This window comes from Gordonia aurantiaca (assembly GCF_039939235.1).
GTDB lineage: Bacteria > Actinomycetota > Actinomycetes > Mycobacteriales > Mycobacteriaceae > Gordonia.
Genome location: NZ_JBDUUF010000003.1, coordinates 229509 through 285409 on the forward strand (window position 1 = coordinate 229509; position 55901 = coordinate 285409).

General features: G+C 68.4%; 57 protein-coding genes (2 of these 57 cut by a window edge). 22 read left to right on the plus strand and 35 right to left on the minus strand.

Translation table 11 applies throughout. The features are described from left to right. From ABFT43_RS08420 to ABFT43_RS08450, 7 genes are all read right to left on the minus strand, one after another. Nucleotides 1-718 carry the 5' portion of an MCE family protein gene (locus ABFT43_RS08420; RefSeq protein WP_131734040.1) on the minus strand. Its footprint begins 503 nt before the window's first position, so the window shows 718 of its 1221 coding nt (coding positions 1-718); the start codon lies at nucleotides 716-718; the stop codon falls past the left edge of the window. Beyond that, nucleotides 715-1773 carry an MCE family protein gene (locus tag ABFT43_RS08425; RefSeq protein ID WP_006901702.1) on the minus strand — a complete coding sequence of 353 codons (1059 nt, stop codon included), beginning with the start codon at nucleotides 1771-1773 and terminating at the stop codon, nucleotides 715-717. Before ABFT43_RS08425 ends, ABFT43_RS08420 begins: the two co-directional genes overlap by 4 nt. After that, entirely contained in the window at nucleotides 1766-2941 is a 1176-nt protein-coding gene (locus ABFT43_RS08430; protein ID WP_269076217.1) for an MCE family protein, read from the minus strand. The genes ABFT43_RS08425 and ABFT43_RS08430 overlap by 8 nt, the downstream gene beginning before the upstream one ends. A gap of 1 nt (nucleotide 2942) precedes the next feature. Then, on the minus strand, nucleotides 2943-3794 hold the full coding sequence (locus tag ABFT43_RS08435) for an MlaE family ABC transporter permease (protein WP_006901700.1): 852 nt from the start codon (nucleotides 3792-3794) through the stop codon (nucleotides 2943-2945). A 3-nt stretch (nucleotides 3795-3797) separates the two neighbouring features. Further along, nucleotides 3798-4562, minus strand: coding sequence for an MlaE family ABC transporter permease (locus ABFT43_RS08440; protein ID WP_006901699.1), 765 nt, complete (start codon nucleotides 4560-4562; stop codon nucleotides 3798-3800). A 63-nt stretch (nucleotides 4563-4625) separates the two neighbouring features. Then, a complete protein-coding gene (locus tag ABFT43_RS08445) occupies nucleotides 4626-5516 on the minus strand; it encodes a 3-oxoacyl-ACP reductase (protein WP_347959920.1) in 891 nt (296 codons plus the stop codon). A gap of 85 nt (nucleotides 5517-5601) precedes the next feature. After that, nucleotides 5602-5796: a ferredoxin gene (locus ABFT43_RS08450; protein ID WP_230825090.1), complete on the minus strand. Its 195-nt coding sequence runs from the start codon at nucleotides 5794-5796 to the stop codon at nucleotides 5602-5604. 145 nt (nucleotides 5797-5941) lie between these two features. Here ABFT43_RS08450 and ABFT43_RS08455 point away from each other — a divergent pair, with 145 nt between their 5' ends. From ABFT43_RS08455 to ABFT43_RS08470, 4 genes are all read left to right on the plus strand, one after another. Beyond that, nucleotides 5942-7144, plus strand: coding sequence for an acyl-CoA dehydrogenase family protein (locus ABFT43_RS08455; RefSeq protein WP_168704396.1), 1203 nt, complete (start codon nucleotides 5942-5944; stop codon nucleotides 7142-7144). 24 nt (nucleotides 7145-7168) lie between these two features. Then, a complete protein-coding gene (locus ABFT43_RS08460) occupies nucleotides 7169-8287 on the plus strand; it encodes an acyl-CoA dehydrogenase family protein (RefSeq protein ID WP_347959921.1) in 1119 nt (372 codons plus the stop codon). Nucleotides 8288-8301: 14 nt separating this feature from the next. Then, nucleotides 8302-9834, plus strand: a complete 1533-nt coding sequence (locus ABFT43_RS08465; protein WP_347959922.1) for a long-chain-fatty-acid--CoA ligase — start codon at nucleotides 8302-8304, stop codon at nucleotides 9832-9834. Nucleotides 9835-9994: 160 nt separating this feature from the next. Then, complete coding sequence (locus tag ABFT43_RS08470; RefSeq protein ID WP_347959923.1) at nucleotides 9995-10228, plus strand: hypothetical protein; 234 nt, start codon at nucleotides 9995-9997, stop codon at nucleotides 10226-10228. Between the two features lie 110 nt (nucleotides 10229-10338). On the opposite strand, the gene ABFT43_RS08475 is transcribed toward ABFT43_RS08470, so the two are convergent. Then, nucleotides 10339-11475 (minus strand): NAD(P)H-dependent flavin oxidoreductase, encoded by a 1137-nt coding sequence (locus tag ABFT43_RS08475; protein WP_347959924.1) that lies wholly within the window; start codon nucleotides 11473-11475, stop codon nucleotides 10339-10341. Nucleotides 11476-11505: 30 nt separating this feature from the next. Continuing rightward, complete coding sequence (locus tag ABFT43_RS08480; protein ID WP_347959925.1) at nucleotides 11506-13131, minus strand: acyl-CoA synthetase; 1626 nt, start codon at nucleotides 13129-13131, stop codon at nucleotides 11506-11508. Nucleotides 13132-13194: 63 nt separating this feature from the next. Here ABFT43_RS08480 and ABFT43_RS08485 point away from each other — a divergent pair, with 63 nt between their 5' ends. Continuing rightward, entirely contained in the window at nucleotides 13195-14016 is an 822-nt protein-coding gene (locus ABFT43_RS08485; protein ID WP_347959926.1) for a crotonase/enoyl-CoA hydratase family protein, read from the plus strand. Between the two features lie 16 nt (nucleotides 14017-14032). Further along, the gene (locus tag ABFT43_RS08490; protein ID WP_347959927.1) at nucleotides 14033-15028 is read left to right on the plus strand and encodes a TIGR03617 family F420-dependent LLM class oxidoreductase; all 996 of its coding nucleotides are present in this window, start codon (nucleotides 14033-14035) and stop codon (nucleotides 15026-15028) included. Between the two features lie 90 nt (nucleotides 15029-15118). Here ABFT43_RS08490 and ABFT43_RS08495 read toward each other — a convergent pair whose 3' ends face one another. Further along, complete coding sequence (locus ABFT43_RS08495) at nucleotides 15119-16156, minus strand: LLM class F420-dependent oxidoreductase (RefSeq protein WP_347960098.1); 1038 nt, start codon at nucleotides 16154-16156, stop codon at nucleotides 15119-15121. Between the two features lie 95 nt (nucleotides 16157-16251). On the opposite strand from ABFT43_RS08495, the gene ABFT43_RS08500 reads away from it, so the two are divergent. The 3 genes from ABFT43_RS08500 to ABFT43_RS08510 are packed head-to-tail and all read left to right on the plus strand — an operon-like array spanning nucleotide 16252 to nucleotide 19507. Continuing rightward, the gene (locus ABFT43_RS08500; protein ID WP_347959928.1) at nucleotides 16252-17283 is read left to right on the plus strand and encodes a Zn-ribbon domain-containing OB-fold protein; all 1032 of its coding nucleotides are present in this window, start codon (nucleotides 16252-16254) and stop codon (nucleotides 17281-17283) included. Then, complete coding sequence (locus ABFT43_RS08505; RefSeq protein WP_347959929.1) at nucleotides 17283-18329, plus strand: thiolase domain-containing protein; 1047 nt, start codon at nucleotides 17283-17285, stop codon at nucleotides 18327-18329. The genes ABFT43_RS08500 and ABFT43_RS08505 overlap by 1 nt, the downstream gene beginning before the upstream one ends. Continuing rightward, nucleotides 18329-19507 carry a thiolase domain-containing protein gene (locus ABFT43_RS08510; protein WP_347959930.1) on the plus strand — a complete coding sequence of 393 codons (1179 nt, stop codon included), beginning with the start codon at nucleotides 18329-18331 and terminating at the stop codon, nucleotides 19505-19507. The genes ABFT43_RS08505 and ABFT43_RS08510 overlap by 1 nt, the downstream gene beginning before the upstream one ends. 117 nt (nucleotides 19508-19624) lie before the next feature. Here the strand turns inward: ABFT43_RS08510 and ABFT43_RS08515 are convergent, their stop codons facing one another. The 5 genes from ABFT43_RS08515 to ABFT43_RS08535 form a co-directional block, all read right to left on the minus strand. Beyond that, entirely contained in the window at nucleotides 19625-20176 is a 552-nt protein-coding gene (locus ABFT43_RS08515; protein ID WP_347959931.1) for a carboxymuconolactone decarboxylase family protein, read from the minus strand. Beyond that, complete coding sequence (locus ABFT43_RS08520; RefSeq protein ID WP_347959932.1) at nucleotides 20173-20799, minus strand: hypothetical protein; 627 nt, start codon at nucleotides 20797-20799, stop codon at nucleotides 20173-20175. Before ABFT43_RS08520 ends, ABFT43_RS08515 begins: the two co-directional genes overlap by 4 nt. Further along, a complete protein-coding gene (locus ABFT43_RS08525; RefSeq protein WP_347959933.1) occupies nucleotides 20796-21347 on the minus strand; it encodes an RNA polymerase sigma factor in 552 nt (183 codons plus the stop codon). The genes ABFT43_RS08520 and ABFT43_RS08525 overlap by 4 nt, the downstream gene beginning before the upstream one ends. Before the next feature lie 225 nt (nucleotides 21348-21572). Beyond that, nucleotides 21573-22022, minus strand: a complete 450-nt coding sequence (locus ABFT43_RS08530; protein WP_347959934.1) for a nuclear transport factor 2 family protein — start codon at nucleotides 22020-22022, stop codon at nucleotides 21573-21575. Further along, nucleotides 22019-23341 (minus strand): cytochrome P450, encoded by a 1323-nt coding sequence (locus ABFT43_RS08535; RefSeq protein ID WP_347959935.1) that lies wholly within the window; start codon nucleotides 23339-23341, stop codon nucleotides 22019-22021. The genes ABFT43_RS08530 and ABFT43_RS08535 overlap by 4 nt, the downstream gene beginning before the upstream one ends. A 344-nt stretch (nucleotides 23342-23685) precedes the next feature. On the opposite strand from ABFT43_RS08535, the gene ABFT43_RS08540 reads away from it, so the two are divergent. Together ABFT43_RS08540 and ABFT43_RS08545 are read left to right on the plus strand one after the other, a co-directional pair. Then, nucleotides 23686-24849: a steroid 3-ketoacyl-CoA thiolase gene (locus ABFT43_RS08540; RefSeq protein ID WP_347959936.1), complete on the plus strand. Its 1164-nt coding sequence runs from the start codon at nucleotides 23686-23688 to the stop codon at nucleotides 24847-24849. A gap of 6 nt (nucleotides 24850-24855) precedes the next feature. Further along, complete coding sequence (locus tag ABFT43_RS08545; protein ID WP_347959937.1) at nucleotides 24856-25353, plus strand: nitroreductase family deazaflavin-dependent oxidoreductase; 498 nt, start codon at nucleotides 24856-24858, stop codon at nucleotides 25351-25353. Nucleotides 25354-25445: 92 nt separating this feature from the next. On the opposite strand, the gene ABFT43_RS08550 is transcribed toward ABFT43_RS08545, so the two are convergent. Further along, entirely contained in the window at nucleotides 25446-26054 is a 609-nt protein-coding gene (locus ABFT43_RS08550) for a TetR/AcrR family transcriptional regulator (protein ID WP_347959938.1), read from the minus strand. Nucleotides 26055-26194: 140 nt separating this feature from the next. Between ABFT43_RS08550 and ABFT43_RS08555 the strand changes: the two genes are divergently transcribed. The 3 genes from ABFT43_RS08555 to ABFT43_RS08565 all read left to right on the plus strand — a co-directional run bounded on the left by ABFT43_RS08555 (nucleotide 26195) and on the right by ABFT43_RS08565 (nucleotide 28388). Next, nucleotides 26195-27433, plus strand: a complete 1239-nt coding sequence (locus ABFT43_RS08555) for a cytochrome P450 (RefSeq protein WP_347959939.1) — start codon at nucleotides 26195-26197, stop codon at nucleotides 27431-27433. Nucleotides 27434-27654: 221 nt separating this feature from the next. Then, a complete protein-coding gene (locus tag ABFT43_RS08560; protein WP_347959940.1) occupies nucleotides 27655-28038 on the plus strand; it encodes a sulfurtransferase in 384 nt (127 codons plus the stop codon). Beyond that, entirely contained in the window at nucleotides 28005-28388 is a 384-nt protein-coding gene (locus ABFT43_RS08565) for an FAD-linked oxidase C-terminal domain-containing protein (protein WP_347959941.1), read from the plus strand. Before ABFT43_RS08560 ends, ABFT43_RS08565 begins: the two co-directional genes overlap by 34 nt. Before the next feature lie 252 nt (nucleotides 28389-28640). Here ABFT43_RS08565 and fadD8 read toward each other — a convergent pair whose 3' ends face one another. Next, a complete protein-coding gene (gene fadD8, locus ABFT43_RS08570) occupies nucleotides 28641-30287 on the minus strand; it encodes a fatty-acid--CoA ligase FadD8 (RefSeq protein ID WP_347959942.1) in 1647 nt (548 codons plus the stop codon). A gap of 144 nt (nucleotides 30288-30431) precedes the next feature. Between fadD8 and ABFT43_RS08575 the strand changes: the two genes are divergently transcribed. Next, nucleotides 30432-31088, plus strand: coding sequence for a GNAT family N-acetyltransferase (locus ABFT43_RS08575; RefSeq protein ID WP_347959943.1), 657 nt, complete (start codon nucleotides 30432-30434; stop codon nucleotides 31086-31088). Between the two features lie 70 nt (nucleotides 31089-31158). Here ABFT43_RS08575 and ABFT43_RS08580 read toward each other — a convergent pair whose 3' ends face one another. Genes ABFT43_RS08580 through ABFT43_RS08590 form a run of 3 tightly spaced genes read right to left on the minus strand, consistent with a single transcriptional unit; the run spans nucleotide 31159 to nucleotide 33268 of the window. Further along, nucleotides 31159-31533, minus strand: a complete 375-nt coding sequence (locus ABFT43_RS08580; RefSeq protein ID WP_347959944.1) for a hypothetical protein — start codon at nucleotides 31531-31533, stop codon at nucleotides 31159-31161. Further along, on the minus strand, nucleotides 31530-32426 hold the full coding sequence (locus ABFT43_RS08585; RefSeq protein ID WP_347959945.1) for an SDR family oxidoreductase: 897 nt from the start codon (nucleotides 32424-32426) through the stop codon (nucleotides 31530-31532). Before ABFT43_RS08585 ends, ABFT43_RS08580 begins: the two co-directional genes overlap by 4 nt. A 53-nt stretch (nucleotides 32427-32479) precedes the next feature. Next, nucleotides 32480-33268, minus strand: a complete 789-nt coding sequence (locus ABFT43_RS08590; RefSeq protein ID WP_347959946.1) for an SDR family oxidoreductase — start codon at nucleotides 33266-33268, stop codon at nucleotides 32480-32482. Nucleotides 33269-33359: 91 nt separating this feature from the next. Here ABFT43_RS08590 and echA20 point away from each other — a divergent pair, with 91 nt between their 5' ends. From echA20 to ABFT43_RS08615, 5 genes are all read left to right on the plus strand, one after another. Then, on the plus strand, nucleotides 33360-34160 hold the full coding sequence (gene echA20 / locus ABFT43_RS08595) for a (7aS)-7a-methyl-1,5-dioxo-2,3,5,6,7,7a-hexahydro-1H-indene-carboxyl-CoA hydrolase (RefSeq protein WP_347959947.1): 801 nt from the start codon (nucleotides 33360-33362) through the stop codon (nucleotides 34158-34160). Between the two features lies 1 nt (nucleotide 34161). Then, nucleotides 34162-35055, plus strand: a complete 894-nt coding sequence (locus ABFT43_RS08600) for a CoA transferase subunit A (RefSeq protein ID WP_347959948.1) — start codon at nucleotides 34162-34164, stop codon at nucleotides 35053-35055. Continuing rightward, nucleotides 35052-35828 (plus strand): CoA-transferase subunit beta, encoded by a 777-nt coding sequence (locus ABFT43_RS08605; protein WP_347959949.1) that lies wholly within the window; start codon nucleotides 35052-35054, stop codon nucleotides 35826-35828. The genes ABFT43_RS08600 and ABFT43_RS08605 overlap by 4 nt, the downstream gene beginning before the upstream one ends. After that, complete coding sequence (locus tag ABFT43_RS08610; protein ID WP_347959950.1) at nucleotides 35825-36925, plus strand: NAD(P)H-dependent flavin oxidoreductase; 1101 nt, start codon at nucleotides 35825-35827, stop codon at nucleotides 36923-36925. The genes ABFT43_RS08605 and ABFT43_RS08610 overlap by 4 nt, the downstream gene beginning before the upstream one ends. A gap of 166 nt (nucleotides 36926-37091) precedes the next feature. Further along, the gene (locus tag ABFT43_RS08615) at nucleotides 37092-37880 is read left to right on the plus strand and encodes an ABC transporter ATP-binding protein (protein ID WP_131734069.1); all 789 of its coding nucleotides are present in this window, start codon (nucleotides 37092-37094) and stop codon (nucleotides 37878-37880) included. Between the two features lie 115 nt (nucleotides 37881-37995). Here ABFT43_RS08615 and ABFT43_RS08620 read toward each other — a convergent pair whose 3' ends face one another. From ABFT43_RS08620 to ABFT43_RS08650, 7 genes are all read right to left on the minus strand, one after another. Continuing rightward, the gene (locus ABFT43_RS08620; RefSeq protein ID WP_347959951.1) at nucleotides 37996-39732 is read right to left on the minus strand and encodes an ABC transporter ATP-binding protein; all 1737 of its coding nucleotides are present in this window, start codon (nucleotides 39730-39732) and stop codon (nucleotides 37996-37998) included. Continuing rightward, on the minus strand, nucleotides 39729-41651 hold the full coding sequence (locus ABFT43_RS08625; RefSeq protein WP_347959952.1) for an ABC transporter ATP-binding protein: 1923 nt from the start codon (nucleotides 41649-41651) through the stop codon (nucleotides 39729-39731). Before ABFT43_RS08625 ends, ABFT43_RS08620 begins: the two co-directional genes overlap by 4 nt. 53 nt (nucleotides 41652-41704) lie before the next feature. Then, nucleotides 41705-42343, minus strand: coding sequence for a TetR/AcrR family transcriptional regulator (locus ABFT43_RS08630; RefSeq protein WP_347959953.1), 639 nt, complete (start codon nucleotides 42341-42343; stop codon nucleotides 41705-41707). A 94-nt stretch (nucleotides 42344-42437) separates the two neighbouring features. Continuing rightward, nucleotides 42438-43967: an aldehyde dehydrogenase family protein gene (locus tag ABFT43_RS08635; protein ID WP_347959954.1), complete on the minus strand. Its 1530-nt coding sequence runs from the start codon at nucleotides 43965-43967 to the stop codon at nucleotides 42438-42440. Nucleotides 43968-44388: 421 nt separating this feature from the next. Then, a complete protein-coding gene (locus ABFT43_RS08640) occupies nucleotides 44389-45546 on the minus strand; it encodes an acetyl-CoA C-acetyltransferase (RefSeq protein ID WP_347959955.1) in 1158 nt (385 codons plus the stop codon). Nucleotides 45547-45593: 47 nt separating this feature from the next. Beyond that, entirely contained in the window at nucleotides 45594-46427 is an 834-nt protein-coding gene (locus ABFT43_RS08645; protein ID WP_347959956.1) for an SDR family oxidoreductase, read from the minus strand. Continuing rightward, a complete protein-coding gene (locus ABFT43_RS08650) occupies nucleotides 46428-47687 on the minus strand; it encodes an acyl-CoA dehydrogenase family protein (RefSeq protein WP_347959957.1) in 1260 nt (419 codons plus the stop codon). A gap of 41 nt (nucleotides 47688-47728) precedes the next feature. On the opposite strand from ABFT43_RS08650, the gene ABFT43_RS08655 reads away from it, so the two are divergent. After that, nucleotides 47729-49327, plus strand: a complete 1599-nt coding sequence (locus ABFT43_RS08655) for a FadD3 family acyl-CoA ligase (RefSeq protein ID WP_347959958.1) — start codon at nucleotides 47729-47731, stop codon at nucleotides 49325-49327. Between the two features lie 12 nt (nucleotides 49328-49339). Here ABFT43_RS08655 and ABFT43_RS08660 read toward each other — a convergent pair whose 3' ends face one another. The 4 genes from ABFT43_RS08660 to ABFT43_RS08675 all read right to left on the minus strand — a co-directional run bounded on the left by ABFT43_RS08660 (nucleotide 49340) and on the right by ABFT43_RS08675 (nucleotide 53707). Further along, complete coding sequence (locus ABFT43_RS08660; protein WP_347959959.1) at nucleotides 49340-50227, minus strand: type IV toxin-antitoxin system AbiEi family antitoxin domain-containing protein; 888 nt, start codon at nucleotides 50225-50227, stop codon at nucleotides 49340-49342. Between the two features lie 98 nt (nucleotides 50228-50325). After that, nucleotides 50326-51903, minus strand: a complete 1578-nt coding sequence (gene lysS / locus ABFT43_RS08665) for a lysine--tRNA ligase (RefSeq protein ID WP_347959960.1) — start codon at nucleotides 51901-51903, stop codon at nucleotides 50326-50328. 70 nt (nucleotides 51904-51973) lie between these two features. Further along, entirely contained in the window at nucleotides 51974-52429 is a 456-nt protein-coding gene (locus ABFT43_RS08670; protein ID WP_347959961.1) for a rhodanese-like domain-containing protein, read from the minus strand. 156 nt (nucleotides 52430-52585) lie between these two features. Then, nucleotides 52586-53707, minus strand: coding sequence for an FAD-dependent monooxygenase (locus ABFT43_RS08675; RefSeq protein ID WP_347959962.1), 1122 nt, complete (start codon nucleotides 53705-53707; stop codon nucleotides 52586-52588). 62 nt (nucleotides 53708-53769) lie between these two features. On the opposite strand from ABFT43_RS08675, the gene ABFT43_RS08680 reads away from it, so the two are divergent. Continuing rightward, entirely contained in the window at nucleotides 53770-54273 is a 504-nt protein-coding gene (locus ABFT43_RS08680; protein ID WP_347959963.1) for a TetR/AcrR family transcriptional regulator, read from the plus strand. Here the strand turns inward: ABFT43_RS08680 and ABFT43_RS08685 are convergent. From ABFT43_RS08685 to panC, 4 genes are all read right to left on the minus strand, one after another. Beyond that, the gene (locus ABFT43_RS08685; RefSeq protein ID WP_347959964.1) at nucleotides 54270-54419 is read right to left on the minus strand and encodes a hypothetical protein; all 150 of its coding nucleotides are present in this window, start codon (nucleotides 54417-54419) and stop codon (nucleotides 54270-54272) included. The genes ABFT43_RS08680 and ABFT43_RS08685 overlap by 4 nt on opposite strands. Before the next feature lie 156 nt (nucleotides 54420-54575). Continuing rightward, nucleotides 54576-55376, minus strand: coding sequence for a type III pantothenate kinase (locus ABFT43_RS08690; RefSeq protein ID WP_347959965.1), 801 nt, complete (start codon nucleotides 55374-55376; stop codon nucleotides 54576-54578). Between the two features lie 22 nt (nucleotides 55377-55398). Beyond that, entirely contained in the window at nucleotides 55399-55836 is a 438-nt protein-coding gene (gene panD, locus ABFT43_RS08695) for an aspartate 1-decarboxylase (protein WP_347959966.1), read from the minus strand. Nucleotides 55837-55840: 4 nt separating this feature from the next. Next, a protein-coding gene (gene panC, locus ABFT43_RS08700) for a pantoate--beta-alanine ligase (RefSeq protein ID WP_457590121.1) crosses the window boundary here: on the minus strand, nucleotides 55841-55901 show its 3' portion. 881 nt of this gene lie beyond the right edge of the window; 61 of the gene's 942 nt are visible here — the last part of the coding sequence; its start codon lies off the right edge, out of view; it ends in the stop codon at nucleotides 55841-55843.

Here is a 55901-nt window from a genome sequence, read left to right on the forward strand (position 1 = left end):
CGTTGCGATCGCCCACGATCTTGCTGACCTGGTTGGCCTTGGCGAGCAGGGCCCGCAGTTCGTTGTCGCGGTCGGCGACGGCCTTCGACAGCCGCGCCACGCCGTCGACGGCTCCCTGCACCTGGTCCGGGGTCTCGGAGAAGGTGACGGTGAGCGTCTTCAGTGCGCGGTTGAGCTGGTCGGTGTCGGTCCCCTCGATCGTCTCGGTGGCGCCCTCGAGCGCATCCTGCAGCGAGTAGGGGGCGATCGTCTGTCCGAGCGGGATCTCACCGCCGGGCTTGATGCGCTCGCCGCCGTGCGGGATGACCGTCAGGTTGCGGCGGCCGAGCACGGTCTCGGTGCGGATCGCGGCCTGCGTCTCGTCGCCCATCTCGATGGTGTCGTCCATGCGGAACGTCACCTTCACCTTGGTGCCCTGCTCGGTGTCCGCGAGCTCGATGCCCTCGACGGACCCCACCTGGACACCCGACACCTGCACGATGTCGCCCGTGGTGAGACCGCCGGCGTCGTCGAAGTAGGCGCTGTAGGTGCTGATCGGCGACAGGTACGGCAGCTTGTCCATCTGCATCGCCGTGATCACGACGAGCGCGACGACGACGATGCCGATGACGCCGACCTCGGCGCGGCTGCGCCCACCGCGCTTGACCTCGCGGGCGGCGTCGGCCTCCGCGGATTCTGTTCTGCGGGAAGAGAACAACCCGCCGAAGGGAAGACTCATGAGCCGTCACACCTTCCGCCTGCGCGGGTGGTGTCACCCATCACGTTGTTCGAGGTGTAGAGAATCGTCTGGCCGCCCGGCGCCGGGAGCAGCAGGCGCAGCCGGCAGAAGTAGATCTGCAGCCATGCGCCGTAGGAGCCCAGGTTCGACAGGACCTTGTAGTCCTCGGGCAGACGCGAGATCAGGTTCCGGATGAACGGCTCGGCCGCGAGCAGCTCCTCCGAGACCCGGCCCGTGTTCGTGATCATCGACTGCAGCGTCGGACGGGTCGTCTGCAGCAGGTCGGCCAGACCGTTGGTGACCTTGGAGGTCTCGGTCAGCGCGGTGCCGATCGTGCCCTTCTGCTCGGCGAGCCCGGTGACCAGCTGCTGCAGCAGGTCGACCGAGGTGTCGAGTCCCGCGCGGTCGCCGTCGAGGGTCGCGAGCGTGGTGTTCAGGTTGTCGATGACGTCGCCGATCAGCTGATCGCGGTCGGCCAGCGAGTTGGTGAACGACGCGGTGTTGGCCAGCAGGGTGTTGAGTGCGCCGCCCTGCCCCTGGAACACCGCGATGAGCGAGCTGGTCAGTGCGTTGACCTCTTCGCCGTTGAGGGTGCGGAACAGCGGCTTGAATCCGCCGACGAGCTTGTCGAGATCGAGCGCCGGCTCGGTCTGGGTGACGGGGATCTGCGCGCCGTCGGCCAGGAACGTGGAGGTGTCACCGGTCCCCTGCTGGAGTTCCAGGTACCGGTCACCGGTGAGGTTCTCGTAGCGGATGAGCGCCCGCACCGACTTCGGCAGCGGGTACTTCTGGTCGACCGAGAAGGTCACCACGGCCTGGTTCTCGCGGTTGAGGTCGACGTCCCCGACGGCCCCGACCTCGACGCCGGCGATCTTGACCTTGGCGCCCGACTTCATCGACGAGGCGCTGGTGAACACCGCGCTGTACTCGTTCGAGGCGCCCGACCGGTAGCGGCTGAACACCACGACCAGGGCCACGAACACCATCAGCATCACGACGGCGAACACGCCGAGCTTGATCAGGGTCGCGCGAAACGCGCGTGCGCGACTATCCACGAGGCGGCTCCTCGAACAGGATCTGGAAGAGCTTCTTCGAGTTCACCTTCGGCTTGGTCCTCGGCTGGTAGGGCTGGGGAGCGTTGTCGATCACGTAGAACGGCGCGTGCTCCGTGCTGGCCGGATCCCCGAGGCCGTATCCACAGGTGGGCGGCCCCTCGCCGCGCACCTCCGGGAGGTCGTACGGGTACTGGTACGGGTCCTTGCCGGGGAGCAGGCTGGCGTCGAGCATGAGCATGCCGTTGCGCTCGCCCATGAACGGCGCGGCCACCTCGCCGGCCACGGCGCTCGCGGTCAGGAAGCACTTGATGCCGGGCGAGTTGTATCCGAGCAGGTCCGCGATCGGGTTCAGGTCAGACAATGCTCCGATGAGCGTCTTCTTGCTGGGTGCGATCACCCCGTCGATGGTGTTGGCCATCCCGGTCGCGTTGATCAGCAGCGCATCGAGGTTGGAGGTGTTGTCGACCAGGGTGTTACCGACGACGGTGAAGTTGTCGACGGTCCGCATCAGGTCCGGCATCGAGTCCGCGTACACGTTGGTGACGGTCGCGGCCTCGCGGAACAGCCGGTTGAGCGCGGGCCGGTGCCGGTTGGTCTTGCCCAGCATGGACGTCAACTGCTCGAGTGCGACGCCGATCTCGTCGCCCTGCCCCGACAGCGCGGTGTCGATGGCGCCGAGCGTGGCGTTGAGCTTCTCCGGCTGGAGGTCGGCGAGCACCGCGACGAGCTGCTGGAAGACGGTGTTGAGCTCCACGACCACCCGGTCGGCGGAGATCTCGGCACCCGCCCGGAGCCTGCCCTTGGGCTCACCCGGCACCACGAAGTTGACCGCCTTGGCGCCGAAGATGGTGTTCGACTTGATGTCGGCGACCACGTTGCCGGGGATCTTCGACATCTCGCTGTCGCGGATGTCGAGGGTGAGGACCGCGTTGCCGTCCTTCTCGGAGATCTTCGCGACGCGTCCGACCTCGACGCCGCGCAGCTTCACCTTGGCATCGGGGTTCATCACCAGGCCGGCGCGTGGTGCGACGAGGGTGACCTGCTTGGTGCCGGTGAACATCCCGAGGAAGGATGCGCTCGCCCCTGCGATGAGTGCGATCAGCACCGCGACCATCGCGACTGCCGCCAGCCGGCGGGTTGTCCGTGACCGTTCCTGTCGTCTGCTCATGTCAGCCCGCCAGGTTGAAGTTGCCGTCCGCGCCGTAGATGGCGAGGGAGGTGAGCAGGGTGATGACGACGACCACGACCAGCGAGGCGCGGACCGCGTTGCCGACCGCGACGCCGACGCCGACCGGGCCGCCGGAGGCGTTGTAGCCGTAGTAGGTGTGGATGAGCATGACCGCCACCGCCATGCAGATGGCCTGCACGAACGACCACAGGATGTCCGACGGGATCAGGAAGGTGTCGAAGTAGTGGTCGTAGACGCCCGGTGACTGCCCGTAGAGGAACACCGTGGCGGTGCGGCTGGCGAGGAACGACGCCAGCGAGGCCAGCGCGTACAGCGGGATGATCGCGATCAGGCCGGCGACGATACGGGTGCTGACCAGGTACGGGATGGACGAGATCGCCATCGTCTCGAGGGCGTCGATCTCCTCCGAGACGCGCATTGCACCCAGCTGTGCCGTCGCACCGGCCCCGATCGTGGCGGCCAGCGCGATGCCGGAGATCACCGGCACCGCGATGCGCACGTTGATGAACGCGGAGAAGAAGCCGGTCAGCGCCTCGACGCCGATGTTGGCCAGCGAGCTGTATCCCTGGACGGCGATGGTGCCGCCGGTGAACAGCGTCAGGAAGCCGACCACGACGACGGTGCCGCCGATCATCGCCAGGGCGCCGGTGCCCATGGAGATCTCTGCGATGAGCCGCAGCGTCTCCTTCTTGTAGTGCTTGATCGCCCGGGGGATCGCGATGATGCTGTCCCAGTAGAACAGCGCCTGGTCGCCGATCTGGTCCCAGTCCTCGCCGGCCCGCTTCACGGCGACGCGCGCCGTTCGGAGTCGTGTGGTGAAAGGCAGTACCATCGCTCAGCCCGCCGTTGCCTTGAGTCCGACGGCGGTGACGACGACGTTGACGACGAACAACGCCATGAACGAGTACACGACTGTCTCGTTGACGGCGTCGCCGACACCCTTCGCGCCTCCCTTGACGTTGAGCCCTTGGTAACACCCAACCATGCCGGCGAAGAGTCCGAACAACGCGGCCTTGACCATCGAGATCATCAACTCCCCGAAGCCCGTGAGCAACGTGAGGTTCGCGACGAAGGCGCCGGGGTTCACGTCCTGGAGATAGACCGAGAAGATGAAGCCGCCGCCGATGCCGATCGTGCAGACGAGGCTGTTGAGCAGCAGCGCCACCAGCGTCGAGGCGACGATGCGCGGCACCACCAGACGGTGGATCGGGTTGATGCCGAGCACCTTCATCGCGTCGATCTCCTCGCGGATGGTGCGGGCACCGAGGTCTGCGCAGATGGCGGTCGCGCCGGCGCCGGCCACGATCAGCACGGTGACGATCGGACCGATCTGGGTGATGGTGCCGAGGGCCGCGCCGGCTCCCGAGAGGTCCTGCGCGCCGATCTCGCGCAGCAGGATGTTGAGCGTGAAACTGACCAGCACCGTGAACGGGATGGCGACCAGCAGCGTCGGCACCATCGACACACGGGCGATCGCCCACGACTGTTCCACGGTCTCCCGCCACTGGAACGGACGATGGAACAACTCGCGCGCCGAATCGACGCCGAGTGCCACGAAATCACCGATTCCACCGAGGGGCGTCGCCAACTTGTTCAGCACAGGCTCACCCCCTTCACCCTCGAACCATCGCGAAACCTACCACGCACAAACCCGACGAAATGGTCAGTTCATCAGAGCGCTCGCCGAGAACGTGCGTCCCGGATCGCGGTCGGCGAAGTAGCCGGTCAGGGTCTTCGCGAGATCGTCGGAATCCCAGGCGTCACCGTCCGCGGTGAACACCTCGTCGATGGTGGGGGCCGCCATGAGGGTGACCTTGGGGCCGTAGACAACGAACACCTGGCCGGTGACGTTGTCCGATTCCGGTCCGGCGAGGTAGGTCACCAGCCGGACCACGTGCGCGGGATCGAGCGGGTCGACGCCGTCGGTCGGGGCGTCGCCGAAGACGGCGGCGGTCATCGCGGTCCGCGCCCGCGGGCAGATCGCGTTGGCGCGCACGCCGTAACGTTTGAGGGCGCGCGATGCGGAGAGCGTCAGCGCGGTGATGCCGGCCTTCGCCGCCCCGTAGTTCGCCTGTCCCTCGGGGCCGAGCAGGCCGGCCTCCGAGGAGGTGTTGATGATCCGTCCGTAGACCGGTCCGCCCGCCGCCTTCGACGCCGCGCGCCAGTGCGCCGCCGCGTTGCGGTTGAGGAGGAAGTGCCCGCGCAGGTGCACGCGGATGACCAGATCCCACTCGTCGTCGGTCATGTTGAACAGCATCTTGTCGCGGACCACGCCCGCGTTGTTGACGACGATGTCGAGTGAGCCGAGCTGATCGGTGGCCGCGGCCATGATCGCGCTCGCGGTGGACGATTCGCTGATGTCACCGGGGACCGCGATCGCCCGGCCGCCGGCCGCGGTGATCGTGTCGATGACGTCGCTGCCGTCGAGCGCCCCGGGCAGGTCGTTCACGACGACCGTGGCCCCTTCCGCGGCGAGGCCGATGGCCTCCGCCCGACCCAGACCAGCACCTGCACCGGTGACGACCGCGACGCGTCCGTCCAACGAGTTACCCACCCGACATCCTCCTGAGGCTGAAAACTAGAACTTGTTCTAGCACACGTTCCCGAGCGTGTGAAACGAATCGGGAATTCGGCCTCGGTCAGTCCTCCTCGAGGGAGAGCGCCGACTTGGGGCAGTTGGCCACCACCTGGCGCAGTTCCTCTTCACGCTCCTTGGGCACCTCTTCCTGGAGAATGACCAGGTAGTCGTTGTCGTCGAGGTCGAAGAAGTCCGGGGCCATCCCCACACAGATGGCGTTGGACTCACACAGGTCGAAATCTGCCTTGATACGCATCAGAACCTTCTCCTCACGGGCTCGCCGCCTGTTGACTGGGCTGTGATAACAGGTTAGAACGTGTTTCAGAAACTGGACGAGCCCCTCCCCATTACTTGACCACATGCGGGGACCGGGCGCCAGACATCACACCCACGGAGTTTCGATGCGTATCGCCTACACCGATGAACAGTCCGAGCTCCGGCGGGAGCTACGCGCCTACTTCTCGAACCTGATGACCGAGGAGCGTCGTGCAGCCCTCGCCGGCGGCGACGGAGAGCTCGGCGAGGGCGACGCCTACCGCGACGTGGTCGCGCAGATGGGCGCCGACGGCTGGCTCGCGCTGGGGTGGCCGACCGAGTACGGCGGACAGAACCGGTCGATGATGGACCAGCTGATCTTCACCGACGAGGCCGCGATCGCGGGCGCACCGGTACCGTTCCTGACCATCAACTCGGTGGCGCCGACGATCATGCACTACGGCACCGAGGAGCAGAAGTCGTACTTCCTGCCGCGCATCGCCGCGGGCAAGCTGCACTTCTCCATCGGCTACTCCGAGCCGGGCGCGGGCACCGACCTCGCGGCGCTGCGGACCACCGCGGTGCGCGACGGCGACGAGTACGTCATCAACGGTCAGAAGATGTGGACGAGCCTGGTGCCCTACGCCGACTACATCTGGCTCGCCTGCCGCACCGATCCGTCGACGCTGCAGGAGGGCGGCAAGAAGCACAAGGGCATCTCGGTGCTGATCGTGCCGACCACCGCCGAGGGCTTCAGCTACACCCCGGTGCACACGCTCTCCGGAGTCGACACGAGCGCCACCTACTACCAGGACGTGCGGGTGCCGACGTCCGCGCTGGTCGGCGAGGAGGGCGGCGGCTGGCCGCTCGTCACCAACCAGCTCAACAACGAGCGTGTCGCCCTGTGCAGCGCGGCTCCGATCCAGACCGCGCTGCGGGAGACGATCGCCTGGGCTCAGCAGACCAAGACCGGTGACGGCCAGCGCGTCATCGACGCCCCGTGGGTGCAGCAGAACCTGGCCAAGGTACACGCGAAGGTCGAGTTCCTCAAGCTCATCAACTGGAAGATCGCCTCGGCCGCGAGCTCCGGCGGTGCGCCGTCCCCGGCCGACGCCTCGGCGACCAAGGTGTTCGGCACCGAGTTCGCCACCGAGGCCTACCGGCTGCTGATGGAGGTGGTGGGTCCCGCCGCGACGCTGCGTCAGGGCAGCACCGGCGCGCATCTCAACGGCCGCCTCGAACGGTTCCAGCGGACGTCGCTGATCCTGACCTTCGGCGGCGGTACCAACGAGATCCAGCGCGACATCATCGCCATGCTCGCCCTCGGCCTGCCGCACCAGCGTCGCTGACACCTCCAAGAAAAGGTTCCCTCCATGGACTTCTCCCTCCCCGAATCCGGCAACGACGTCCGCGGCCTGGCCCGCGACATCGCCACCGCCGTCAGCACTCCCGAACGCGTCGCCGAACTCGAGTCGTCGCGCGCGCCCATCGACTCCGATCTCTGGCGGCAGCTCGCCACCGCCGGACTGCTCGGCCTCGAGGTCCCGTCCGCGATCGCGGGCGAGTCCGGCGGAGACCTCAGCGTCATCGAGAACTCGCTCGTCGCAACGGAACTGGGGCGGGTCCTGGCGCGGGTGCCGTTCGGCCCGCATGCGATCGCGGCCCTGCCGGTCATCGTCGCGCACGGGTCTTCGGCTCTGCAGGACCGTCTCGTCAAGGCGGGCGCGGCCGGCGAGGTCGTGGTGACCGTCGCGATCGAGGAGGACCTCGGCGCGCCGTCGGATCCCCCGGGCACCTCGCTGTCGGCCGACGGGACCCTGAGCGGCACCAAGGTCGGCGTTCCCTACGCCGAGGCGTCGAATGTGTTGCTGGTCAACGCGACCGGGCCCGACGGCGTCGTCGTGGTCGCGGTCGACGCCGACGCGTCCGGCATCACCGTGACCCCGACCCCCTCGACCGGCCTCATCCCCACGGCCCAGGTGGATTTCGACGCCACTCCGGTCGCCGGCGACGCCGTGCTCTCCGGCAAGGAGGCCGTCGACGCGCTGTGGGCACGCACGACCCTCGCCTGCTGCGCCGAACAGACCGGCGTCGTCGAGCGTGCTCTCGAACTCACCGCCGAGTACGCGCGTGAACGTGAGCAGTTCGGCCGCCCGATCGGGTCCTTCCAGGCCGTCGCGCAGCGCCTCGCCGACGGCTACATCGACGTCCAGGGCCTGGCGCTGACCACCACGCAGGCCACCTGGCTTCTCGCCAACTCCGACAACGCGTCCGAGATCCACAATGCCATCGCGACCGCGAAGTTCTGGGCGGCCGAGGCCGGCCATCGGGTCGCACACACCACCGTGCACGTCCACGGCGGCGTCGGTCTCGACACCAGCCATCCGGTGCATCGCTACTTCTTGCGCGCCAAGCACAACGAGTTCGCCTACGGTTCGGCGACCGCGGCGGCGCGGGTGCTCGGCGCCGAACTGGCCGACACCCCGGCGTGACCTCGCCTCGTGCGATGACCCAGGGCGCCGCAACACAGGACTCCTCGACCCGGCGGCACACCGTCGGCGATCTGCTGGCCGGCCTGGACGAGGTCACCGATCGCGGCGTCCACTTCGAAGGACGGTTCACGACGTGGGCGCGGCATCTCCACGATGCCGCCGTCCGCGCGGGGGCGCTGCGCAGGTGGCTGGCGCCGGATCGGCCGCCGCATGTCGGTGTCCTGCTGGCGAACACCCCCGAGTTCAGTGCGCTGTTCGCCGCGGCGGCCCGCCACGGGTTCGTCCTCGTCGGGCTCAACACGACCCGGCGCGGCGCGGCACTGGTCGCCGACATCGCGCGGGCGGATTGTCAGATGGTGCTGTGCGGCGACGACACCCGCGACCTGATCGACGATCTCGACCTCGGTGACGTGCGGATCGTCGACGTCGACGGGCCGGAATGGGCCGCGGCGCTGCACGAGTCAGAACCCGCTCCGCTCGTCGACGCCACGCCCGACGACCTGTTGATGCTGATCTTCACCTCCGGGACCACCGGCGATCCGAAGGCGGTGCGGTGCACGCACCGGACCTTCGCGACCAGCGGTCAGATGCTCGCCGAGCGGTTCGGGATCGGCGCCGACGACGTCGTGTACCTGTCGATGCCGATGTTCCACTCGAATGCGATGATCGCGGGCTGGAGTGTCGCGGTCAGCGGCGGCGCGTCGATCGTGGTGCGGCGCAGGTTCTCCGCGAGGGGTTTCGTCGAGGACTTGCACCGCTACGGCGTGACCTTCGCCAACTACGTCGGCAAGCCGCTGAACTACATCCTGGCGACGGAGCCGCATCCCGACGACGCGTCGAGTTCGCTGCGCGTCATGTACGGCAACGAGGCGTCGGCGGTGGACCGGCAGCGGTTCGCCGCACGATTCGGGTGCCGCGTCGTCGACGGATTCGGTTCCACCGAGGGCGGTGTCGCGATCACCCGCACACCCGACACCCCCGACGACGCGCTCGGCCCCCTGCGGCCGCCCACCGCGGTCGTCGACGTCGAGACCGGCGAGCCGGTGCCGCCGGGGGTGATCGGCGAGATCGTGAACGCCTCCGGACCGGGCCTGTTCTCCGGCTATCACAACGACCCCGACGCCACCGCCGAACGGATGCGCGGGGGCGTCTACCATACCGGCGACCTGGCCTGGGTCGACGACGCCGGCTATCTGCACTTCGCCGGCCGGCTCGGTGACTGGCTGCGCGTCGACGGCGAGAACCTCGGCACCGGTCCCATCGAGCGAATCCTCTTGCGTCACCCCAAGATCCGCCAGGTCGCCGTACGCGGCATCCCGGTGGAGATCGGCGACGAGATCGAGGCGGTGATCGTCGCCGACGGCGACCTGGACCCGGCCGAGTTCGGCGACTTCCTCGCGGCCCAGGATGACCTCGGCCCCAAACAATGGCCCCATCGGGTGCGGATCGTCGACGAACTGCCCGAGACCGCGACGTTCAAGACCGTGAAGCGGCTGCTGGGTGACGGCGAGCCGACGTGGCGGCGCGACGGCCGCACGTACGGATGACGAGAACCGATACCTTCTGCGCTCGGTGCCACATGTCTTGATGCTGAACTGCCGTGGACGGGAAGTGGGTCCACCACCGTCGACGCGTTGAATGCACCAGAACACGGACTACACCCATCCCAGGCCGGCCCAACGCATCGCAATCACGCCATTCGCCGCGATGGCATCGCTCACCACGACCGCACCGCTCTTCCTCGGGCACTGGCCGATCGCGATTCTCGTGAGCTTCACCGTCCTCTTCACGAACCCACTGTTCATGCTCGGCGGCGGGGGGACGCGTCAGATCGGAACCGGGATCACCGTCGCGCATGTCGCGAGCGCTGCGACCGTGGGCCTCGTCCTTCTCGTCGACCACCTCCGCACCGACGTGTCTACCGCGGCACTTGCAGCCTGAACATGCAGACACCCTCTTCCGTATCCGCACCACCCGACAGGATGCGGGCCACGACGGGGCGCGAATACGGAAGAGGGTGCGCGTGAGGAACTCTCAGCGCAGCGGAACCTTCAGCGCAACGTCTTGTTCATCCGCCCGACCGCCTCCTCGTACTCGCTGACCAGATCGGCGATGAGGTCGGCGACCGGCGTGATCGCGTTGCAGCGCCCGACGATCTGCCCGGCGGGCATCGCGACGACGTCCGGGTTGTCGGCCGCGGAGATCCGCGCATGCGCCTCGGCGACGAGCAGGTTCTGCAGCGGCATCGGCAGCGGCTCCGGAGCGTTCGGGGCATCCCACGCGTCGGTCCAACGGGTCTTGAGCAGGCGCGCGGGCTTACCGGAATAGATCCGCCGACGCACCGTGTCCCTCGACGTCGCTTTCAACAGCGCCTGCTGCACCGTCGACGGCTTGTCCGAACCCTCGGGCACGCCGAGCTTGTACTCGGCGGCCGTCAACCAGTAGGTGCCCATCCAGACGCCCTGCGCGCCAAGGGCGATGGCCGCCGCGATCTGCCGACCGCTGCCCACGCCGCCGGCGGCGAGCACCGGTGCACGATCCCCCACCGCGTCGACGAGTTCGGGCCACAGGATCATCGACGTCACCTCGCCGGTGTGGCCGCCACCCTCGTAACCCTGGGCGATGACGATGTCGACCCCGGCCTCGACGTGGTGCAGCGCATGGTCTTTCGCGCCTGCCAGTGCCGCGACCAGGACACCGTTGTCGTGGGCGGTCTGGATCACGTCCGCCGGCGGGGACCCCAGCGCGTTGGCGATCAGCTTGATCTGCCCGTACTTGCGCCGGTGCTCCATCGCCACATCCACGTGTGAGCGCGCCACGGAGTGCAGCCAGCCCAGGACTCCCGCGTCGACGCGCTCGCCGTTCGGCAGCGGCGGAACCCCGAGATCGTCGAGGGTGCGCTCGACGAAGGCCCTGTGCTCCGGCGGGATCATCGACTGCAGGTCGACCTTGGAGCCCTCGGTCGGGATCTTCGCCGGCATCACGACGTCGACGCCGAACGGCTTGCCGTCGGTGTTCTCGTGCATCCATTCGAGGACCTCGTCGAGCTCGTCCGCCTCGTTGAAGCGCACACATCCGAGCACGCCGAGGCCGCCGGCCCGGCTGATCGCCGCAGCCACGTCCTGGCTGGGCGTGAACCCGAAGATCGGGTATTCGATGCCGAACCTCTCGGCCAGTTCAGTACGCATCTCTCACTCGTTTCCGGCGCCTGGGCGCCATTACAGGGCTTCGTCGGCGGGTCGCTCGGCGGTGACCGCCGCTCCCCATCGATAGTCGGGTTTTCCTGCGGGCGAACGCTTGATCTCGTCGACGAACCACACGCTGCGCGGGCACTTGTAGCCGGCGAGTTCCTTGCGGACGACGTCGTTGAGACTCTCCAGCGAGGGGCGCGCACCGTCGCGGGCTGCGATCACCGCGGCGACCCGCTGTCCCCACCGTTCGTCGGGCACGCCCACGACGACCGTGTCGAAGACGTCGGGGTGGGCCTTGAGCGCACCCTCGACCTCCTCCGGGAACACCTTCTCGCCGCCGGTGTTGATCGATACCGAACCGCGGCCGAGCATCGTGATGGTGCCGTCGGCCTCGATCGTCGCGTGATCACCCGGCAGCGAGTACCGCACGCCGTTGAAGACCTTGAACGTCTTCGCCGACTTCTCCGGGTCGTTGTGGTAGCGCAGCGGCACATGCCCCGACCGCGCGAGCACCCCGACCTCGCCGCTGCCCGGCTCCACCGGGGTGCCGTCCTCACGCAGCACGTGGGTCTCGCTGTCGGCCTTCACGCGCGGGCCGCCGGTGTGCGGGGTGCCCTTGGACACGATGCCGAGCCCGCCGAAGCCGGTCTCCGACGAACCGATCGCGTCGACGATGACCGCGTTCGGGAACCGTTCCACGAACTGCTCTTTGACCGACGGCGAGAACAGGCACGCCGACGACGCGATCGACACGACGCTCGACAGGTCGTACTCCCTCCCCTCGCCCAACGCCTCGATCATGGGGCGTCCCATGGCATCTCCGGTGATGAAGATGACGTTCACCTTGTGCCGCTCGACGACCTCCCAGGCGGTCGGACCGCTGAACTCGGGGTACACCACCGCTTTTCCGCCGGCGAACAGCGACTGGAACACCGCCCACTGCGAACCGCCGTGGATGAACGGAGGGATCGGATACCGCACCAGTTGGCCGCCCTCGGCGCCGGTCCGGGCGAGGTGCCACTCGTCGGGCACGGGTTCGCTGGTGTACCAGTCGATCCCGCCACCGAGGACGCGCCACACGTCCTCCTGCCGCCACACGACGCCCTTGGGCTTGCCCGTGGTGCCGCCGGTGTAGAGCATGTAGAGGTCGTCATTGCTCCGCTCCTCGAAGTCGCGTTCGGCCGACGATTCGGCGATCGCGTCCTCGTAGCGGATGGCGTCTCCGTGACCCGCGCAGCAGAGATCGGTCGACGACCCGTCCTCGATGGCGATCCGATGTTCGATGGACGGCGATTTCGGTAACGTGTTGCAGACCCGCTCGGAGTACCGCCGCTCATGGATGAGGACCTTCATCCCGGAGTCGGTGAAGATGTGCTCCAGCTCCGGCTCGACGTAGCGGTAGTTGACGTTCACCATCACCGCGCGGGCCTTGAAGATGGCGACCATCGCCTCGACCGACTCGATGGTGTTTCTGCTGTACAGACCCACTCGATCGCCCGGATGCACCCCCAATCCGCGGAGCTTGTGGGCCAGCGCGTTGGCCCGGGCCTCGAGCTCGGCATAGGTGCGGCTGCGATCGCCGGACTCGAGCGCGACGCGCTCGGGAACCAGGTCGACGGCGTGCTCGATGAGGTCGGCGATCGTATAGGCCATGGCACCAAAATTAGAACGTGTTATCGTTCTGGGCAAGTGCCTACGACGACCCCGGAGACAGTGATGACCACAGCCACCCCCGCCGAGTCCGTCACCGACAAGGCCCCCGAGTGCCTCGTCGAGAAGCGCGGCCATGTCCTCATCGTCACGATGAATCGCCCGGAGGCCCGCAACGCGCTCTCGACCGAGATGATGCGGATCATGACCGAGGCCTGGGATCAGGTCGACAACGATCCCGACATCCGCGTCGCGATCCTCACCGGCGCCGGCGGCTACTTCTGCGCGGGCGCGGACCTGAAGAGCATGAACAAGAGCGCCCCCGGCGACACCGTGGACTCCGGGGCGTGGAATCCCGCGTCGCTGCCCGCGCTGCTGAAGGGGCGTCGGCTCACCAAGCCGCTGATCGCCGCGGTGGAGGGTCCCGCGATCGCCGGCGGCACCGAGATCCTGCAGGGCACCGACATCCGCGTCGCCGGCGAGAGCGCGAAGTTCGGTGTGTCCGAGGCTCGTTGGGGCCTGTACCCGATGGGCGGCAGCGCCGTCCGTCTCGTGCGGCAGATCCCCTACACCGTCGCCTGCGACATCCTGCTGACCGGCCGCCACATCACCGCCCGGGAAGCGCTGGAGTACGGACTGATCGGGCACGTCGTCGAGGACGGCAAGGCCCTCGACAAGGCTCTCGAACTCGCCGAGCAGATCGCCGCGAACGGCCCGCTGGCCGTCCAGGGCATCCTCAAGACCATCCGCGACACCGAGGGCCTGCACGAGCTCGACGCCTTCGAGATCGACGCGAAGATCGGCGTCTCCGTCTTCAAGTCGAAGGATGCGAAGGAGGGCCCGCGGGCGTTCGCCGAGAAACGCGCCCCGAACTTCACCGGCGAGTGAGGACCGCCGCACGCCGGTGAGAATCCACACCGCCCTCTTCGGCCCGCAGCAGGCGGCCGAACGCACCCGGGCACTGCGCGACGTCGGCATCGACGGCATCTTCACCTTCGACGGCCCGCACGACGTCTTCAGTCCCCTGTTCGCCGCGGCAGGCGTCGATGACGTCGCGCTGATGACGAACGTCGCCATCGCCTTCCCACGCAACCCGATCACCGTTGCACACCAGGCCAACGACCTGCAGCTGCTGAGCGAGGGGCGGTTCACGCTCGGGCTGGGCACACAGATCCGGCCGCAGATCGAGAAGCGCTTCGGCGTGCCGTTCGAGCGGCCCGTCGATCGGATGGTGGAGTTCGTCGCGGCGCTGCGCGCCGTCTTCGACGCCTGGACCCACGGCACACGGCTGGACTTCACCGGCGAGTTCTTCACCCACCGGTTGATGACGCCGATGTTCAACCCGGGCCCCAACCCGTTCGGGGTGCCGCCGATCTTCGTCGGCGCGCTCGGCCCGCGCCTGACCCGCGCCGTCGCCGAGCACGCCGACGGCCTGCTGGTCATGCCGTTCACCACCGACGCGTTCGTCCGTGAGGTGATGATGCCGCGGGTCGACGACGGGCTCGCCGCATCGGGGCGTCGTCGCGAGGACTTCACGGTGGTCCCGGAGATCATCGTCGCGACCGGCCGCACCGAAGAAGAGTTCACGACCTCGGTCGACGCCGCGCGACGGCTGCTGTCCTTCTACGGTTCGACGCCCGCCTACCGGCCCGTCCTCGAGCTACACGGGTACGGCGACCTCCAGACCGAGCTGAACGTCCTGTCCAAACAGGGGCGCTGGGCCGAGATGCCCGGGCTCGTCGACGACGAACTGCTCGAGTTGATCGCCGCACATGGCAGTCCGCGTGACGTGGCCGCCACCATCCGGGCGCGCGCCCACGATATCGCCACGGATGTCGCCATCTACCAGCCGTTCCCGCTGGCCGACGAGACGCTCGCGGAGATCATGGAAAGCTTCTGAACCCCTGACAGGAATCGCGGGTTCGGCTGCAGGATCGCGATTTCCAACCAGCGATTCTCCGCCGAACCCGCGAGTCTGCGGGGGTTCGGGTCACACCAGGGTGGCCAGCTCGCGAATGGTCTCGACGTCGCGCGCGGTGACCATCAGCATGGTGACGCCGGCGGCCTCCCACTCCTTGATCTGCGCGCGCACCTCGTCGGCGGTGCCGACGAGCATCGTCTCGCGGACCATCTCGTCGGGCACCGCGGCGATCGCCTCGAGCTTCTTGCCGCTCAGGAACAGTTCCATGATCTCGTCGACCGCGTCGCCGTAGCCCATCCGCTTGTACAGCTGCGCATGGAAGTTCTTCTCCTTGGCGCCCATTCCGCCGACGTAGAGTGCCGTCGACGGCCGATAACGGTCGATGGCCGCGGCGACATCGTCGGTGATGACGACCTGCACGGTCGCGGCGACCTCGAAGTCCTCGCGACTCCGGCGCGCACCCGGCCGCGCGAATCCCTCGTCGAGCCAGGAGTTGTACTCCTCGGCGAGCTCGAGGCTGAAGAAGATCGCGAGCCACCCGTCGGCGATCTCCGCGGTCTGCGCAACGTTTTTCGGCCCCTCGGCGCCGAGCCAGATCGGGATGTCGGCACGCAGCGGATGGGTGATCGGCTTGAGCGGCTTGCCGAGCCCCGTGGCGCCCGGGGCGTCGGCCGGATAAGGCAGCGGGTAATGCGGACCCGGGTTGGTCACCTTGTCGGCGCGAGCCAGCACATCCCGCACGACCTGCACGTATTCACGTGTGCGGGCAAGGGGTTTCGCGAACGGCTGCCCGTACCAGCCCTCCACGACCTGCGGGCCGGAGACACCGAGCCCGATGATGTGCCGACCGCCGGAGAGATGGTCGAGGGTCAGCGCGTGCATGGCCAGGGAGGTCGGCGGGCGCGCCGACAGCTGCGCCACCGCGGTCCCGAGCCGGATGCGCGAGGTGGCCGCGCCCCACCATGCGAGCGGTGTGTAGGCGTCCGATCCCCAGGACTCCGCGGTGAACACCGCGTCGAAGCCGCATTCCTCGGCGGCGGCGATCAACTCCGGCGCGTTCGGGATCGGATCGGCGCCCCAGTAACCGAGCTGCAGACCGAGCTTCATCGCCACCCCTTCCTCGCCGGACCGCAACGAGTTCTCACGGCCTGACATGCATCTTGTGTCCAATACTAGAACGTGTTCTACTCGAAGACGTGAGCATGAGCGTAACGTCTCCGGCCGCCGGCAGCCCAGTCGCCGAGGTCCCCGAGCCGAAGTCCCCCATCCTGACCGCTCCCCTGATCAACTCGTTCGACTACACGCGGTCGTTGGGTCCGGTCCTCAGTCAGTTCGCGCTCGCACTGCGCGACGGCAGGATCGTCGGCTCCAAGGGCAGCAACGGCAAGGTGTCCGTGCCGCCGGTCGAATTCGATCCCGTGACCGGAGCCCAGACCACCGAGATCGTCGACGTCTCCACCGTCGGCACGGTGACCACCTGGACGTGGCACGACGCCCCGTCCCCCGGCCAGCCCCTCGACAAGCCCTTCGCCTGGGCACTGATCCGCCTCGACGGTGCCGACACCGCTCTGCTGCATGCGGTTTCGGTCGACTCCCCGGCGGACATCTCGACCGGCCTGCGGGTCCACGCGGTGTTCCGCGCCGCACGCACCGGCCGCATCGACGACATCGCGTACTTCGCCCCCGGCGAGGCCGCGGAGACCGCCCCGGAGAACACCGGCGACGAGATCAAGGGCGCCGAGGACGGGCTCGTCGTCATCAAGACCCCGATCACCACCGAGATCACCCACTCCGCCACCGAGGAGGAGTCGGTCTACCTCGACGGCCTCAAGCGGGGCAAGCTCATCGGCACCCGGATCGGCTCGGGCGTCGACGCCGGCCGCGTGTACTTCCCGCCGCGTGGCGTGAGCCCGGCCGACGGCGCACCCGCGGTCGAGCACGTCGAGCTCCCCGACACCGGCATCGTCACGACCTTCTGCATCGTCAACGTCCCGTTCCAGGGGCAGAAGATCAAGCCGCCGTACGTGGCCGCCTACGTTCTGCTCGACGGTTCGGACATCCCGTTCCTGCACCTGATCCTCGACTGCGAGGCCTCCGAGGTCCGGATGGGCATGCGGGTCAGGGCCGTCTGGCTTCCCGAGGACCAGTGGGACCACTCGATCGGCAACATCAGCCACTTCGCGCCGACCGGGGAACCCGACGCCGACTACGAGACCTACAAGGACCACCTCTGATGACACTGCCACCGATCGCGATCATCGGGTTCGCCCACAGCCCCAACGTCGAGGGCACGCACGGCACCACCAACGGTGTCGAGATGCTGATCCCCTGCTTCGACAAGCTCTACGCCGAATTGGGCATCACCCGCACCGACATCGAGTTCTGGTGCAGCGGGTCGTCGGATTACCTTGCCGGACGTGCATTCTCGTTCATCTCGGCGATCGACTCGATCGGCGCGGTGCCGCCGATCAACGAGTCCCACGTCGAGATGGACGGCGCCTGGGCGCTGTACGAGGCGTGGGTCAAGATCGCCACCGGAGAGGTCGATCTCGCCCTCGCCTACGGTTTCGGCAAGCCCACCGCCGGCAACACCGACCAGACCCTCGCCCTCCAGACCGACCCGTACACGGTCGCCCCGCTGCATCCCGACGCCCGGTCACTGGCCGCCCTACAGGCCCGGGCCGGCATCGACTCCGGCGCCTGGACCGAGGAGGACATGGCCGCGGTCGCCGCCCGCACGTTCGGCGAGTCGGTCGACGGACTGCTCGCCACCGACTACGTCGCCGACCCGCTGCGCCGCCACGACATCGCGCCGTACACCGACGCCGCGGCCGCGGTCATCATCGCGAGTGAGCGCAAAGCCCGTGAGCTGGTGGCCAACCCGGCGTTCATCACCGGCTGGGATCACCGGATCGACAGCCCCAACTTCGGGGCCCGCGATCTCACCGCCTCGCCGTCGACCGCGCTCGCCGCCGACACCGCGTTCGGCGATGCGAGCCGCGCCGTGGACGTCGCCGAGATCCACGCGCCGTACACGCATCAGGAGATCATCGTGCGCAAGGCCCTGGGTCTCCCGGATTCGGTGCGCATCAACCCGTCCGGCGGTGCCCTGGCCGGGAACTCGCTGTTCTCCGCCGGCCTGCAGCGCATCGGTTACGCCGCACACGAGATCCTCAGCGGCAATGCCGAGACCGCCGTCGCACACGCCACGAGCGGTCCGCTGCTCCAACAGAACATGGTGGTCACCCTGAGTGGCCGCGATTCGGGAGGCCAGAACTGATGGGACACAACAATCGTGCCGCGGTGATCGGCACCGGCCAGACCCGCTACGTCGCCAAGCGCACCGACGTCACGATGGCCGGGATGGTCCGCGAGGCCATCGACGCCGCACTCGCCGACGCGCAGACCTCGCTCGACGACATCGACGCGATCGTCATCGGCAAGGCCCCCGACCTGTTCGAGGGTTCGATGATGCCCGAACTCGCGATGGCCGAGGCGATCGGAGCGGTCGGCAAACGCCTCATCCGCGTCCACACCGCCGGTTCGGTCGGCGGTTCGACCGCCAATGTCGCGGCGTCGCTTGTCTTCGCCGGTGTGCACAAGCGCGTACTGGCTGTCGCGTGGGAGAAGCAGTCGGAGTCGAACGCCATGTGGGCGTTGTCGATCCCGGTCCCGTTCACCAAGCCGGTCGGCGCCGGTGCGGGCGGCTACTTCGCCCCGCACATCCGGGCCTACATCCGACAGTCCGGCGCCCCCGAGCACATCGGCGCCATGGTCGCGGCGAAGGACCGTCGCAACGGCGCGCTGAATCCGCTGGCGCACCTGCATCAGCCGGATCAGAGCGTGGAGAAGGTGATGAGCTCCCAGATGCTCTGGGACCCCATCCGGTACGACGAGACCTGCCCGTCGTCGGACGGCGCGTGTGCGGTGGTCATCGGCGACGAGCAGGTCGCCGACGCGGCGGTGGCCGACGGCAATCCGGTGGCGTGGATCCACGCCACCGCGATGCGTACCGAACCGCTGTCGTACGCGCACCGTAACGTCGTCAATCCGCAGGCCGGGCGCGACGCGGCCGCCGCGCTGTGGAAGGCCGGCGGTATCAGCAGCCCGATCGACGAGATCGACGCCGCCGAGATCTACGTGCCGTTCTCGTGGTTCGAGCCGATGTGGCTGGAGAACCTCGGCTTCGCGCCCGAGGGTGAGGGCTGGAAGTTGACCGAGGCCGGCGAGACCGAGATCGGAGGGCGCATCCCCCTCAACGCATCCGGCGGTGTGCTGTCGTCGAACCCGATCGGCGCGTCGGGCATGATCCGCTTCGCAGAGGCCGCGATCCAGGTCATGGGCAAGGCCGGCGCCCACCAGGTCGAAGGCGCCCGAAAAGCCCTCGGCCACGCGTACGGCGGTGGCTCGCAGTACTTCTCGATGTGGCTCGTCGGGGCCGACAAGCCGCTGCACTGACCGGTCTCCCCGCCGGGCGCGGACACCGATTCGGCGTCGCCCGCGACATCGCCTCGGATCGGCGACTCCCGATGCGGTCGCCGATCCGGATTGCTGTCGCGGGCGACGCCGTTTCGTCTACCAGGCAGTACGTTCGGGCAGCGCGCACGCCGCGCCCTCGGACATCCCGGTGGGCCGCACACCCAGTGACTGGTTGAGACGGGCTCGCTGGTTCTCCCAGGCGACGACCGTCGCCAGCTCGACGATCTGCGTCTCGGTGAGGTGTTCGCCCAGTTGTCGACGCAGGTCCGCGAGGTCGTCGCCGAACGCAGGCGTCCGGGTCATGGACTCGGCGAACGCGATCACCAGTTTCTCCAGCTCGCTGAAGGCGTCCGATTGCCGATAGCACGGGAGGTCCCGCAACTGCCGTTCGGTGACGCCCGAATCGACCGCGAGTGCCGACCCTATGTCGAGACAGAACTCGCAGCTGATCATGCCGGCGGCCTTGAGTTCGGCCAGCTCCTTGAGTTTCGGGTCCATCCTGTTCGACAGCAGCAGTGCCGCCTCGACGCCGATCGTCGCGCCCGCGTACCAGGGGCGCCGGATCAGACGCCGGGCGAGATCGGTGCGGTGGCGCTTCGACCGTCGGTACGCGCGGAAAAATCCTCTGATCCGATGTAGTGCTCTCATACCCGTTCTTCCCGCCGGGGCCGCCTTCTGTAACGCCGGGCGAGCAGAAAACTCGCGAGCAATGCGATCGCGGCCAGACCGGCCGCTCCATGTGCGGCCGCACCCCACGCGAACACCCCGATCTCGTGGACGCCGCGTCCGCCCATGACAAGGCCGAGCGGCACCCCGACGATGACCGCCACAGGCAGCCATCGTCGGCGCAGCGATGCCACGGCGATGGCGGCACCGATCGCCAGGAAGGCGATGCCGCCGTCCACCATGGCGTGCTCGTTGAACGGTTCTCCCAGCGAGGTCGAGATCCACTCGCCCGCGACCATGTTGCCGACGCCATGGGCCACGAGGACCAGCCCCAGAACGGCCGCGGCGACCTGCGCGATCGACCAGCGCCACCGGGCCGGCCGACCTCTCGCCGCCGTCGCCGCGGCCATTTCGCGTTCCACGGCCGCATAGGCCGACGCCGAGGGGCCGCGACGGAGACCGTCGGCCAGCATCACCAGATCGGCATCGGCCGAGGCGGGCCGGACGGCGCCGTCGAGAACTGCGGTGATCTCGGCGTCGAGCCGTTCGGCGGCCGCGAGCTCGGCGGGATCGAACGGTGGGTCGAGCGGGTCGCGCTGCGTCATCGCGGCATCACCTCCCTGAGCTTGGTCACGCCGCGGTGGACGAGCATGCGGGCCGCGGTTGCCGAGATGCCCATCGCGACGCCGATCTCGCCGGAGCTCAGTTCGGTGGCGAAGCGCAACGTGACCGCCTCCCGCTCCCTCGGGGTGAGCACCCACAACCGTCCGCGGACGTCGTCGGCATCGGCGTTGCGCAGCATCGCGGCCTCCGGATCGTCGATGGCGGCCCGGTCGGCTTCGTCCGGCGCGGTTGCGGGCACGTCGGCCATCGGCACCTCGCGGGTGGTACGCGCCCACCAGTCCGCGACGACGTGCCGCGCGATCCCGATCAACCATGCAGCCACCGAACCCCGTTCCTCGGCGTATGCCTCCCGGGACCGGATCGCCTCGGCGAACACCTCGGCCGTCACGTCGTCGGCATCGGCGTCGCCGGGCACGCGGGTACGCACGTAGCGCCACACCCCCGCAACGTGTTCGCGGTACACCGCGTCGAACCGATCGATCGCGCCGGCCTCCGAGTCCCACACTTTCGTGTCGTCGATTTCCCTCACCCCATCTTCCGCCCGATTGCCGCCGCCGTAACGGCCGATTCGCGAGAAGTCCGGTTCATCCGAAAAGTGGGGATCGACAACGAAATTCCCGCGGCGACCTGGCTGCGGGCGCATTTCGGCGGGGCATATCGGCAGTCACGAACGTGCATCGAGTACAGAAACGCCGCGGGCGGGACTGGTGATCCCACCCGTCCCGCCCGCGGCGGCGTGGAACCGAAATACCCCTCAGGCCTTGCGCACCGAGTTGATCGTCTTCTCGACCTCCCAGTAGGCACGCAACGCCGACAGCTTGCCGTCGTCGTCGGCGCGGTAGGTGAAGACTCCCCGCGCCTCGGAGATGTGCCCGGCTATGTGAGTGACGATCTTCCCGATGTAGGCCACCTCGTTCCCGCAGATGATCTCCTCGTCGAAGAGGAACTCGATGCTCTCGGTGGTCGCGATCGATTTGTCCCAGAACTCCGAGATCCGTTCGTGTCCCCGAAACCCGATACCCTCCGGATCGAACATCGACGGGCCGACCGGGTCCTGGACGACGGCGTCGGCCGCGAAGTTGTCCAACCACGCCTGCTTGTCCCGGGTCGCCACGAACTCCCGCGAACGCCGGCCCGCAACGACCGCGGGATGGTTCTCGCGGTCGATGCCGAGGTAGGCGGGCGTCGAATCGGTGGCGGTCACTTCGTGCCGTAGTCGACGCGCAGTTCCTTGACGCCGTTGATCCACCCGTGGCGGAGGCGACGCGGCGCGGCGACCTTGGTGATGTCGGGGACGATGTCGGCGAGCGCGTTGAACATCAGGTTGATCTCCATGCGCGCGAGGTTGGCGCCGACGCAGAAGTGGGCGCCGTTGCCGCCGAAGCCGACGTGCGGATTGGGGTCGCGGAGGATGTTGAACGTGAACGGATCCTCGAAGACCTCTTCGTCGTAGTTCGCCGAGCCGTAGAACAGACCGACGCGCTGGCCCTTCTTGATGTCGACGCCGCCGACCTGGGTGTCACGCTTCGCGGTGCGCTGGAAGCAGTTGACCGGGGTGGCCCAGCGGACGATCTCGTCGACCGCGGTCGCCGGACGCTCGCGCTTGAACAGCTCCCACTGATCGGGGTGATCGAGGAAGGCGTTCATGCCATGGCTGATCGCGTTGCGAGTGGTCTCGTTGCCCGCGACGGTCAACAGGATGAAGAAGAACCCGAACTCGGTCTCGTCGAGCGACTGACCGTCGATGTCGGCGTTGACCAGGGTGGTGACGATGTCGTCACCCGGGTTGCGCCGCTTCTCCTCCGCCATCTGGTAGCCGTAGCCGAGGATCTCGGCGTTGGCCTGCTGCGGATCCGTGTCGTAGTCCGGATCGTCGGCGTTCATCATCGAGTTCGACCAGTTGAACAGCTTCTCGCGGTCCTCCTGGGGAACACCGAGGAGGTCGGCGATGGCCAGCAGCGGCAGGTCGACGGCGACGTCCTTGACGAAGTCACCGCTGCCCTTCTCGGCCGCACGCGTCACGATCTCGCGGGCGGCCGCGTCGAGCTTCTCCTCCAGCGAGTGCACGGCACGCGGCGTGAACAGCTTGGAGACGAGCTTGCGCAGGCGGGTGTGCTCCGGCGGATCGTGGTTGATCAGGAGCGCCTTCGTGAGCTCGATCTGCTCGGCGGTCATGTCGTCCTCGAAACGCATGATCACGCCGTTGGCGTTGGTCTCCCAGTCGTCGTTGTTCTTGGAGATCTCGCGGATGTGCGCATGCTTGGAGATCACCCAGTAACCACCGTCGTGGAAACCGCCGCCCTTCCCGGGCAACTGCGCGTTCCACCAGACCGGTGCGGTCTTGCGCAACTGCGCGAACTCCTTCACGGGGATGCCCTGCTCGAGCAGGTCAGGGTTGGTGAAGTCCCATCCCTCCTGCTCCATGAACGAGAGCTTCTCGACGGAATCGTCGGAAGGACTCGTGTGCGCAGAATCCGCCGTGGTCGGCTCACTGCCGATCGGGGCGCTCTGGGCCTGGGTCACGTCACACCACCTCGCTGGAGATTTAGAACCTGTTTCAATCTCATTAGACCACATTGTGACACACGCGACAGCACCCGATGAGAACTCGTTCTAGTAATGGCCACCCAAACCGGTCATCACCTGCGCTGTTTCGCGTCGAACGTGTCACAATCAGTGGGCCATGACAGGGCCGACCGGCCGGACGCGACCCCTCCGCGACGAGGGAGTCCGACCACCGAAAAGGTCCGCCATGGACGCAAACATAGAACATGTTCTAGTTTGGGTGAACGGCCTCGGCACCCGAGTCGACGCGCCGTGCCCTACAGGATGGCGGACGAGGTCCGCCGGCTGACGAAGGAGTGGGAATGGGCGTTCCGGTCATCGTGGAAGCTGTGCGTACGCCGATCGGCAAGCGTGCCGGTTGGTTGTCGGGCCTTCATGCCGAGGAGTTGCTCGGCCTCACGCAGCGCGGACTCATCGAGAAGGCGGGCATCGACCCGGCGCTCGTCGAGCAGGCCATCGGCGGCTGTGTGACACAGGCCGGTTCGCAGGCCGGCAACGTCACCCGCAAGGCATGGCTGTCGGCGGGGCTGCCCGAGGCCACCGGCGCGACGACCATCGACGCCCAGTGCGGCTCGGCCCAGCAGGCCAATCACCTCATCGCCGGGTTGATCGCCACCGACGCCATCGAGATCGGCATCGCCTGCGGTGTCGAGACGATGACGACCGTGCCGCTCGGTGCCAACGTCGGCACGAATGCCGGCCCGTATCACGCGGATTCGTGGAACGTCGACCTGCCCAACCAGTTCGAGGCGGCCGAGCGCATCGCCAAGCGCCGCGGCATCACCCGAGCCGATGTCGACGCGCTCGGCGAACGCAGCCAGCGACTCGCCAGGCAGGCGTGGGACGAGGGTCGTTTCGACCGCGAGGTGCTCGCCGTGAAGGCGCCCGAACGCACCAAGGAGGGCGAGTTCACCGGCAAGATCCTCGACGTCACTCGCGATCAGGGCCTGCGCGAGACCACCCTCGAGTCCCTCGCCGCGCTCAAGCCGGTCATCGAGGGCGGCATCCACACCGCCGGCACGTCGTCGCAGATCTCCGACGGCGCGGCCGCGGTCCTGATCATGGACGAGACCAGGGCGCATGAGCTCGGCCTGACCCCACGCGCCCGCATCAAGGCGCAGGCGCTCGTCGGCTCCGAGCCGCACTTCCATCTCGACGGCCCGATCCAGGCGACCGAGCGGGTGCTGAAGAAGTCGGGGATGTCGCTGTCCGACATCGACATCGTCGAGATCAACGAGGCCTTCGCCTCGGTCGTGCTGAGCTGGGCCCAGGTCCACGACGCGGACATGGATCGCGTGAACGTCAACGGCGGCGCCATCGCACTCGGCCACCCGGTCGGCAGCACCGGTTCGCGACTCATCACCACCGCCCTGCACGAACTCGAACGCCGTGACGGACAGACCGCCCTCATCACGATGTGCGCGGGCGGTGCCATGGCCACCGGAACCATCCTCGAACGGATCTGAGTCAACATGCCCCTCATCGACCCGAACAAGAAGCCGAAGCAACTCGACTCCCCGATCGTCAGCGCGATCGTCAAGTTGGGTTCTCGGGCACACACCGCGGTCTACAAGGCGACCGGCGGTCGGTTCGGTGAGACCTGGCGCATCGGTGCGGGCCTGCGCAAGCCCGCACCGGTGTGCCTGCTGACCACGATCGGCCGAAAGTCCGGCCAGCCCCGTTCGGTGCCGCTGATCTACCTGCGCAAGGGCGACTCGTTCGTGGTCGTCGCCTCGCAGGGCGGATCGGCCAAGCACCCGGCGTGGTACCTGAACCTGCGGGAGAACCCGGACGTCACGATCCAATTGGGCAAGGACACCCACGAGCTCGTCGCCCGCACCGCGTCGGACGCCGAGCGTGAGGAACTGTGGCCGGAGCTGGTGAAGGTCTACGCGGACTACGACACCTATGCCGCCTGGACCGACCGGAAGATCCCGGTGGTCATCTGCGAGCCGCGCGCGGCCGACTGAATCACTTTCCCGCACAACCACTCAACTCCCGCGACGCCCCTTGCCCTCGCCGATCCGTCGGCGGGCGAGCACGGGCACCGCGGGAGTCCGGGTCAATCCCCCTGCGCCAGTTCCCGGATCGCCGCTCCGGCCCATGCGTCGAGGAAGGACCGCAGCTCGCCCCCGCTGCGATGCGACATCACATCGAGCACCATCGACTGCAGCGTGCGCAGCACGATCTCGGCGACGAAGTCGAGCGCGTCGGCGTCATAACCGTGTGAGGTCCAGTCGACGTCGAGCCGTTCGACCATGGTCCGTGCGAAGCGCAGCGCGTCGTCGGAGGTGAATCCGCCCACGACCGGCACGCTGAGTTTGTCCGGGCGCAGCAGCAGGCCGACGTAGTCGTCCTCGGCGAGTTCCTCGAGCACGACGGCGACGCCCTCGACGATCGCGGCGTCGGGAGCGGTGATGCCGGCGAGCCGCGACAGCACTCGCGTCAGGAGCCCGTCGACGGCATCGAGAGCCGTCGCGGTCAACAGTTTCTCGGTGCTGGAGAAGTACCGGTACACGGTCTGTCGGGTGACGCCCAGCTCGCGGGCGACGTCGGCGATGCCGGTCGCCGGTCCGCGCCGGTCGATGGTCGCGCGCGTCGCGGCGAGGATGCGCGCCACCGCCTCGGCATCGTTGACTGGTACCCGACCACCCCAACCGTGAGTTCGCATGGTGCCGTGAGCCTACCCGCCGGGACGCGGGGCACCCACGACCCGGTGGCCGGCACCGACGGCGGTTCGACCATACGATCAAAATCCAGGTGTATGGTGTGGTGATGTAGCGCACACCTACGTGGGCCCGGGGGTCACGGATGACGACGACAGCGACGCAGGCCCTGCCGTTCGGCGAGGGCTTCGACTTCACCGACCCGGATGTGCTGGTCCGCGGCATGCCCCTCGAGGAGTTCGCCGCGCTCCGTCGCACTGCTCCGGTGTGGTGGAACGCCCAGCCGCCGGGGACGTCGGGCTTCACCGACGGCGGGTTCTGGGTGATCTCCAAACACGCGCACATCCGGGAGATCTCCAAGAACAGCGACCTGTGGTCCACCAACGCCAACGGCGCGATCCTGCGACTACCCGACTACGTGACGCCGGATCAGATCGAGCTCACCAAGGCGCTGCTCATCAACCACGACCCGCCCGAACACACGCGGCTGAGGAAGATCGTGTCGCGCATGTTCACCCCGCGGGCGGTGGCACAGCTGAGGGACGCACTGGAGGCGTCGGCCCGCGACATCGTCGAGACGGCCGCCGTGAAGGACAGCGGAAACTTCGTCGACGACGTCGCGGTTCATCTTCCGCTGCAGGCGATCCTGGATCTGATCGGCGTCCCGCAGTCGGACCGGGAGCGCATGCACACGTTGGTCGACGCGATGATCAACACCGACGACCCCGATCCCGAGCTCGACCCGACCACCGCGAACGCCGAGCTGCTCGGCTATGCGTACTCGCTCGCCGAGGAGCGTCGCAAGAACCCGACCGACGACATCCTCACCACCCTCGTGCAGGCCGAGGACGGCGAGGCGCTCACCGAGCTCGAGTTCGGGTTCTTCTTCATCCTGCTGCTGACCGCGGGCAACGAGACCACCCGCAACGCGACGTCGCACGGCATGGACGCCTTTCTCGACCACCCGGAATCGTGGGAGCTGTTCAAGCGCGAGCGCCCGGCAACGGCCGTCGAGGAGATCCTGCGGTGGTCGACGCCGGTCCACGGCTTCCAGCGCACCGCCCGCGCCGACACCCGCGTCGGCGACGTCGACATCGAGGCCGGCCGGCGCGTCGGGCTCTTCTACAGTTCCGCGAACTTCGACGAGGACGTCTTCGAGAACCCCTTCACCTTCGACATCCTGAGGGATCCCAACCCGCACTTGTCCTTCGGGGGCAACGGCGCCCACTTCTGCATCGGCGCGAACCTCGCCCGGCTCGAACTCGGCCTCATCTTCGACGCGATCGCCGACATCCTGCCCGACATCAGCCGAATCGGCGAGCTGCAACGGATTCGATCGGGGTGGTTGAACGGGGTGAAGACGCTCGACGTCGCATACCGGTGACGCCCGTCAGCCGATCCGCCGACTCCGACTCACGCTGATCTCTACTCACCTCCGCCCGCGGAGGGCAGGCCACCACCACCGGGCGGGGCACCCCGGGGCACCGCCTGGCTGGCCGAACGCCGGACCGAGAAGACCCCGGGCGCGTCCATCGACGCCGCCGATCGATTCGGATCGCGAACGCCTATTGGACCCCTGAGCTGCGGCGTTCATAGCGTGAGGTCGTGTCGATCCTGATCTCGGTGGGCAAACTCGCCACCACGCTGTCGTCGTCGGCTCCCGGCCCGCGTCCGGTCATCCTGGACGTGCGGTGGGAGCTCAACGGCCCTCCGGGCCACAAGGAGTACCTCGCCGGCCACATCCCCGGCGCCGTGTACGTCGACCTGGAGACGGAGCTGTCCGCGCACGGCCTCCCCACGGACGGGCGTCATCCGGTGCCGTCGCCGAGCGCACTGCAGGAAGCGGCCCGCCGCTGGGGCGTCGACCCCGACTCGCCGGTCGTCGTCTACGACGCAATCGGCAACCCACCGACGACGAGAACGCGGAAGCCCTCGTCGCGGCCCGACGCCTGGCCTTGCCGTCGATCGAGGAGTACGGGCGCGCACTGATCGAGGACATCTGCGTCCCGCGGTCGCGGCTTCCGGAGGCGTTCGACGCCATCTCCGAGATCGGACGACGGCACGGCGTGGACGTGTTCGGCTTCGCCCACGCCGGAGACGGCACCATTCATTCGATCCTGGCCTTCGACCGGGACGAGCCGCAGGTCTCGGCGGCGGCCGACGACATCTTCGGTCTGGCGATCGATCTCGGGGGCACCGTCTCCGGCGAGCACGGCATCGGCGTGCTGAAGCGGGATTCGCTCGCGCGGGAGATCGGTCCGGAGTCGCTGGCCGTGCAGCGCGCGATCAAGGATGCGTTGGACCAGCGGGGAATCCTGAACCCGGGCAAGGGGATCTGAGTGTCTCGGCCCTTCGGATGACATCGGCCGGCGGGCACCGGCGGTCCGTGATCTCGTCGTCGGATGCTCGGGGTTCCCACTGCTTGGCGTCACAAGGTCGACGCCCTGCTCCCGCCGGGGGCGTGCACACCCGTGCGGCGTCTGCTCGTCGTTGCGGGACGGTCGCGGTCAGCTGTCGATGCCCACGGCGAAGGGGGCGACCCCTCGGTACGCCCCTCGAACGCAGGGCCGGTCGTCGAGTGGCAGACGCGTCTACCCGACGCCGCGCTCGGAATCCGCCCAGTACTGCGCCCGCAGCGCCTTCTTGTCCGGCTTGCCCAGCGCCGTCAACGGCAACGACTCGGCGAAGATGACCCGCTTGGGCGACTGCACCGCGCCCTTGCGGTCCTTGACGGCCTGCTGTATCTCCACGGTGATCCGCTCCTTGGCCGCATCGTCGGCGTCGATGTCTGGACGCAGCACCACGACCGCGGTGACCGCCTCGCCCCACTTCTCGTCGGGCACACCGATGACACCGACCTGGCCGACGGCCGGATGCTCGGCGACGACGTCCTCGACCTCACGCGGGAAGACGTTGAATCCGCCGGTGACGATCATGTCCTTGGTGCGGTCGACGATGTACCAGAAACCGTCCTCGTCCTCGCGCGCCACATCGCCGGTGCGCAGCCAACCGTCGCGGAAGGTCTCGGCGGTCTGCTCGGGCAGCCCGAGGTAACCGCCGGCGAGAAGCGGTCCGGCGACGCAGATCTCGCCGGGTTCGCCCTGCGGGACCGGCTTGTCGTCGGGCCCGAGGAGCGCGGTGCGCAAGAACGCCGACGGCCTGCCGCAGCTGGAGAGCCGACGCTGGTCCTCGCCGGGGAGCGGATGGTCGCCCTTGGCGAGGTAGCTGATGACCATCGGCGCCTCGGACTGACCGTAGTACTGCGCGAAGATCGGACCGAACCGCTCGATGGCCTCGGCGAGACGCACCGGATTGATCGGGGACGCGCCGTAGTACACGGTCTCCAGCGACGAGAGGTCGCGCGTGCGCGAATCGGGGTGGTCCAGCAAGGCGTACAGCATCGACGGCACGAGCATCGTCGCGGTGATCTTCTGTTCCTCGATGACCCGCAGCACCTCGGCCGGATCGAACTTCGACAGCACCACCATCGACCCGCCCTTCATCAGGGTCGGGATGAAGAACGCCGCACCCGCATGCGACAGCGGGGTGCACAGCAGGAAGCGCGGATGCTCCGGCCACTCCCATTCGGCGAGTTGGATCTGGGTCATCGTCGCCATGGCCCGCGCGGTGCCGATGACCCCCTTCGGCTTTCCCGTGGTCCCGCCGGTGTAGGTGATCGACACGACGTGGTCGGGCGCAAGATGCGCCGACACAAGCGGTTTCGGCTCGAAGTTGCCGGCCTCGGCGATGATGTCGCGGCCGTGCGCGGCGAGCTGCTCGGGCACCGGACCGAGTGTCAGGATCTGCTTGAGACCCGGGACCCGGTCCAGCAGCGCCGCAGCCCGCTCGACGAACATCGGGACCGGGTCGATCACGAGCGTCGAGACCCCGGCGTCGTTCAAGACGTACGCGTGGTCGTCGAGCGACCCGAGCGGATGCAGCGCGGTGCGCCGCCAGCCCTGCGTCTGCCCGGCGCCGATGACGAACAGCACCTCCGGCCGGTTGAGCGACAGCAGGCCGACCGCGGTGCCGGTGCCGGCGCCGACGCTCTCGAAGGCCTGGATGTAGCGGCTGATCGCGTCGGCCATCTCGCCGCCGGTCATCTCGGTGTCACCGAGGGACAACACGGTGCGCTTGGCGTGGCGCTTGAGCGCGGCGACCATCAGGTCGCCCATGTGTGTTCCCCCGCGGAGGTGATCGAAGTCGGTGGGTGCGGTCGTCGTTCCCTCGGTCGTCATGCCCCAAGACTAGGACGTGTTACAGATTCAGGAAAGAACTCGCACCAAAATTACGGTTGCGATCGATAGAACCTGTTCTAGGTAAGGCCCACCGGCGCTGACGATGTCCCGCCCCGGCCACCCCGAGTGGCCTAGGATCGGAACATGACTGATCTCGATCTGGCCACCACTCGCCGCGACATCACCGACGCCCTGCTCACTGCGCTCGAACGGCGGCACGAGGTCCTCGACGCCATCGTCGAGGCGGAGAACCACGACGAGGCGGTCACCGCGATCGCCGAGCTACTCGGCAAGTCCCGATTGGGCGCCGAGGCCATCCTCGACATGAAGCTCGACCAGCTGACCAAGGACGAGCGTCGCAAGAACCAGGCCGAACTCGACGACCTCAACAAGGAGATCACGTTCACCCTGGCGGAGCGCCCCGCCAGCAGTGGCGACACCCTCGAACTGCGCGCGTTCGACCCGGAGTCCGACGCCGATCTGTTCGCGTTGCGCACCGAGGACGTCGGCACCGCCGGTGACGGTTCCGGCGCACCTGCCGGCGACGTCACCTCCGAGATCGAGGCCGCGACCGACCGCGTCGACGCCGAGGAGGCCGTGTGGCTGACCGCGGTCGACGGCGACACCAAGGTGGGCCTGGTGTTCGGCGAGCTGAAGGACGGCGAGGTCGACCTGCGTATCTGGATCCACCCGGAGCACCGCAAGCGCGGCTACGGCATTGCCGCACTGCGCAAGTCGCGGTCGGAGATGGCCGGCTACTTCCCCGGCGTGCACCTGGTGGTGCGGGCGCCGTCGGCGTAGCACCCCGACAGACGAGCACGTCCACCACCCCACGGGTGGTGGACGTGCTGCATTGGTCGCGCGAGCGCGGTCAGCCCTGCCGACGCGGGAAGCCGAACCGCGCGACGATGGCGCGGATCCGGTTCTCGTCGTCGACGACGAATGTCTCCGACACCGGCGCGCCGAGCCCCAGCAGTTTAGGGCGCACGTGCACGACGTAGCGCGTGGTGACGCTGTGTCCGTCGACGGTCGCGGTGAAGTCCGACACCCGGTGGATCACACGGAACTGCGGTCCGCGGGCCAGACTGCGCGCGATGTGCGGGCCGTTTCGGCCCGTTTTCAGACCGAACTCGACCCGCGTGCAGTCCGGGTGCAGCGGCACGCCGGACGGGTCGTGGCTGACCAGGGCGTCCACATATGCCCGGGCCGCCGCGACCCGCTGCTGTGCTCTGTCCCCGCCGCTCACCGCGCCCCGTAGACCGGCATGGGCACCGGCGCCTTGGCCACGATCTCCTCGACCACCGGGCCGAGCTCGGCCGGCTCCCAGCGGGCGCCCTTGTCGCGCTCCACACTCCGCTGCCAGCCGTCGGCGACCGAGATCTTGCCGCCCTCGATCTCGAAGACGCGGCCGGTGACCGACCCCGACTCGGGCGAACCGAGCCACACGACCAGCGGGGAGATGTTCGCCGGGTCCATCGCGTCGAACGAGCCGTCGGCGGGCGGCGCCATCTGCGCGGCCATCTCCTCACCCGCACCCAGCGTCATCTGCGTGCGCGCGGCGGGCGCGATCGCGTTGACCGTGACCCCATAGGAACCGAGTTCGGCGGCCGCCTGCACGGTGAGCGCGGCGATGCCGGCCTTCGCCGCGACGTAGTTGCCCTGACCGATCGAACCATAAAGTCCCGCTCCGGAACTCGTGTTGATGACGCGCGCGGCGGGCTTGCGTCCGGCCTTCGCCTCGGCACGCCAGTACGCCGCCGCGTGACGCAGTCCGACGAAGTGCCCTTTCAGGTGCACGCGGACGACCGCGTCCCACTCCTCCTCCGACAACGACACGAGCATGCGGTCGCGGACGAAACCGGCGTTGTTGACGAGGATGTCGAGGCGACCGAAGCGATCGAGCGCGGTCGCGACCATCGCCTCGCCGTTGGCCCAGTCGGCGACGTCGCCGACCTGCGCGACCGCTTCCCCGCCGGCCGCGGTGATCTCGTCGACGACCTGTTCGGCCAGGTCCTGTGCGTAGTCGTTGACCACGACCTTGGCGCCGTCGGCGGCGAAGGCCAGGGCGTGCGCACGGCCGATCCCCTGTCCGGCCCCGGTCACGATGACCACACGACCCTCATTCAACTTGCTGTTCAAGGCTTTTCCTTTCTGCACTGCGAAGAATCGGTGGTTGCCGCCACCGGCGACCCTCAGACGGAGTTGCCCGCGGTCGCGGCGTCGAGGAAGGCCGGCTTCTCGCCACCACCGTGGACGGTCAGCGTCGAGCCGCTGATGTAGCCGGCGAGCGGGGACAGCAGGAACGCGACCGCGTTGCCGACGTCGGCCGGGGTGGCGAGCCGCCCCATCGGGATCGTGGCGCCGACCGCGGCGACCCCCTCGTCGTCGCCGTAGTGGAGGTGCGACTGCTCGGTGAGAACCGGTCCGGCGACCACCGAGTTCACCCGGACCTTCGGGGCCCACTCGACGGCCAGCGAGGTCATCAGGTTGTCAAGACCCGCCTTCGCCGCGCCGTAGGCCGACGTCCCGGGCGACGGCCGGTGACCGCTGACACTGGAGACGTTGACGATCGAGCCCCCGTCGGCCTGTCCCTGCATGACCGCGTTGGCCGCCTTCGCCACCGCGAGCGGGGCGAGGAGGTTGAGGTCGACGATCTTGCTCGCGAACCGCACCGAGGCCTCGGCGGCCAGCGCGAACGGCGAACCGCCCGCGTTGTTGACCACCCCGTCGATCCGTCCGGTCCGGTCGACGATGTCGGCGACCATCGCCTCGACGGCGTCGGCGTCGCGGACGTCGCACGAGACGAAATCGATCTCGCGCAGGTCGTCGGCGAGGTTGTCGGGGTTGCGGCCGCAGATCACCGGCCTGGCCCCGAGTGACGCCAGGACCCGGGTGATACCCGCACCGACGCCTCGCGCACCCCCGGTGACCAGCACGACCTTTCCGGCCAGGCCCAACTCGACCTGTGACTGCGTCTGCATGAGTGCTACCCTACCAAACAACCAAGCACTTGCTTGGTCAGTGCTCGCGCAGCCACCGTGGTTGCCCGGAGCAGCGACGAGAGGAGCATGCGTGCCGATCACCACGACACGTACCGAAACCGGCATCGTGACCGTCACTGTCGACTACCCGCCGGTCAACGCCCTGCCGTCGGCCGCGTGGTTCGAACTCGCCGACGCCATCACCGACGTCGGCAACGACCCGTCGACCCATGTCGTCGTGTTGCGCGCGGAGGGGCGCGGCTTCAACGCCGGCGTCGACATCAAGGAGATGCAGGCCACCGAGGGCTACGACGCGCTGATCGGCGCCAACCGCGGATGTGCGGCCGCCTTCGCCGCCGTCTACGACTGCGCGGTCCCCGTGGTGGTCGCGGTCAACGGGTTCTGCGTCGGCGGCGGCATCGGCCTGGTCGGCAACGCCGATGTGATCGTCGCCTCCGACGACGCGGTGTTCGGCCTGCCCGAGGTGGACCGCGGAGCCCTCGGCGCCGCAACGCATCTCGCACGTCTGGTGCCGCAGCACCTGATGCGCACCCTGTACTTCACCGCCAAGAACGTGACCGCTCAGCAGCTCGAGCACTTCGGCTCGGTGTACCGCGTGGTGCCGCGCGAGCAGCTGCTCGACACCGCGCTGGAGGTCGCCGGGGAGATCGCCGCCAAGGACACCCGGGTCATCCGCGCGGCCAAGGAGGCCATCAACAACATCGACCCGGTCGACGTGAAGGCCAGCTACCGCCTCGAGCAGGGTTACACCTTCGAGCTGAACCTGGCCGGCGTCGCCGACGAGCACCGCGACGCCTTCGTCGCCACCGGAAAGCCGCTGGCGGAAGCCAAGTCCGGATCGAAAGCCTCGACCAACGGAGGACACGCCTGACATGCCGACCGACAAGACCAGCACCCTCGACGACGTCATCCGCGAGCTCCGCGACGGGATGACGATCGGCATCGGCGGGTGGGGTTCGCGCCGTAAGCCGATGGCGCTCGTGCGCGCTCTCGCCCGATCCGACGTCAAGGACCTGACCGTCGTGACCTACGGCGGACCCGACCTCGGATTGCTCTGCGCCGCAGGCAAGGTGCGCCGCGCCTATTACGGCTTCGTGTCCCTGGACTCGGCGCCGTTCTACGATCCGTGGTTCGCCAAGGCCCGCACCAACGGCGAGATCGAGGTGCGCGAGATGGACGAGGGCATGGTCAAGTGCGGCCTCGAGGCCGCCGCCGCCCGACTCCCCTTCCTGCCCATCCGCGCCGGACTCGGCTCCGACGTCGTGAAATTCTGGGAGGGCGAACTCAAGACGGTCGAGTCGCCCTACCCCGACCCGGACGGTCGGACCCAGACACTCATCGCCATGCCAGCCCTCGAGCTCGACGCCGCGTTCGTCCACCTGGATCTGGCCGACGCACTCGGCAACGCCGCCTACACCGGTGTCGATCCCTACTTCGACGACCTCTACTGCGCGGCCGCCGAACGCCGCTACCTGGAAACCGACCAACTCGTGTCGACGGAGGTCCTGGTGAAATCCGTGCCGCACCAGCGTCTCCTGTTGAACCGGATGAACGTCGACCGGGTGGTGCACACGCCGAACGGGGCGCATTTCACCTTTGCGGGTGACTACGGGCGGGACGAGAGATTCCAGCAGGTCTACGTGGCGTCGGCCAAGGACCCGGAGAGCTGGAAGGCGTTCTCCCGCCGGTTCCTCGAGGTCGACGAGCAGACCTACCAGCGCGAGGTCGCCAAATGGCAGGATGACCAGAAGGAGGACGGACAGTGAGCACCGCCGAGACCCGGGCGCCCGAGTCCACCGAGGTGACCCGCGCCGAGTACTGCGTGATCGCCTGCGCCGAGATCTTCCGCGGGGCCGGCGAGGTCATGGCGTCGCCGATGGCGCCGATCCCGCTGCTCGGTGCCCGGCTGGCACGGCTCACCTTCGAGCCGGACCTGCTGATCACCGATGGCGAGGCACTCATCCTGGCCGACACCCCGCCGATCGGGAAGACCGGCGACATCGAGGGCTGGATGCCGTTCCGCAAGGTGTTCGACGTCGTGGCGTCGGGCCGTCGGCATGTGGTCATGGGCGCCAACCAGATCGACCGGCACGGCAATCAGAACATCTCCGCGTTCGGGCCGCTGCAGCAGCCGACCCGGCAGATGTTCGGTGTCCGCGGGGCTCCCGGCAACACGATCAACCACCCGACGAGTTACTGGGTCGGGCGGCACTCGGCGCGCGTCTTCGGGGAGTCGGTCGACATCGTGTCCGGCGTCGGTTACGACAAGGTCGATCCGGAGAACCCCGCGTTCGACGACCTGCACATCCACCGGGTCGTCACCAACCTCGGCGTATTCGATTTCGGCGGCGAGAACCACGTGATGCGCGCACTGTCGCTGCATCCCGGGGTCACCGCCGACGAGGTCGCGGAGAACACCGGTTTCGAGATCGAGGGTCTCGCGGCGGCACCGGAGACCCGGCAGCCGACCGCCGAGGAGCTGTCGCTGATCCGGGATGTGCTCGATCCCAAGGGAATTCGCAACAGGGAAGTCAAATGAACGCACAACCCACCCCGGCTCGCGCGGCGTCGCTTCGGACGCCGTTCACCGAGCTCGTCGGCATCGAGTATCCGATCGTGCAGACCGGCATGGGCTGGGTGTCCGGGCCGTCGCTGACATCCGCGACGTCGAACGCCGGCGGGCTGGGCATCCTGGCCTCGGCGACGATGACCTACGAGGAACTCGAGGCGGCCATCGCCAAGACGAAGTCGTTGACCGACAAGCCCTTCGGCGTCAACATCCGCGCCGACGCCACCGACGCGCCGGAACGGATCGACCTGCTCATCCGCGAAGGCGTGAAGGTCGCGTCGTTCGCCCTGGCCCCGAAGCAGGAGCTGATCGCCGAACTCAAGGATCACGGCGTCGTCGTCATCCCGTCGATCGGCGCGGCCAAGCACGCGGTGAAGGTCGCGTCGTGGGGTGCGGACGCGGTCATCGTCCAGGGCGGCGAGGGCGGCGGCCACACCGGTCCGGTCGCCACCACCCTGCTGCTGCCGTCGGTGCTGGATGCGCTGGCGGAGAAGAACATCGACATGCCGGTGGTCGCGGCCGGCGGGTTCTTCGACGGCCGGGGTCTGGCCGCGGCGCTCGCCTACGGCGCACAGGGCGTCGCGATGGGCACCCGCTTCCTGTTGACCTCGGATTCCGCGGTCCCCGACTCGGTGAAGCAGGAGTACCTCAAGCGCGGCCTGAACGACACCGTCGTGTCGGTGAAGGTCGACGGCATGCCGCACCGCGTGTTGCGGACCCCGCTCGTCGAGGCATTGGAGAGCGGGAACTCGGTGAAGGCACTGTTCGCCGCGGCCCGCAACGCCAACGAGTTCAAGCAGATGACCGGCATGCGCTGGACCAGCATGCTCAAAGACGGTCTGGCGATGAAGAAGTCGGGCGAACGCAGCTGGCAACAGGTCATCATGGCCGGCAACACGCCGATGCTGCTGAAGGCCGGCCTCGTCGAGGGCGACACCCGCGCCGGTGTGCTCGCGTCGGGCCAGGTCGTCGGAATGATCGAGGACCTGCCGAGCTGCGACGAACTGATCCAGTCGATCATGCACCAGGCCCACGAGCGCCTCAAGGTCCTCGCCTCCCTCGTGTGACCCGGGTATCGGGGTGAGCCGGGCCCCAGCAAAATCGCACCTTCGCTCCAGAATCGCGAGTTCCAGCTCGCGATTCTGGGGCTGAACCCCGCGACTTCATCCCGGCTGCTGGAGAAGGCCCGGAGCGAGCGGAGGGCCCTCACGAGCCCTCCGGTAGGTTCGCCTCGTGACGACTCCCGATGTTCTGCGGCTCGAATCGGTCGACTTCGTCCGTCAGGGGCGCCCGATCCTGTCCGATGTCCACTGGACCGTCCGCGCCGGCGAGCGCTGGGCCCTCATCGGCCCGAACGGTGCGGGTAAGTCGACGATCCTGAGTCTCTGCGGCGCCCATCAGTTCCCAACGCACGGCAGCGTCGACGTGCTCGGCCACCGGCTCGGCCACGTCGAGATCCGCCGACTGCGTGAGTCGATCGGCCACGTCAACCCGCGCCACCCGCTGCGGTCGCCGCTGACGATCCGCGAGGTCGTACTGACCGGCGCGACCGGTACCACCGAGCTGATGGACCGTCAGAAGCCCGACGCCGAGACGGTCGCCCGGGCGGACGAGCTGATCGAGATGCTCGGGCTGGGTGCGCTCGCAGGGGCGCCGTGGACCCATCTGTCCCAGGGCGAGCGTGGACGGACGCTCATCGCCCGCGCGCTGCTGCCGAACCCGCGGCTCCTGCTGCTCGACGAGCCGTCGACCGGCTTGGACGTCGCTGCGCGCGAACGACTCCTGCACACCGTCGACCGGCTGCACCGGTCCCACCCCGAGCTGGCGACGGTACTGGTCACGCATCACCTCGAGGAGTTGCCCGAGACCACGACGCACGCCTTGCTGGTGTCCGGCGGGCGGGTGCTCGCCGCGGGACCTGCCCACGACGTGCTGACCACCGAGCTCGTCACCCGCTGCTTCGACTACCCGATCGAGATCGAGCATCGGGACGGGCGGTGGTCGGCGCGAGGAGCGTCCTGAAGAACGTTCCCGAACTCAGGATCGCGACTACTCGGGTCACGGCGACTCGGGTTGCGCCGGTCCGGGCGGGGGCCCGTGGCGGCGCGGGGTACGACACCGGTTCCGACCGCGCCGGTTACGACGACGCGGCGAGCGTCCAACCCGCGGCGGCCGCGCGCTGGTTCCAGAACTCGCGGTAGCGGCCACCCCGGGCCAGCAGCTCGCCGTGGGTGCCGATGTCGTCGACGCCACCCCGGTCGTCGAGCACGACGATCTGGTCGGCCGCCACCACCGTCGACAGCTTGTGCGCGATCACGAGCACGGTGCTGCGGTCGGCGAGCCGGCGGATCGACTCGGCGACGTGGGCCTCGTTCTCCGGGTCGAGCGCGCTGGTGGCCTCGTCGAAGAGGACGATCGGCGCGTTCTTCAGCAACGCCCGCGCGATCGAGACACGTTGACGCTCACCGCCGGACAGTGCCGATCCGCCCTCGCCGACGACGGTGTCCCAGCCGTCGGGCAGTCGTTCGACGATGGAGGTGACTCCGGCGGTCTCGGCGGCCGCGCGGATCTCGGCGTCGGAGGCGTCGGGCCGGCCGAGTCTGATGTTCTCCCACAGGGTGTCGTCGAACAGGTAGACGTCCTGGAACACCTGCGACAGCTGACCCATGAGCCGGCCGGTCTCCTGGTCGCGGACGTCGACGCCGCCGACCTTCACCGAGCCGCCGTCGACGTCGAAGAAGCGGGCGATGAGGCGGAAGATCGTGGACTTGCCCGAACCCGACGGGCCGACGAGTGCGGTCATCGTGCCGGGGGCGGCACGAAGTGTCACGTCGCGCAGCACCGGCTTGTCCTTGTCATATCCGAAGGTGACATGCGACAACTCGACGGCGCCGGGCTCGACGATGGGCTTGGGCACGTCCGGCGCAGGCATCCGGTCGGTGTCGAGAACGCCGGTGATGCGGTTGATCTCATCGGTCGACATGCGCAGCGTCGATCCGAGTTCGGCGAGTTCGCCGATCGGACCGAAGAACCGCGCCGCCAGACCGAAGACCGCGATGAGCAGGGCGGGTTCGACGTTGCCGGACACCGCGAGCCACGCGCCGTACGCGAGCACCGCGCTGAACACGACCTGCACCATCAGACCGTTGAGCAGGATGCCGAGGATCGACCGCCACAACATCGACCGGCCCACGCGGGCCTGACGACCCAGCGCCTCGGCGAGCGGGGCGTGCGCGGAGTCGGCGTCGCCGAAGGCACGCAGCACGGCCTGGCAGCGGGCGTACTCGATGACGCGGTTGTTGACCGTCACGGCCTCGGCGCGCTTGCGCCGCTCGGCCTTCGAGAGGAACTTGCTCGAGAGCTTGCCGACGTACATCAGCACGAGGCTGCCGGCCACCATGAGCAGTCCGATCCGCCAGTCGAAGACGCAGATGCCGATGACCACCACAATCGAGCTGACCGTGTTCACCACGACCGGCGTGATGTAGTGCGCGCCGGTGCTTCCCACGAACATGGTGCCCTTGACCGCGATCTGCGAGACCTCGCCGATGCGCTCGCGGGTGAACCAACCGAGCGGCAGCGTGACCATGTGGTCGCCGAGTCGGTGGTGCAGCATGCGCATCGCGTAGAGCGCCATGGTCATGCCCTTGATGGACTGGACGTAGGCACTGACCGCACAGATCGCGACCAGGATTCCCAACGGCCACAACCAGGCCGCGGCACCGGAGCGGTCACCGGTGAGCAGGTTCTCGGCGATCGGGACGAGCGTCAGCATCGCGAGGCCCTGGGCGATGCCGTAGACGAGGACCCAGCCGAGGAAGACGACCATCCGGGCGCGCTCGGAGCCCAGAATCGTGTAGAAACCGCGGATCATCGTGCCACCCCGTTGCTTTCGATCATGCTGTCGTCGCCGCTCGCGCCGCGGGCGATCTTCTCGTCCTGCCGGGTGGTGCCGGCCTCGTAACCGGCCCACATCGTCGAGTACAGACCGCCCTTCGCGAGCAGTTCCTCGTGCCGTCCCTGTTCCACGACGCGTCCGCGGTCGAGCACGACGATGTTGTCGGCGTGCGTGATCGAGCCGAGCCGGTGTGCGATGACCAGGACGGTGCGCCCGACCATGAGGGCGCCGATGGCCTTCTGGATCTCGGCCTCCGACTCGGGGTCGGCGAACGCGGTCGCCTCGTCGAGCACCAGGATCGGGGTGTCGGCGAGAAGTGCCCGCGCGATCGAGACCCGTTGCGCCTCACCGCCGGAGAAGTAGGCGGCGTCACCGACGATCGTGTCGTAGCCGTCGGGCAGGTCCAAGATGCGGTCGTGGATCTGCGCGGCGAGTGCGGCGTGGTAGACCTCCTCGTCGGAGGCCTCCGGGCGGCCGAGCCGGATGTTGTCGCGAACCGACATGGTCAGCAGCTGCACGTCCTGCAGCACGAAGCCGACGTGGCGGTACAACTCCGACGTCGCGATCTCGCGGACGTCGACGCCGCCGATGCGCACCGAACCGGAATCCGGGTCGCCGAAGCGCGGCAGCAGCGTCGCCAGCGTGGACTTGCCGCTGCCCGACGGGCCGACGAGCGCGGTCACGGTGCCCTCGCGCAGGGTCACGCTCACCCCGTCGAGCGCCTTCACACCGGAGGGCACACCGAGGCGCGGCGGGTAGGTGAAGTGGACGTCCTCGATGACCACGTCGTGACCGTTGGGGACCTTGGGGTTCTCGGGGATCGTCAGTTCGGGTTCGGCGAGCAGGTCGGCGATGCGCAGCGCCGCGGCCGACGCCTGCTGGCGGGTGTGCACCGCGGTCGACACGGTCAGCAGCGCGGACGGCAGGACCATCGCGATCAGCGTCGAACCGACCAATTCGATCGGGCTGACCCAGCCGTTGTCGACGAGCCAGTACCCGACACCCAGGTTGACCAGCAGGATGAGCGGCGCGGAGATGAGCACCGTGGTGATGGCCTGGACCCGCAGCATCGGGCCCATGTAGCCGGCGAAGTCGTCGTTGAACTCGTCGGCGGCCTCGATGAACCGCCGGTGCGCCTTACCGGTCTGGCCGAAGGTCTTGACCACTGCCACGCCGTTGATGAACTCGACGATGGTGGCGCTGATGCGCGCGACGCCGCGGTCCATCTTCTCCATCTCCGCGGTGAGGTCGCGGGCCATCCACCAGTACGTCAGCGCGTACAGCGGGACGGTCGCGATGGCGAGCAGACCGAGGCGCCAGTCCAGCACGAAGCAGTAGACCAGGGCGAAGATCGGCGAGAGCACGGCCGCGGCCGCCTCGACCTGGGCGTGTGCGACGAGGTAGTGCAGGTCGGCGACGTCGTTCTGCACGGACTTGCGGACCGCGCCGGAGCTGGTCCGGCTGAACCAGCCGAGCGGAAGCCGTCCGAGCTTGTCGGTGATCCGGATGCGCAGCCGCGCCTGGAGATCGAGGTCGGCGAAGTGGGTGATCGCCAGCGCCAGGAAGCTGAACAGGGCACGCGCCGCGAGTCCGCCGACGACCAGCCACACCACCAGCCAGACGCGGCCGGTGTCGAGCGTGCCGGGCGCCAGCAGCGTGCGGCCGAGTTCGACGATGCCGATGTACGGGACGATCGTCGCGGCCGAGGCGAGGATCTGGACGAGCTGGGCGAGGATGATCCGTCCACGCACCGGGGCGAGGATGTCCGCGAGCGCCGCGGCCTTCGCCTTGGCCTCCGCACGGGCGTTCTCCCGGACGGTCTTCGGATCCTCCGGGGTGCTTGCGGACTCCTGTGTGGGGGTCGGTGTGGCGACGTCTGTTCCGCCGATAGTCATAGGCGAACCTTAGCCGCCCTCACCTGCCGCGAGAAAGGGAACCCTAACCTCGCTCAGCGCGGCAGGATGCCGTCGAGCACGATCGAGAGGTACTGATCGGCGATCTTCTCCACCGACAGCGCGCCGCCCGGGCGGTACCACCGGACCGCCACCCACACGGTGTCCCGCATGAACCGGTACACCAGTTCGACGTCGAGGTCTGGACGGAACTCCCCCTCGTCGACGCCGCGCTGCAGCACCGCGTGCCACAGCTGCCGGAATTCGACGTTCAGCTCGGAGATGTAGGAGAAGCGTTCCTGGCTCGACAGCCGCTTGGCCTCGTCCTGGTAGATCGCGACGGCGTTGCGCTCGGCGTCGATCGATTCGAAGGACGCGATGACGAGGCGACGCAGTGTTTCGGTGGCCGAGAGTCCCGAGGCGGCGATGGCGCGGTATTTCTCGAAGAGGTCGTCGAGGAATCGGCGCAGGATCTCGTCGACCATCGACTCCTTGGAGTCGAAGTGGTGATAGAGACTGCCCGACAGGATGCCGGCGGCGTCGGCGATGTCGCGGACCGTCGTCGAACGCAGTCCGTTCTCGGCGAACATCTGACTCGCGGTGGCGAGCAGCTCGTCACGGCGCGACGAGCTCTTGGCCGCATCGGCGCCGTCGGTCTTGGCACCGGCGGTTCTGGTCTGCCCACGTGGTGACACGCATCCTCCTGAAGAGTCTGCCCATCACCCTAGCAAGCGCTTGGCCGGGTTCGTCGTCATACGAACCCGGCCAAGCGGTCATGCTAGTCGCACATCATGCGCCGAGGCGCTTGCGGACCTTCTTCATCGCGCGGTTGTTGAAGAACTTCCACAGCTTGAGCTGGTTGTCGGTCATCTTGGTGTCCTTGGGCAAGAACGGCGGCGACATCAGGTCGGCGACCGTCATCGGCAGCGTCGAGAACGCGACCGCGCGGGCGTGACTGAAGGTCTCGAAGCCGGTCTTGCCGTGGTAGGCACCCATGCCCGAACGTCCGACCCCGCCGAACGGCAGGTCGCCGCTGAACAGATGGATGGCGAAGTCGTTGCCGTTGATCGAGCCGGAACGCGTGTTGTCGGCGAGCTTCTCGAAGCGGTCGTTGCGGTCGCCGCACCAGTACATGGTCAGCGGGTGCGGATGCGACGAGATGTGGCCGATGACCTCGGTGATCTCGCGGTACGGGTAGACCGTGAGCACCGGGCCGAAGACCTCGTCCTCCTCGATCTTCATGCCGGCCTTCACGCCGGTGAGCAGCGTCGGCGGGATCTTGCGACGCTCGGCGTTCGGCAGCGGCTCACCGCCGGGGATCACCTGACGCTTGGTGGCGCCGAGCTGCTCGGCGTCCTCGATCAGGCCGACGATGCGGTCGTAGTTCTTCTGGTTGATCGTCGACGTGTACTGCTCGTTGTCGAGGATCGTCGGGAACTTCTCGGTCCAGCGGGCGATCACCTTGTCGGTGAACTGACCCAGCTTGGACTCCGGGACGAAGACGTAATCGGGGCACAGGCAGACCTGGCCACCGTTGACCATGCGGGCGTCGGCGAGCATGGTCGCGGCCTTGTCGATGTCGGCGTCGATGTCGACGACGGCCGGGTTCTTGCCGCCGAGCTCGAGGGTGACCGGCACCAGGTTCTTGGCGGCCTCCTGCGCGACCGAGGCGCCGACCTCCGGCGAACCGGTGAAGAACATGTGGTCGACCTTCAGCTTGGCGAAGTCCGAGCCGGAGCCGTGCTTGGAGGTGACGACCGCCAACTCCTCGATGGAGAAATAGTTGGGTGCGTGCTTGGCGATCACGTCGGTGGTGCGCGCGGTGATCGACGACGGACGCATCAGGACGCGGTTGCCGGCGGCGAAGGCCGACCCGGCGGGCACGAAGGTGAGCTGCAGCGGGAAGTTCCAGGGACCCATGATGCCGACGACGCCGAGCGGGTCGTGGCGGACGCTCTGCTTGTAGCCGAGCAGGCCCTGGATCTTGGCGTACTTGGTCTCCTGCATCCACTCCTTGACGCCGCGGCGTTGGTGGGCGAGGTCGATCATGCAGCCCGCCACGTCGGCGGCCAGTGACAGTTCACGCGGACGCGAACCGAAGTCTGCGGCCAGGGCCTCGGCGATCTCGTCGGCGTGATCGAGCAGGAGGGCCGAGAGCCGGGTGATGCGATCGATGCGGGTGTCGGCGTCCGGGATGCCGTCGCGCAGGAACGCGGCACGCTGGATCTCGAGCAGTTCGGTCAGTGTGTGCTCTTCCGACGAGACGCCACGCTTGGCGCTCGCCACCCCGGTGCTGGTGTGCTCAGCAGGCTTGGTCATCGAGATCCCCTCAGTTCGTTCAGTGCTGGAGCTGGGTCTTTGGCGTCGGTTGGAACAAAAAGCTCCGCTTGTCCCACACCATAGTATGCGCCAGATCACACTAGTATGCGCCACGTCACATCGGAATGTGGGTACACCCGTTGTCAGAACCCGGGTGCGACGACCACACACCCCCGCCGAGGACGGGGGTAGCGATACGAACGCGACGAGCCGCGAAGCCCCGGTGGGTCACCGGGTCTTCGCGGCTCGCTCATGTCGCGGTCCGGGGAGCGGTGGTGGTCAGCCCAAACGCTCGACGATCGTGACGTTGGCGGTCCCGCCGCCTTCGCACCGCGGCTGACCGCCGCACCTCAGCCCAAACGCTCGACGATCGTGACGTTGGCGGTCCCGCCGCCTTCGCACCGCGGCTGACCGCCACACCTCAGCCCAAACGCTCGACGATCGTGACGTTGGCGGTCCCGCCGCCTTCGCACATCGTCTGCAGGCCGTAGCGGCCGCCGGTGCGCTCGAGCTCGTTGAGCAGGGTCGCGAACAGCTTGGCGCCGGTCGCGCCGAGCGGGTGGCCGAGGGCGATGGCCCCGCCGTTGGGGTTGACCTTCGCCGGGTCGGCGCCGGTCTCCTTCAGCCAGGCCAGCACGACCGGCGCGAAGGCCTCGTTGATCTCGACGACGTCGATATCGTCGATCGACAGTCCGGTCTTCTCCAGCGCGTACTTCGTGGCCGGGATGGGTGCGGACAGCATCATCACCGGGTCGTCGCCGCGGACCGACATGTGGTGGATACGGGCGCGGGGGGTGAGGTTGTGCTCCTTCAGCGCACGCTCGGAGACGACGAGGGTGGCCGACGATCCGTCGGCGATCTGCGACGCCACCGCGGCGGTCAGGCGCGACCCCTCAGCGAGCACCTGCAGGCCGGCCATCTTCTCCAGCGAGGTCTCGCGCGGGCACTCGTCGACGACGCAGTCGCCGAGCGGGACGTTCTCGTTGTCGAACCTGCCCTCGGCGATGGCGGCACGGGCGCGCTCATGCGACTGCAGCGCCCAGCGCTCCATGTCCTCGCGGCTGATGTCCCACTTCTGGGCCATCATGTCGGCACCGATGAACTGCGAGATCTGCGCGTCGCCGAAGCGTTCCTGCCAGCCCTTGGATTCCGCGGTGGGCGTGGTGAACCCGAACTCCTTGCCGGAGATCATCGCCTGGGAGATCGGGATGGCGCTCATGTTCTGCAGCCCGCCGGCGACGACGATGTCCTGGGTGCCACTCATGACGCCCTGCGCGGCGAAATGGATTGCCTGCTGGCTGGATCCGCACTGACGGTCGACGGTGGTGCCGGGCACCTCGAGCGGCATCCCGGCGGCGAGCCACGCGGTGCGGGCCACGTTGCCGGCCTGGCCGCCGATGGTGTCGAGGCAGCCGAACACGACGTCGTCGACGGCGGCGGGATCGATGCCGGTGCGCTCGATCAGCGCGGAGATGATGTGGGCACCGAGATCAGCCGGGTGCACCTTGGCGAGTGAGCCGTTGCGCTTGCCGACCGGGGTGCGGATCGCGTCGACGATGTAGGCCTGAGGCGTGGACATGGGCGGGACTCCTTGGTGTTCTCTTCGGGAAGGTTCTGGATCGGCGGTCAGGCGCGCTGACTGGAGATCGAGACGACCTCGCCGGTGAGGTAGGTGGTGTAGTCGCTGGCGAGCATCGCGATGGTCGCGGCGACCTCCCACACCTCGGCGGCACGGCCGTAGGCCTCCTTGGAGGCGAGTTCGTCGAGCAGTTCGTCGCTGGTGACCTTGGCGAGGAACGGGTGCTTGGCGATCGACGGGGCGATGGCGTTGATGCGGACCCCGACGTCGGCGGCCTCGAGTGCGGAGCACCGGGTCAGGGCCATCACGCCGGCCTTCGCGGCGGCATAGTGCGCCTGTCCGCGCTGGGCGCGCCAGCCGAGGACCGACGCGTTGTTGACGATCACGCCACCGTGATCGACGGAGCCGAAGTAGCGTAGGGCGGCCCGCGTCGCGCGGAAGGTGCCGGTGAGGGTGATGTCGAGGACGCGGTCCCATTCCTCGTCGGTCATCTCCGCAACCGGCGTCTCGCCACCGAGGCCGGCGTTGTTGACCAGCACGTCGATGCGTCCGAGTTCGGTTGCGGCGTCGGCGATCAGGGCGTCTACCTCGGCGGTGGACTGGACGTTGCACGTGCGCTGGGCGACGGCGCGCTCGGGAAACTCGGCGGCGAGCTTCTCGGCGGCCTCGCCGAGGCGTCGTTCGTGCCAGTCGCTGATGAGGACGTCCGCGCCCTCGAGGAGTGCGCGCCGCGCCGAGGCGAAACCGATGCCGGTGCCGGCGGCCGCGGTGACGACGACCTTCTTGCCCAGCAGCAGGTTGTGGCCGGGGGTTTCGGCAGGCGGCGTCGCGAGCGGTGAGATCACTGTCCGGTCAACTCCGTTCACGTCCGTTGCGGTCATTCAGCGTGCCTCTCGGGGAAGGCCGAGCACTCGCTCGGCGATGATGTTGCGCTGCACCTCGTTCGACCCGCCGTAGATGGTGTCGGCGCGGGTGAACAGGTAGAGCCGTTGCCATTCGTCGAGTTCGACGTGTTCGGGGTCGGAGATGTCGTTGGGTGCGCCCTCGACGGTGGTCGACGGCCCGATGAGCGCGGGCGCGCCGACGACGTCCATCGCGAGCTCTCCGAGGTCGCGATGCCAGTTGGCCCACAACAACTTCGAGACCGACGCCGCGCCGGCCTGGCTGGTGACGTCACCGTCGAGCGTCCGCTGCGCGTGGGCCCGCATGACCTTCAGGCCGATGTCGGCGCGGACGAGGCGCGAAGCGATCTCCGGGTCGTCGACGGCGCCGTTGGACCGCGCGACCTCGGCGAGGTTCTCCAGTTCCCGGGCGAAACCGACCTGCTGGCCCAGGGTCGAGACGCCGCGCTCGAACTGCAGCAGCCCCATCGCGACCTTCCAGCCGTCACCGGGTTCGCCGACGATCAGGTCGGCGTCGGTCTCCGCGTCGTCGAAGAAGACCTCGTTGAATTCCGAGGTGCCGGTGAGCTGTTGGATCGGCCGGACGGTGATCCCGGGTTGGTCGAGGGGCACCAGCAGGAACGACAGGCCGGCGTGCCGCGACGAGCCCTTCTCGGTGCGCGCGAGCACGAACACCCACTGCGCGACGTGGGCCAACGACGTCCAGATCTTCTGGCCGTTGATGATCCACTTGCCGTTCTCGAGGCGGGCGCTGGTCGAGACGCCGGCGAGGTCGGAGCCGGCGCCGGGTTCGGAGTAGCCCTGCGACCACAGCTCCGAGACGTCGACGATGCCCGGCAGGAACCGCTTCTTCTGCTCCTCGGTGCCATAGGCGATGAGCGTCGGCCCGAGCAGCTCCTCACCCAGGTGGTTCACGCGCGCGGGCGCGTTGGCGCGGGCGTATTCGCGATGGAAGATGATGCGCTGTTCGAGCGTCGCGCCGCGGCCGCCGTATTCGGTGGGCCAGCCGATGCAGGTCCAGCCGGCGCGAGCCAGGTGACGGTCCCATTCGAGCCGCTCGGCGAAGAACTCGTGCTCGCTGCCCGGGCCGCCGCGACCCTTGAGGCCCGCGAACTCGCCCGTCAGGTTCTCCTCCAGCCAGGACCGGACCGCGGCGGCGAACTCATCGGCGGCATTCGGCGTGGACTTGGCCCATTCCCCCAGGTCGACGCCGCGATCCGCGAGATTGATCGAGGTCATTTCGCTAGCATAGCCCACCAAGCAAGTGCTAGGTTGGGCACATGGCGCAGACCTCCGTACTCGCGAGTCTCCCCACGATCACGACACCGGCCGCGTTGCACCACGCCGCGCAGAGCTGGCCCGACCGTATCGCCATCGTCGACGGCCAGTGGCACCCTTCGGCACATCCGCACCTGGAATTGACATGGGCGGAGTTCCACGGTTCGGTGCGGGCGTTCGCCGCGGCACTCGTGGCGTCGGGCATCCGGGCCGGTGACCGGGTGGCGATCTGGTCGCCGAACAGCTTCCACTGGCCGATCGCCGCGCTCGGCATCCACTACGCGGGCGCGACGCTGGTGCCGCTCAACACCCGCTACACGACGGGTGAGGCGATCGAGATCATCGAACGGTCCGGCGCGCGCGGGCTCGTCGTGTCCGGGGAGTTCCTGGGCGCCGACCACGCGGCACAGCTGTTCGACGAACACCGCGACCGCCTGCCCGGCCTCGTCGTGCGGGTTCCGCTCACCTCCCGCGGGGCGCCGGTCCCCGACGGCGCGATCGACTGGCACGACTTCCTCGAACGCGAGACCGCCGACGCGCTCGCCGAGGCCGATCGTCGGGCCGGCTCCGTCTCCCCCGACGACATCTCCGACATCCTGTTCACCTCGGGCACCACCGGAAAGTCCAAGGGAGTCCTGGCCACCCACCGGCAGACGTTGTCCGGCGCGCATGCGTGGGGCTCCAACGGCGGCCTGCACCCCGGCGACCGGTATCTGATGGTCAACCCGTACTTCCACACCTTCGGATACAAGGCCGGAATCCTGCCGTCGGTGCTGTTCGGTGTGACCATGCTGCCGCTCGCGGTGTACTCGCCGGAGCAGGCGATGAAGCTCGTCTCCGACGAACGCGCGACGATCTTCCCCGGCGCGCCGACGATCTTCCAGACCATCCTCGACGACCCGAAGCGCTCCGAATACGACCTGTCGACGCTGCGTCTGGTTGTCACCGGCGCGTCGATCGTGCCGGTCGTGCTCGTCGAACGCCTGCAGTCCGAGCTCGGCGTCGAGACCGTGATCACCGCGTACGGGCTCACCGAGGCCAGCGGTTTCGTGTCGACCTGCACCCCCGATGACGATGACGAGACCGTCGCCAACACGTGCGGGCGCGCCTTCGAGGGCATGGAGATCAAGCTGGCGGACAACGGCGAGGTCCTGGCGCGCGGCGACATGGTGATGGTCGGGTACCTCGACGACCCGGAGGCCACCGCCGCCACCATCGACACCGACGGCTGGCTGCACACCGGCGACATCGGGACCATCGACGAGAACGGCAATCTCAAGATCACCGACCGCCTGAAGGACATGTACATCTGCGGCGGTTTCAACGTGTACCCCGCCGAGGTCGAGCAGACCCTCGCCCGGCTGGACGGCGTCACCGAGTCGGCGGTCGTCGGGGTGCCCGACGAGCGGTTGGGCGAGGTCGGGCGCGCGTACATCACCGTCCGCGACGGCGTCGACCTCACCGAGGAGAAGGTCATCGCCTTCGCCAAGGAGCACCTGGCGAACTTCAAGGTCCCACGGTCGGTGGTGTTCGTGGATTCGTTCCCGCGCAACGCATCCGGGAAGATCCTCAAGCGCGAACTCACCCACGGGATTTCGTAGAGATAGTGGGCGCTATGCCCCCTTCTTCTCTACCGATCGGAGACGGAGGGCGTTGCGGATCTGTGCGAGCACCGAGTCGGGCCGGTGGGTCAGGTCGCGCCAGGTGAATCGGAGGACGATCCACCCGTTCGCGACGAGCACGTTCTGCCGGGTGCGGTCGTTCTGAAACGCCTTGGCGTCACTGTGAAATGCCATGCCGTCGATCTCGATTGCGACCTTCGCCGCCTCGAACGCGATGTCGAGGAGGTATCCGCACGCGTGCACGTTGTTCGCCCAACCCGTGAGCTCGGACGAGCGAAGCAGGGTCACCGTCCTGCGCTCTGCCTCCGACCGCGCACCCGACGACATCGCCTCGAGCATCGCGCGGGCCCGGGGAGATCCTCGACGCCCGGCGTTGCGTCGTTGCACCGCGTCGAGGTCGGCGATCGTGACCTGCTTGGTGAGCAGGGCCGAATCCATCACCTTGACACCGAGGTCCACCGCGGCGTCGAGCACGGTCAGCTCACGACCGGTGACGGCGAGGCCGTCCACCTCGGTGAGGTCTCGGCGGTCCACGGTCCGGTGCCATACCCTGGCGCCGTCGATGGGGTCTCCGTGGCGTCCGCGCGGCGCGATGACCGACACGATCTTCGGCGGATCGGTCACGAACCCGTGCCACCAGGCCGCCGAGCCGCTCCCGAGTGCGGCACCGGGGCCCGCGCGCAGGACGGCGATCCGGGCGGACATGCGCGGGTCGACGAGTCGGTCTGCGACACGGAGGACACCGCGGGCGACGCGCACCCACTCGCCCTTGGCGACCCGGTGACGGACGGCGTCGGCGGTGACACCGCACTCACGCAGCTGGGCGGTGGTGAAGACCCCGTCGTGGGCGGCGATCATCGTCCGCAGATCTTCGGGCATGCACCTTCAGACGCACACGGTCGCCGAGAGGTTCCGTGACGGCGATCCGTAGAGAACAAGGGGACATGGCGTCGACTATTTCTACGGATCGCCGGCGGTCAGGTACGGGGCTTCACCAACGGGAACAGGATGGTCTCACGGATGCCGAGGCCGGTCAGCGCCATCAGCAGGCGGTCGATGCCCATGCCGGTGCCCGTGGTCGGGGGCATTCCGTACTCCATCGCGGTGAGGAACTCCTCGTCGAGGACCATCGCCTCGTCGTCGCCGGCGGCGGCGAGCCGGGCCTGGTCGACGAAGCGCTCACGCTGGATGACCGGGTCGACGAGCTCGGAGTAGCCGGTGGCCAGCTCGAAGCCGCGGACGTAGAGGTCCCACTTCTCGACGACGCCCTTGACCGACCGGTGCGAGCGCACCAGCGGCGAGGTCTCGACCGGGAAGTCGCGGACGAACACCGGCGCGGAGAGCTTCTCGCCGACCATGTGCTCCCACAGCTCCTCGACGAGCTTGCCGTGGCCGTAGCCCTTGTCCTTCGGGACCTCGAGGCCGACGCGCCCGGCGATCGCGAGCAGCTCCTCGACGGTGGTCTCGCCCGGGTTGCCGACGGGCACGATCTCCTCGCCGAGCGCCTCCGACAGCGACGGGTACATCTCCAGCGAGGACCACTCGCCGGACAGGTCGTAGGTCGAGCCGTCGGGCATGGTCGGCTCGAGGGTGCCGAGCGCGGCCTGCGAGACCTCCTGCACGAGTTCGCGGATCATCACCGCCGAATCGTCGTAGGTGCCGTAGGCCTGGTAGGTCTCGAGCATCGCGAACTCGGGCGAGTGGGTGGAATCCGCGCCCTCGTTGCGGAAGTTGCGGTTGATCTCGAAGACGCGCTCGATGCCGCCGACGACGCAGCGCTTGAGGAACAGCTCCGGCGCGATGCGCAGGTAGAGGTCCATGTCGAACGCGTTGGAATGGGTGACGAACGGGCGTGCGGCGGCGCCGCCGTGGATCGTCTGCAGCATCGGGGTCTCGACCTCGAGGAAGCCGCGACGGGCGAGAGCCGCACGCAGCTCGGCGATGACCGTGATGCGGGTGCGCGCGATCTTGCGGGCCTCGGGACGCATGATGAGGTCGACGTAGCGCTGGCGGACGCGCGTCTCCTCGTTCAGCTCCTTGTGGGCGACCGGCAAGGGGCGCAGCGCCTTCGACGCCATCTGCCAGTCGTCGGCCATCACCGACAGCTCGCCGGTGCGGGAGCTGATGACCTCGCCGGAGACGTAGACGATGTCGCCGAGGTCCACCTCGGCCTTCCAGCGGGCGAGGGACTCCTCGCCGACGCCGTTGAGGCTGACCATCGCCTGCAGCTGGGTTCCGTCGCCCTCCTGGAGGGTCGCGAAGCACAGCTTTCCCTTGTTGCGCAGGAAGATGACGCGCCCGGCGACGCCGACGTGCCGACCGGTCTCGGTGCCGGCCTCGAGGTCGGGGTAGGCCTCGCGGATCTCGCGCAGGCTGTGGGTGCGCGGGATCGAGACCGGGTACGCCTCGCGACCTTCGGCCAGGATGCGCTCGCGCTTCTCGCGGCGGATGCGCATCTGTTCGGGGGTCTGGTCGGCGTCCGCGTTCTTCTCGGCCGCCGCGGCGGCGCTGGTCGGGCTGTCACTCACCCCTCGAACACTATCGGGGCCGGTCACCGACCCCCAAACCGCCGTACGGGCTGTGACGGCGACGACAGCGAAATGGATGACGACGGGATCGGGCCGCTCACTCCTCGTGCGCGGACACCATCGCGAGTTCGTCGGGGTTGATGCGGCCGTTGACCCCCGCCTCACGCATGCGGCGATGACCGCCGACGACGAACACCGCACCGTGGATGCCGCGGGCCTGCAGGTGCCAGGCGAGCCACTCGGCCTCGTGGCCGTCCTCGCTGACGAGGATCCAGCGGGAGTCCTCGCGCGCGATGCGCAGCGACTGGTCGGTGCCGGGGGTGAGTCGGTCGAGCACCGAGGCCGCGTCGATGGCCAACGCCCCGAACAGCGCGCCGTCGATCCGGCGCCGGCGGTGCGACCGCACGTCGACCGGGATGGCACCCGCCGCGACGGCCTGATCGTATTCGCCGACCTGCAACGACAGCGGGGCACGCGGCGCAGGGGCGACGGTGGGCTCGGTGGCGGCGAAGACGGTGCCGGACGAAACGGGAGAAAGAACCGAAGCGGTCATGGTGAGGGATTCCTCGAGGTGATCGATGACGAGCAGGGAGCGCGAAGGAGGGCTACCGCAGATTGCGGAACTAGCCCTGACAACACTCCTGACAGCTCTTGATCACGGCGACGAGTATGCCACAGGCTCCGGGGGCTGGCCAGACCGAGGTGAGCATCACCGCATCGGGGGTTGCCAATCCTGAATGCGTCGTACCTGCGCGTCGGCGACCGCGTCGGGCAGTGCCCGCATGGCCGTGTCGCGCAGCCACACCGCCGGCGCGGAGCGCCACTGTCCGACGCGTCCGATGGCCCTCGCCTGACGCGCGATGCGTTGGGTTCGCGCCCGCCGCAGACGGTCGTACCCCGCCAGCGCGGCATCGATGTCGGCGCCCGGTCGGGACAGCAGCGCGGTGAGGGTCGCGGCGTCCTCCATGGCCTGGTTCGCCCCCTGGCCCAGGTTCGGGGTCATGGCGTGCGCGGCGTCGCCGACGAGGGCGCGACGCCCGTCGACGAATGTCCGCAACGGGTCGGCCAGCTCTTCGATGGGCAGCACCCCGACGCTCTCCGGGGCGGTCGCGTCGAGAACCTGCCCGACGGAGGCGTGCCATCCCGAGAACCGCTGCCGCACTTCGTCGATGCCACCTGGCGAGACCTCTCTCGGATACGTGACGGCCGCGAACCAGTACACGTGCCCGTCGGGCAGCGGCGCGATACCGAACCGGTGTCCGCGCCCCATCGTCTCCCCCGCGGCGTCGAGGTCGACAGGGTGCGCGGTGATCGCCCGCCAGGCGATGTAGCCGCTGTAGGTGACGCCCGGGTCGTCGCCGATCGCGGCCCGCACCCGGCTGCGCAGACCGTCGGCGCCGACGACGAGATCGCAGTCGTCGAGAATCGTCCCGTCGTCGAGGACGACGCCGCGGTCGAGCACGTCGCGCACGCCCGTCCCGGTGCGGATCTCGACCCCCGGCCCGAGCCGGGACAACAGTGCATCGTGAAGGTCCCCGCGCCGCACCACCCGGAGGTCCGCGAGGACCTCCGGGGAGAACCGGGAGAGCCACCGGCCGTCGGGTCGGCGGGTTCCGCTCACGGTGGGCGAAACCTCGACGGGGTCCGGGACCACCGATCGCAACCCCAGGGACTCGAGCGCCTTCAACCCGTTACCGAACAGACTGAGGCCGGAACCGCCGCCGCGCACCTCCGGCGCCCGCTCGATCAGTACGACCTCGGCTCCGATCGACCCGAGACCGGCCGCCGTGCACAGCCCGGCGATGCCCGCGCCCACGATCACGACCTTCATGACCCGCTCCCGGCCCTCGACTTCTCCAACTGGAGAAAAGGCTAGCAGATAAACTTCTCCACGTGGAGAAATCATCCGGACGGCCGACGCGTCAGACGCTGCTCGACGCGGGCATCGAATTGATCGGCTCGCTCGGGGAGCGGCAGGCGTCGACCCGGGCCGTCGAGGACGCCGCCGGCGTGCCGCACGGCAGCATCCGCCATCACTTCGGCGGGCGGGCCGGGTTCCTCGCGGCGCTCGTCGAGCACGTGTTCACCCTCGATGTCCCGGCGTCCGGCGAGTCACCCCGCGATGCGATCGTGCGGTGGCTGGGCCCCGATCGGACACGGACCCGCGCGCGTTACGAGCTGCTCCTGCTCGCGACCCGGGATGACGAGCTGCGGGCGCGGATGGTCGCCGGCCGCGACCGCTTCGTGACGAGACTCGTCGACGCCGGCATGGCCGCATCCGCTGCCCAACAGTTGGTCGCCGCCCTCGACGGCCTGGTGCTCGACGCCCTCCTGCGCGATTCCGACGGCACGGGCGACGCCCACGACCCCGGACGGCTGCTGGGCGCCCTCGGTTAGTCCGGGATCGTCGACGGGTTCTGCGGCGGGCGACCGCAGATGCGCCGCCCGTTCGTCGACGCCGGGCCGTCGATCGTGGAAGTGACCGCAGCCGGCAGGTGCAGGTCGACCCGGCCGGCGATGCGATGGGCACAGGGCTCGCTCACCTCGGGTGTCGGCCGGCGGATGGTCCGGCACGAAGCGCGGGCCGAGGTGGCCCTCCGAGGGTGTGCGCTGCGACATCGGCGCTGCAGCATCGGCGGTGCGGCATGACCGGCGCTGCGGCATCGGTGGTGCGGCATGACCGGCGGGGATGTTCTTCCCTACTTGCGCCGCGGATTCGCCTTCGCGCGCTCGTGGACCAGGCGCAGACCCTCCAGCGTCAGGTGCGGGTGGTGGTCGGTGAGCGACCGGCATTCCTCGAACATGAGCGGTGCCAGATAGCCGGTGGCGACCACCGTGACGTCGTCGCCGTCGAAACCGGGGACGGTGTCGCAGACCCGGTCGACGAGCGCGTCGACCTGACCGGCGAAACCATAGAGAATGCCCGACTGCAGGGCCTCGACGGTGTTCTTGCCCAGGACGCTGCGCGGCGGCATCAGTTCGACCTTGCGCACGGTCACGGTGTGCTCCGACAAAGCCTCGACCGCCAGGTTCACACCGGGGGCGATGGCCCCGCCGAGGAACTCGCCCTTCGCCGACACCGCGTCGACGACGGTCGCCGTGCCGAAGGCGACGACGATACACGGTCCGCCGTACTCGTGATGTGCCGCAAGGCAGTTCGACACCCGGTCGGTGCCGACCTCCTTGGGGTTGTCGACCAGGAGTGGAACCCCGGTGCGCACCCCGGGCTCCAACAACACGTGCGGACCGTCGCCGAAGTAGCGCGGTAGCATGACGCGCAGCTCGCGCAGCAGCGACGGGACCGTCGAGAGCGCACTGACACCGGTGACCTGCTCGATGTCGGAGCCGAGCATGCCGCGGAAGACCCACGCCAGTTCGTCGGCGGTGTAGTGCGGATCGGTGTGGATACGCCAGTCCTGCACCAGCCGCGCGTGATCCCCGGACCCCGCGAAGGCGCCGATGTGGATGTTGGTGTTGCCGACGTCGACGGTGAGCAGCATCGGGTGCGCGCCTACCCGTCCGTCAGATCGAGGCGTCGGCGAGCACCGGCTCCGGGTGGCGCGGGTCGAGCAGACCCGAGCCCTCGGGCGCGTGCGCCGGATCGTCGCCGGACTCGAGGATGCGGTTGTTCTCGTCGACGAACACGACCCTCGGCGAGTACTCCTTCAACTCGTCCTCGTCCAGCATGCCGTAGGCGATGATGATCACAAGGTCGCCCGGGTGGACGAGATGCGCTGCGGCACCGTTGATCCCGATGACGCCCGTACCCCGCTCACCGGCGATCGCGTAGGTCACCAGACGGTTGCCGTTGTCGATGTCGACGATGGTGACCTGTTCGCCCTCGAGGAGGCCGGCGGCGTCGAGGAGATCCTGATCGATCGTCACCGAGCCGACGTAGTGCAGATCCGCCTGGGTCACGGTGGCGCGGTGGATCTTCGAGGTCATCATGGTTCGCAGCATGGATCTACTGTCCCTTCTCGGACGTGGGTACGGGTCCGGAGAGTTCTTCCTGCAGGGCGTCGAGG

Bases quoted from the DNA above. Each gene is read 5' to 3' on its own strand.
- ABFT43_RS08430 (WP_269076217.1), bottom strand. From the start codon at position 2,941: ATGAGCAGACGACAGGAACGGTCACGGACAACCCGCCGGCTGGCGGCA.
- ABFT43_RS08435 (WP_006901700.1), bottom strand. From the start codon at position 3,794: ATGGTACTGCCTTTCACCACACGACTCCGAACGGCGCGCGTCGCCGTG.
- ABFT43_RS08450 (WP_230825090.1), bottom strand. From the start codon at position 5,796: ATGCGTATCAAGGCAGATTTCGACCTGTGTGAGTCCAACGCCATCTGT.
- ABFT43_RS08455 (WP_168704396.1), top strand. From the start codon at position 5,942: ATGCGTATCGCCTACACCGATGAACAGTCCGAGCTCCGGCGGGAGCTA.
- ABFT43_RS08460 (WP_347959921.1), top strand. From the start codon at position 7,169: ATGGACTTCTCCCTCCCCGAATCCGGCAACGACGTCCGCGGCCTGGCC.
- ABFT43_RS08465 (WP_347959922.1), top strand. From the start codon at position 8,302: ATGACCCAGGGCGCCGCAACACAGGACTCCTCGACCCGGCGGCACACC.
- ABFT43_RS08470 (WP_347959923.1), top strand. From the start codon at position 9,995: ATGGCATCGCTCACCACGACCGCACCGCTCTTCCTCGGGCACTGGCCG.
- ABFT43_RS08475 (WP_347959924.1), bottom strand. From the start codon at position 11,475: ATGCGTACTGAACTGGCCGAGAGGTTCGGCATCGAATACCCGATCTTC.
- ABFT43_RS08480 (WP_347959925.1), bottom strand. From the start codon at position 13,131: ATGGCCTATACGATCGCCGACCTCATCGAGCACGCCGTCGACCTGGTT.
- ABFT43_RS08485 (WP_347959926.1), top strand. From the start codon at position 13,195: ATGACCACAGCCACCCCCGCCGAGTCCGTCACCGACAAGGCCCCCGAG.
- ABFT43_RS08495 (WP_347960098.1), bottom strand. From the start codon at position 16,156: ATGAAGCTCGGTCTGCAGCTCGGTTACTGGGGCGCCGATCCGATCCCG.
- ABFT43_RS08500 (WP_347959928.1), top strand. From the start codon at position 16,252: ATGAGCGTAACGTCTCCGGCCGCCGGCAGCCCAGTCGCCGAGGTCCCC.
- ABFT43_RS08505 (WP_347959929.1), top strand. From the start codon at position 17,283: ATGACACTGCCACCGATCGCGATCATCGGGTTCGCCCACAGCCCCAAC.
- ABFT43_RS08510 (WP_347959930.1), top strand. From the start codon at position 18,329: ATGGGACACAACAATCGTGCCGCGGTGATCGGCACCGGCCAGACCCGC.
- ABFT43_RS08515 (WP_347959931.1), bottom strand. From the start codon at position 20,176: ATGAGAGCACTACATCGGATCAGAGGATTTTTCCGCGCGTACCGACGG.
- ABFT43_RS08520 (WP_347959932.1), bottom strand. From the start codon at position 20,799: ATGACGCAGCGCGACCCGCTCGACCCACCGTTCGATCCCGCCGAGCTC.
- ABFT43_RS08540 (WP_347959936.1), top strand. From the start codon at position 23,686: ATGGGCGTTCCGGTCATCGTGGAAGCTGTGCGTACGCCGATCGGCAAG.
- ABFT43_RS08545 (WP_347959937.1), top strand. From the start codon at position 24,856: ATGCCCCTCATCGACCCGAACAAGAAGCCGAAGCAACTCGACTCCCCG.
- ABFT43_RS08550 (WP_347959938.1), bottom strand. From the start codon at position 26,054: ATGCGAACTCACGGTTGGGGTGGTCGGGTACCAGTCAACGATGCCGAG.
- ABFT43_RS08555 (WP_347959939.1), top strand. From the start codon at position 26,195: ATGACGACGACAGCGACGCAGGCCCTGCCGTTCGGCGAGGGCTTCGAC.
- fadD8 (WP_347959942.1), bottom strand. From the start codon at position 30,287: ATGACGACCGAGGGAACGACGACCGCACCCACCGACTTCGATCACCTC.
- ABFT43_RS08575 (WP_347959943.1), top strand. From the start codon at position 30,432: ATGACTGATCTCGATCTGGCCACCACTCGCCGCGACATCACCGACGCC.
- ABFT43_RS08590 (WP_347959946.1), bottom strand. From the start codon at position 33,268: ATGCAGACGCAGTCACAGGTCGAGTTGGGCCTGGCCGGAAAGGTCGTG.
- ABFT43_RS08600 (WP_347959948.1), top strand. From the start codon at position 34,162: ATGCCGACCGACAAGACCAGCACCCTCGACGACGTCATCCGCGAGCTC.
- ABFT43_RS08610 (WP_347959950.1), top strand. From the start codon at position 35,825: ATGAACGCACAACCCACCCCGGCTCGCGCGGCGTCGCTTCGGACGCCG.
- ABFT43_RS08620 (WP_347959951.1), bottom strand. From the start codon at position 39,732: ATGATCCGCGGTTTCTACACGATTCTGGGCTCCGAGCGCGCCCGGATG.
- ABFT43_RS08625 (WP_347959952.1), bottom strand. From the start codon at position 41,651: ATGACTATCGGCGGAACAGACGTCGCCACACCGACCCCCACACAGGAG.
- ABFT43_RS08635 (WP_347959954.1), bottom strand. From the start codon at position 43,967: ATGACCAAGCCTGCTGAGCACACCAGCACCGGGGTGGCGAGCGCCAAG.
- ABFT43_RS08640 (WP_347959955.1), bottom strand. From the start codon at position 45,546: ATGTCCACGCCTCAGGCCTACATCGTCGACGCGATCCGCACCCCGGTC.
- ABFT43_RS08645 (WP_347959956.1), bottom strand. From the start codon at position 46,427: ATGACCGCAACGGACGTGAACGGAGTTGACCGGACAGTGATCTCACCG.
- ABFT43_RS08650 (WP_347959957.1), bottom strand. From the start codon at position 47,687: ATGACCTCGATCAATCTCGCGGATCGCGGCGTCGACCTGGGGGAATGG.
- ABFT43_RS08655 (WP_347959958.1), top strand. From the start codon at position 47,729: ATGGCGCAGACCTCCGTACTCGCGAGTCTCCCCACGATCACGACACCG.
- ABFT43_RS08660 (WP_347959959.1), bottom strand. From the start codon at position 50,227: ATGCCCGAAGATCTGCGGACGATGATCGCCGCCCACGACGGGGTCTTC.
- ABFT43_RS08670 (WP_347959961.1), bottom strand. From the start codon at position 52,429: ATGACCGCTTCGGTTCTTTCTCCCGTTTCGTCCGGCACCGTCTTCGCC.
- ABFT43_RS08675 (WP_347959962.1), bottom strand. From the start codon at position 53,707: ATGAAGGTCGTGATCGTGGGCGCGGGCATCGCCGGGCTGTGCACGGCG.
- ABFT43_RS08690 (WP_347959965.1), bottom strand. From the start codon at position 55,376: ATGCTGCTCACCGTCGACGTCGGCAACACCAACATCCACATCGGCGCC.
- panD (WP_347959966.1), bottom strand. From the start codon at position 55,836: ATGCTGCGAACCATGATGACCTCGAAGATCCACCGCGCCACCGTGACC.